Source organism: Saccharibacillus deserti, from assembly GCF_013618475.1.
In the GTDB taxonomy this organism is placed as follows: domain Bacteria; phylum Bacillota; class Bacilli; order Paenibacillales; family Paenibacillaceae; genus Saccharibacillus; species Saccharibacillus deserti.
Map to the genome: position 1 here is coordinate 173,015 of NZ_JABJVN010000003.1, position 55,743 is coordinate 228,757.

Annotated in this window: 54 protein-coding genes (1 of these 54 running past the window's edge); 26 read left to right on the forward strand and 28 right to left on the reverse strand. The window is 57.7% G+C overall.

Going from position 1 to position 55,743, the window contains the following annotated elements; translation table 11 throughout:
• On the forward strand, window positions 1-839 hold the final stretch of the coding sequence (locus HOP44_RS11045) for an MMPL family transporter (protein WP_172253250.1). 1,660 nt of this gene lie to the left of the window's left edge; only the last 839 of its 2,499 coding nucleotides appear in the window; its start codon lies off the left edge, out of view; its stop codon occupies window positions 837-839.
• Between the two features lie 102 nt (window positions 840-941).
• On the opposite strand, the gene HOP44_RS11050 is transcribed toward HOP44_RS11045, so the two are convergent.
• The 4 genes from HOP44_RS11050 to HOP44_RS11065 form a co-directional block, all read right to left on the reverse strand.
• Window positions 942-1,301 carry a hypothetical protein gene (locus HOP44_RS11050; protein ID WP_246369740.1) on the reverse strand — a complete coding sequence of 120 codons (360 nt, stop codon included), beginning with the start codon at window positions 1,299-1,301 and terminating at the stop codon, window positions 942-944.
• A 10-nt stretch (window positions 1,302-1,311) separates the two neighbouring features.
• Complete coding sequence (locus tag HOP44_RS11055; RefSeq protein WP_172253252.1) at window positions 1,312-2,229, reverse strand: NAD(P)-dependent alcohol dehydrogenase; 918 nt, start codon at window positions 2,227-2,229, stop codon at window positions 1,312-1,314.
• 94 nt (window positions 2,230-2,323) lie between these two features.
• Entirely contained in the window at window positions 2,324-2,941 is a 618-nt protein-coding gene (locus HOP44_RS11060) for a PH domain-containing protein (RefSeq protein WP_172253254.1), read from the reverse strand.
• 154 nt (window positions 2,942-3,095) lie between these two features.
• Window positions 3,096-3,875 (reverse strand): SDR family oxidoreductase, encoded by a 780-nt coding sequence (locus HOP44_RS11065; protein WP_172253256.1) that lies wholly within the window; start codon window positions 3,873-3,875, stop codon window positions 3,096-3,098.
• A 223-nt stretch (window positions 3,876-4,098) separates the two neighbouring features.
• On the opposite strand from HOP44_RS11065, the gene HOP44_RS11070 reads away from it, so the two are divergent.
• Window positions 4,099-5,364: an FAD-binding protein gene (locus tag HOP44_RS11070; protein WP_172253258.1), complete on the forward strand. Its 1,266-nt coding sequence runs from the start codon at window positions 4,099-4,101 to the stop codon at window positions 5,362-5,364.
• A 21-nt stretch (window positions 5,365-5,385) separates the two neighbouring features.
• Here the strand turns inward: HOP44_RS11070 and HOP44_RS11075 are convergent, their stop codons facing one another.
• Window positions 5,386-6,273 carry an AraC family transcriptional regulator gene (locus tag HOP44_RS11075; protein ID WP_172253260.1) on the reverse strand — a complete coding sequence of 296 codons (888 nt, stop codon included), beginning with the start codon at window positions 6,271-6,273 and terminating at the stop codon, window positions 5,386-5,388.
• 169 nt (window positions 6,274-6,442) lie between these two features.
• Between HOP44_RS11075 and HOP44_RS11080 the strand changes: the two genes are divergently transcribed.
• The 4 genes from HOP44_RS11080 (at window position 6,443) to HOP44_RS11095 (ending at window position 9,407) form a co-directional block, all read left to right on the forward strand.
• Entirely contained in the window at window positions 6,443-6,892 is a 450-nt protein-coding gene (locus HOP44_RS11080) for an SRPBCC family protein (RefSeq protein WP_172253262.1), read from the forward strand.
• A gap of 212 nt (window positions 6,893-7,104) precedes the next feature.
• Window positions 7,105-7,827 (forward strand): SDR family NAD(P)-dependent oxidoreductase, encoded by a 723-nt coding sequence (locus tag HOP44_RS11085; protein ID WP_172253264.1) that lies wholly within the window; start codon window positions 7,105-7,107, stop codon window positions 7,825-7,827.
• 11 nt (window positions 7,828-7,838) lie between these two features.
• Window positions 7,839-8,105 (forward strand): MerR family DNA-binding transcriptional regulator, encoded by a 267-nt coding sequence (locus tag HOP44_RS11090; RefSeq protein WP_172253266.1) that lies wholly within the window; start codon window positions 7,839-7,841, stop codon window positions 8,103-8,105.
• Between the two features lie 195 nt (window positions 8,106-8,300).
• The gene (locus HOP44_RS11095) at window positions 8,301-9,407 is read left to right on the forward strand and encodes an AbrB family transcriptional regulator (RefSeq protein WP_172253268.1); all 1,107 of its coding nucleotides are present in this window, start codon (window positions 8,301-8,303) and stop codon (window positions 9,405-9,407) included.
• A gap of 94 nt (window positions 9,408-9,501) precedes the next feature.
• On the opposite strand, the gene HOP44_RS11100 is transcribed toward HOP44_RS11095, so the two are convergent.
• The 4 genes from HOP44_RS11100 to HOP44_RS11115 are packed head-to-tail and all read right to left on the reverse strand — an operon-like array spanning window position 9,502 to window position 13,682.
• Window positions 9,502-10,668, reverse strand: a complete 1,167-nt coding sequence (locus HOP44_RS11100) for an acyltransferase family protein (protein ID WP_172253270.1) — start codon at window positions 10,666-10,668, stop codon at window positions 9,502-9,504.
• Window positions 10,658-11,350 (reverse strand): D-alanyl-D-alanine carboxypeptidase family protein, encoded by a 693-nt coding sequence (locus HOP44_RS11105; protein ID WP_172253272.1) that lies wholly within the window; start codon window positions 11,348-11,350, stop codon window positions 10,658-10,660. The genes HOP44_RS11100 and HOP44_RS11105 overlap by 11 nt, the downstream gene beginning before the upstream one ends.
• Window positions 11,317-12,615, reverse strand: coding sequence for an alanine racemase (gene alr / locus HOP44_RS11110; RefSeq protein WP_172253273.1), 1,299 nt, complete (start codon window positions 12,613-12,615; stop codon window positions 11,317-11,319). Before alr ends, HOP44_RS11105 begins: the two co-directional genes overlap by 34 nt.
• Window positions 12,612-13,682 (reverse strand): D-alanine--D-alanine ligase family protein, encoded by a 1,071-nt coding sequence (locus tag HOP44_RS11115; RefSeq protein ID WP_172253274.1) that lies wholly within the window; start codon window positions 13,680-13,682, stop codon window positions 12,612-12,614. The genes alr and HOP44_RS11115 overlap by 4 nt, the downstream gene beginning before the upstream one ends.
• A gap of 248 nt (window positions 13,683-13,930) precedes the next feature.
• On the opposite strand from HOP44_RS11115, the gene HOP44_RS11120 reads away from it, so the two are divergent.
• On the forward strand, window positions 13,931-14,671 hold the full coding sequence (locus HOP44_RS11120; RefSeq protein WP_172253275.1) for an SMI1/KNR4 family protein: 741 nt from the start codon (window positions 13,931-13,933) through the stop codon (window positions 14,669-14,671).
• A 77-nt stretch (window positions 14,672-14,748) separates the two neighbouring features.
• On the opposite strand, the gene HOP44_RS11125 is transcribed toward HOP44_RS11120, so the two are convergent.
• The 5 genes from HOP44_RS11125 to HOP44_RS11145 all read right to left on the reverse strand — a co-directional run bounded on the left by HOP44_RS11125 (window position 14,749) and on the right by HOP44_RS11145 (window position 17,953).
• The gene (locus HOP44_RS11125) at window positions 14,749-15,234 is read right to left on the reverse strand and encodes a DMT family transporter (RefSeq protein ID WP_172253276.1); all 486 of its coding nucleotides are present in this window, start codon (window positions 15,232-15,234) and stop codon (window positions 14,749-14,751) included.
• A 37-nt stretch (window positions 15,235-15,271) separates the two neighbouring features.
• Window positions 15,272-15,700: a DMT family transporter gene (locus HOP44_RS11130; protein WP_172253277.1), complete on the reverse strand. Its 429-nt coding sequence runs from the start codon at window positions 15,698-15,700 to the stop codon at window positions 15,272-15,274.
• 80 nt (window positions 15,701-15,780) lie between these two features.
• Window positions 15,781-16,095, reverse strand: coding sequence for an ArsR/SmtB family transcription factor (locus HOP44_RS11135; protein WP_172253278.1), 315 nt, complete (start codon window positions 16,093-16,095; stop codon window positions 15,781-15,783).
• Between the two features lie 114 nt (window positions 16,096-16,209).
• Entirely contained in the window at window positions 16,210-17,286 is a 1,077-nt protein-coding gene (locus HOP44_RS11140; RefSeq protein ID WP_172253279.1) for an anthranilate phosphoribosyltransferase, read from the reverse strand.
• Window positions 17,287-17,368: 82 nt separating this feature from the next.
• Window positions 17,369-17,953, reverse strand: coding sequence for an ANTAR domain-containing response regulator (locus tag HOP44_RS11145; protein ID WP_172253280.1), 585 nt, complete (start codon window positions 17,951-17,953; stop codon window positions 17,369-17,371).
• A 331-nt stretch (window positions 17,954-18,284) separates the two neighbouring features.
• Between HOP44_RS11145 and nirB the strand changes: the two genes are divergently transcribed.
• From nirB to HOP44_RS11175, 6 genes are all read left to right on the forward strand, one after another.
• The gene (gene nirB, locus HOP44_RS11150; RefSeq protein WP_172253282.1) at window positions 18,285-20,765 is read left to right on the forward strand and encodes a nitrite reductase large subunit NirB; all 2,481 of its coding nucleotides are present in this window, start codon (window positions 18,285-18,287) and stop codon (window positions 20,763-20,765) included.
• Window positions 20,762-21,133, forward strand: a complete 372-nt coding sequence (gene nirD / locus HOP44_RS11155) for a nitrite reductase small subunit NirD (protein ID WP_172253284.1) — start codon at window positions 20,762-20,764, stop codon at window positions 21,131-21,133. Before nirB ends, nirD begins: the two co-directional genes overlap by 4 nt.
• Window positions 21,134-21,159: 26 nt before the next feature.
• Window positions 21,160-22,098, forward strand: a complete 939-nt coding sequence (locus HOP44_RS11160; RefSeq protein WP_172253286.1) for a formate/nitrite transporter family protein — start codon at window positions 21,160-21,162, stop codon at window positions 22,096-22,098.
• Window positions 22,095-22,859, forward strand: a complete 765-nt coding sequence (gene cobA / locus HOP44_RS11165) for a uroporphyrinogen-III C-methyltransferase (RefSeq protein WP_172253288.1) — start codon at window positions 22,095-22,097, stop codon at window positions 22,857-22,859. The genes HOP44_RS11160 and cobA overlap by 4 nt, the downstream gene beginning before the upstream one ends.
• Window positions 22,860-23,045: 186 nt before the next feature.
• A complete protein-coding gene (locus HOP44_RS11170; protein ID WP_172253290.1) occupies window positions 23,046-23,996 on the forward strand; it encodes an ABC transporter substrate-binding protein in 951 nt (316 codons plus the stop codon).
• Window positions 23,997-24,169: 173 nt separating this feature from the next.
• Window positions 24,170-24,658: a DinB family protein gene (locus tag HOP44_RS11175; RefSeq protein WP_172253292.1), complete on the forward strand. Its 489-nt coding sequence runs from the start codon at window positions 24,170-24,172 to the stop codon at window positions 24,656-24,658.
• A gap of 127 nt (window positions 24,659-24,785) precedes the next feature.
• On the opposite strand, the gene HOP44_RS11180 is transcribed toward HOP44_RS11175, so the two are convergent.
• Window positions 24,786-26,510, reverse strand: a complete 1,725-nt coding sequence (locus HOP44_RS11180; protein WP_172253294.1) for a DEAD/DEAH box helicase — start codon at window positions 26,508-26,510, stop codon at window positions 24,786-24,788.
• A 317-nt stretch (window positions 26,511-26,827) separates the two neighbouring features.
• On the opposite strand from HOP44_RS11180, the gene HOP44_RS11185 reads away from it, so the two are divergent.
• Together HOP44_RS11185 and HOP44_RS11190 are read left to right on the forward strand one after the other, a co-directional pair.
• Window positions 26,828-28,342, forward strand: a complete 1,515-nt coding sequence (locus HOP44_RS11185; protein WP_172253296.1) for a methyl-accepting chemotaxis protein — start codon at window positions 26,828-26,830, stop codon at window positions 28,340-28,342.
• Window positions 28,343-28,567: 225 nt separating this feature from the next.
• Window positions 28,568-30,214 carry an ATP-binding protein gene (locus HOP44_RS11190; RefSeq protein WP_172253298.1) on the forward strand — a complete coding sequence of 549 codons (1,647 nt, stop codon included), beginning with the start codon at window positions 28,568-28,570 and terminating at the stop codon, window positions 30,212-30,214.
• Between the two features lie 77 nt (window positions 30,215-30,291).
• On the opposite strand, the gene HOP44_RS11195 is transcribed toward HOP44_RS11190, so the two are convergent.
• Window positions 30,292-31,608 carry an N-acetylmuramoyl-L-alanine amidase family protein gene (locus tag HOP44_RS11195; RefSeq protein ID WP_172253300.1) on the reverse strand — a complete coding sequence of 439 codons (1,317 nt, stop codon included), beginning with the start codon at window positions 31,606-31,608 and terminating at the stop codon, window positions 30,292-30,294.
• A 521-nt stretch (window positions 31,609-32,129) separates the two neighbouring features.
• Here HOP44_RS11195 and HOP44_RS11200 point away from each other — a divergent pair.
• A complete protein-coding gene (locus HOP44_RS11200) occupies window positions 32,130-32,465 on the forward strand; it encodes a hypothetical protein (RefSeq protein WP_172253302.1) in 336 nt (111 codons plus the stop codon).
• Window positions 32,466-32,592: 127 nt separating this feature from the next.
• Here HOP44_RS11200 and pyk read toward each other — a convergent pair whose 3' ends face one another.
• A complete protein-coding gene (gene pyk / locus HOP44_RS11205; protein ID WP_172253304.1) occupies window positions 32,593-34,008 on the reverse strand; it encodes a pyruvate kinase in 1,416 nt (471 codons plus the stop codon).
• A 286-nt stretch (window positions 34,009-34,294) separates the two neighbouring features.
• Between pyk and HOP44_RS11210 the strand changes: the two genes are divergently transcribed.
• The gene (locus tag HOP44_RS11210) at window positions 34,295-35,083 is read left to right on the forward strand and encodes a helix-turn-helix domain-containing protein (protein ID WP_172253306.1); all 789 of its coding nucleotides are present in this window, start codon (window positions 34,295-34,297) and stop codon (window positions 35,081-35,083) included.
• Between the two features lie 184 nt (window positions 35,084-35,267).
• On the opposite strand, the gene HOP44_RS11215 is transcribed toward HOP44_RS11210, so the two are convergent.
• The gene (locus tag HOP44_RS11215) at window positions 35,268-36,107 is read right to left on the reverse strand and encodes an AraC family transcriptional regulator (RefSeq protein ID WP_172253308.1); all 840 of its coding nucleotides are present in this window, start codon (window positions 36,105-36,107) and stop codon (window positions 35,268-35,270) included.
• Window positions 36,108-36,843: 736 nt separating this feature from the next.
• On the opposite strand from HOP44_RS11215, the gene melA reads away from it, so the two are divergent.
• The 3 genes from melA to HOP44_RS11230 all read left to right on the forward strand — a co-directional run bounded on the left by melA (window position 36,844) and on the right by HOP44_RS11230 (window position 39,818).
• Entirely contained in the window at window positions 36,844-38,175 is a 1,332-nt protein-coding gene (gene melA, locus HOP44_RS11220) for an alpha-glucosidase/alpha-galactosidase (RefSeq protein WP_172253310.1), read from the forward strand.
• Window positions 38,176-38,353: 178 nt separating this feature from the next.
• Window positions 38,354-39,394: a C40 family peptidase gene (locus HOP44_RS11225; protein ID WP_172253312.1), complete on the forward strand. Its 1,041-nt coding sequence runs from the start codon at window positions 38,354-38,356 to the stop codon at window positions 39,392-39,394.
• Between the two features lie 91 nt (window positions 39,395-39,485).
• Window positions 39,486-39,818, forward strand: coding sequence for a hypothetical protein (locus HOP44_RS11230; protein WP_172253313.1), 333 nt, complete (start codon window positions 39,486-39,488; stop codon window positions 39,816-39,818).
• A 137-nt stretch (window positions 39,819-39,955) separates the two neighbouring features.
• Here the strand turns inward: HOP44_RS11230 and HOP44_RS11235 are convergent, their stop codons facing one another.
• Entirely contained in the window at window positions 39,956-40,174 is a 219-nt protein-coding gene (locus tag HOP44_RS11235; RefSeq protein ID WP_172253314.1) for a DUF1272 domain-containing protein, read from the reverse strand.
• Window positions 40,175-40,317: 143 nt separating this feature from the next.
• Here HOP44_RS11235 and HOP44_RS11240 point away from each other — a divergent pair, with 143 nt between their 5' ends.
• On the forward strand, window positions 40,318-40,737 hold the full coding sequence (locus tag HOP44_RS11240; RefSeq protein WP_172253315.1) for an Lrp/AsnC family transcriptional regulator: 420 nt from the start codon (window positions 40,318-40,320) through the stop codon (window positions 40,735-40,737).
• Window positions 40,738-40,842: 105 nt separating this feature from the next.
• On the opposite strand, the gene HOP44_RS11245 is transcribed toward HOP44_RS11240, so the two are convergent.
• From HOP44_RS11245 to HOP44_RS11255, 3 genes are all read right to left on the reverse strand, one after another.
• Entirely contained in the window at window positions 40,843-41,136 is a 294-nt protein-coding gene (locus tag HOP44_RS11245) for a putative quinol monooxygenase (protein WP_172253316.1), read from the reverse strand.
• Window positions 41,137-41,171: 35 nt separating this feature from the next.
• A complete protein-coding gene (locus HOP44_RS11250) occupies window positions 41,172-41,810 on the reverse strand; it encodes a nitroreductase family protein (protein ID WP_172253317.1) in 639 nt (212 codons plus the stop codon).
• A gap of 123 nt (window positions 41,811-41,933) precedes the next feature.
• Entirely contained in the window at window positions 41,934-42,359 is a 426-nt protein-coding gene (locus tag HOP44_RS11255; protein ID WP_172253318.1) for a MarR family transcriptional regulator, read from the reverse strand.
• A 224-nt stretch (window positions 42,360-42,583) separates the two neighbouring features.
• Here HOP44_RS11255 and HOP44_RS11260 point away from each other — a divergent pair, with 224 nt between their 5' ends.
• Window positions 42,584-42,925 (forward strand): magnetosome magnetite crystal formation protein family, encoded by a 342-nt coding sequence (locus HOP44_RS11260; protein WP_172253319.1) that lies wholly within the window; start codon window positions 42,584-42,586, stop codon window positions 42,923-42,925.
• A gap of 89 nt (window positions 42,926-43,014) precedes the next feature.
• The gene (locus HOP44_RS11265) at window positions 43,015-43,272 is read left to right on the forward strand and encodes a DUF6953 family protein (RefSeq protein ID WP_172253320.1); all 258 of its coding nucleotides are present in this window, start codon (window positions 43,015-43,017) and stop codon (window positions 43,270-43,272) included.
• A gap of 111 nt (window positions 43,273-43,383) precedes the next feature.
• On the opposite strand, the gene HOP44_RS11270 is transcribed toward HOP44_RS11265, so the two are convergent.
• A complete protein-coding gene (locus HOP44_RS11270) occupies window positions 43,384-44,736 on the reverse strand; it encodes a glucoamylase family protein (protein ID WP_172253322.1) in 1,353 nt (450 codons plus the stop codon).
• A 197-nt stretch (window positions 44,737-44,933) separates the two neighbouring features.
• Complete coding sequence (locus tag HOP44_RS11275) at window positions 44,934-46,535, reverse strand: ATP-binding protein (protein WP_172253323.1); 1,602 nt, start codon at window positions 46,533-46,535, stop codon at window positions 44,934-44,936.
• 348 nt (window positions 46,536-46,883) lie between these two features.
• Between HOP44_RS11275 and HOP44_RS11280 the strand changes: the two genes are divergently transcribed.
• Together HOP44_RS11280 and HOP44_RS11285 are read left to right on the forward strand one after the other, a co-directional pair.
• On the forward strand, window positions 46,884-49,523 hold the full coding sequence (locus HOP44_RS11280; RefSeq protein WP_172253325.1) for a YhgE/Pip domain-containing protein: 2,640 nt from the start codon (window positions 46,884-46,886) through the stop codon (window positions 49,521-49,523).
• A 162-nt stretch (window positions 49,524-49,685) separates the two neighbouring features.
• Window positions 49,686-50,240 carry a TetR/AcrR family transcriptional regulator gene (locus tag HOP44_RS11285; RefSeq protein ID WP_172253327.1) on the forward strand — a complete coding sequence of 185 codons (555 nt, stop codon included), beginning with the start codon at window positions 49,686-49,688 and terminating at the stop codon, window positions 50,238-50,240.
• 56 nt (window positions 50,241-50,296) lie between these two features.
• On the opposite strand, the gene HOP44_RS11290 is transcribed toward HOP44_RS11285, so the two are convergent.
• From HOP44_RS11290 to HOP44_RS11305, 4 genes are all read right to left on the reverse strand, one after another.
• A complete protein-coding gene (locus tag HOP44_RS11290; RefSeq protein ID WP_172253329.1) occupies window positions 50,297-51,817 on the reverse strand; it encodes an HD domain-containing phosphohydrolase in 1,521 nt (506 codons plus the stop codon).
• A 150-nt stretch (window positions 51,818-51,967) separates the two neighbouring features.
• The gene (locus tag HOP44_RS11295; protein WP_246369741.1) at window positions 51,968-52,405 is read right to left on the reverse strand and encodes a MarR family winged helix-turn-helix transcriptional regulator; all 438 of its coding nucleotides are present in this window, start codon (window positions 52,403-52,405) and stop codon (window positions 51,968-51,970) included.
• 242 nt (window positions 52,406-52,647) lie between these two features.
• Window positions 52,648-53,199 (reverse strand): hypothetical protein, encoded by a 552-nt coding sequence (locus HOP44_RS11300; protein ID WP_172253331.1) that lies wholly within the window; start codon window positions 53,197-53,199, stop codon window positions 52,648-52,650.
• Between the two features lie 188 nt (window positions 53,200-53,387).
• Window positions 53,388-54,095, reverse strand: a complete 708-nt coding sequence (locus tag HOP44_RS11305) for a hypothetical protein (RefSeq protein ID WP_172253333.1) — start codon at window positions 54,093-54,095, stop codon at window positions 53,388-53,390.
• Window positions 54,096-54,287: 192 nt separating this feature from the next.
• Here HOP44_RS11305 and HOP44_RS11310 point away from each other — a divergent pair, with 192 nt between their 5' ends.
• Entirely contained in the window at window positions 54,288-55,529 is a 1,242-nt protein-coding gene (locus tag HOP44_RS11310) for a DUF445 domain-containing protein (protein WP_172253335.1), read from the forward strand.
• The last annotated feature ends 214 nt before the right edge of the window (window positions 55,530-55,743 follow it).

Consider the following 55,743-nt stretch of genomic DNA (forward strand, 5'->3'; position numbering starts at 1 on the left):
TCTCGGTCGTCTCGCCGCTCGGGATCAGCGAGAACGGCAAACTGGCGCTCTTCAGCGTCATTCCGAAGACCGGACCGAACGACGCCGAGACGCGCGACCTCGTGACGACGCTGCGCGACGACCACTCGGCGCTTGCGACCGATAACGGCATCACGCTCGGCGTGACCGGCGTTACGGCGGTCAACATCGACATGTCGGCGAAGCTGGCCGAAGTGTTCCCGATCTACGTAGGCATTATCGTCGTGCTGTCGCTGATCATTCTGCTGCTGGTGTTCCGCTCGATCGTCGTACCGATCAAAGCGACCGTCGGCTTCCTGCTCAGCATCCTGGCAACGTTCGGCATCACGACTGCCGTGTTCCAATGGGGCTGGGCGCATGACCTGTTCGCGTTTGATACGGCGGGCCCGATTCTGAGCTTCCTGCCGATCCTGGTGACCGGTATTCTGTACGGCTTGGCGATGGACTATCAGGTCTTCCTCGTCTCGTCCATGCGTGAATCCTACGTGCACGGGCGCCGGGGCAGCGACAGCGTCATCCACGGCTACGGTCAGTCCAGCCGTGTGGTGTTGGCGGCCGCGGTCATCATGGTCGCCGTGTTTGCCGGCTTTATCTTCACGCACGATATCATGATCAAGCAGATTGGCTTCGCTCTTGCGGTCGGTATCCTGATCGATGCGTTCGTGGTCCGGATGACGCTCGTTCCGGCCGTCATGTCGCTGTTCGGCGACAAAGCATGGGCGCTGCCGAAATGGCTCGACCGCATCCTTCCGAACCTCGACGTCGAAGGCGACAAGCTGCTCGAAGAGCTGAAGGCGCAGGAAGCCGCGAGAGGGCGTTAAAAGAACTTGGCCGAACCGCCATAGCGGAAAAAGAACACAAAAAAAGGCCCCGGCACACAAAAGCCGGGGCCTTTTTTTGCATGCAACGAAGTCTGTTTCCAACTATTCTTCCGTTCTTAACTGTTCGATCATGGGCGATTCGGGGATTTGCTCATCCTCCGGATCCTCGACCTTGAATCCCAGCACCTTCGAAGCTTCTGTCTTAAAAAGCCCGATCCAGGACTGCCAGCTCTCCCCGTCCATCCGCGCCTCCATACACAATCCGCCCGGTTCGACCGAAGCCGTGATCCGGATCTCGTCTTCTTCTTGACCGAACCAATGCGGGATGCCCTGTACGTATCCGATCCATCCCGGCATCCGCTCGTAAAGTTCGCCGACGGCCTTCCAGACGGCATCGGGCAGATCGTACCGAATATTCAAGCTGCAGTGGTGGGCGTTGATGCTGCGCATGATCGTTTTCATGTCTCCTTTTTTATCCCAGCGTCAGGGCTACATTGCCTTTTTTGCGTCCGGTATCCACGTATCGATGGGCTTCGACAATATCCTCCAGCCGGTAAGTCCGATCGATGACCGGCTTCAGTTTGTTTTCTTCGAGCAGGCCTTTGACAAACAGCAGATCGGCTTCTTCCATTTTCGACAGTCGGCTGTTATTGACGAAAACGCCGTTCGGCTTCAGGATCTTTCGGCACTGCGCCGGTTTGGCTTTGATGACCGCATCGTACACGATGTCGTAGCGGGTGTCCGAGGCGGTGAAATCTTCCGCCGTATAATCGATCACCCGGTCCGCTCCGAGCGACCGGACGAGTTCGATGTTGCTTCGACTGCACACCGCCGTGACTTCCGCTCCGTAATCCTTCGCAAGCTGGATGGCATACGTTCCCAGGCTGCCGGAGGCTCCGTGGATCAGAATATGCTGGCCCGCCCGAATCTGCGCTTTTTGCAAATTTTTCAAAGCGGTCAAGGCTCCCGACGGAACGACGGCCGCTTCTTCGTGGGATAAATGGGCGGGCTTTCGGGCAATCATGCCTTTCTTCTGTCCGGTTCCTGGTTCCACGGTTCCGGGCAGGCAGATGTATTCCGCATAACCTCCGCTGAATCCCGTAAGTCCGAACACCTCGTCGCCCGCTTTGAACTGCTGCACATCTTTCCCAACCGCTTCGATTACGCCGGAGATTTCCAGCCCCAGGATCAAGTTTTTGCGGGGATTGAGCATGCCGAACACGATTCTGACCAGAAACGGGTCGGCTTTGCGGATTCGGGTATCGCCGATATGCGCGGTGGCCGCCGAGACTTTGATTAAGACTTCATGATCTTTTGGCATCGGTTTTTCCAGTTCTTTGATCTGCAGGACTTCCGGCGGTCCATAGCGGGTACAAATCACGGCTCTCATAGAAACCCTCCTAATTGTTCGACAGGATACGGCTTACAGCCAAACGTCAGTCGCTCCGGTTAGGGGAAAAGCATTATGTAAGGGAGGATTCTTCTCAGGAAAGATACAGTTCAAAAGCCGCGTCGTATTCCTGGGGATGGTATTTGTCGTATGCGGCGAGCAGTTCTGACTGGGCATGCTGGAGAATGGACCGATATTCCGAACTTGCGCTGCCCGTGCCCGAGAGACGGCCTACGGCATCGCGGCTGTGCTCGAAACTGCGTTCGACCAACGCCCAGTGGCGCGCATACTCCGTTTTGGTCATGCCGATCAGGGTGAGGATTTTATAGAGGGCAATCAGCGGGTCCAGATGAGCTTTGACCACGTCGATCGAGAATACCTGCCCCATGGCGAACTTGATCTCCACATCCAAATCCGCCGTGCCCGCCGTTTCCAAGATGACATTCGTAGGCGTATGTTCGAAATAATTGTAGCGAAGAATCTGCCGCTTGCTGCTGATCGCTTTCTCTCCGTCGACATGGATCAGGCCGATGTTGGTGAAGGCGTATTCGTCTTTGGCCGACTTGAGCAGGAAGTAGAGCTTCTCGTTCATTTCGGTAAAAATGTAGGCTTGAGCCTGGCAGGTTGCAAAATCGGACGGAGGGATAACCTTACACTTGTCGGACATCCCCGAGAGATCCGAAGTAACGCGGGAGAAAATGTTGCGGGACAAAAGAATTCCACCTTTCGATTTGGGTGCGTTTGGAAACTATTCTAACCGATGCGCCTCAAGATGGAAAGAAAAAGCCGCACTCCCGGTATCGCGTCCGGGTCAACAGACCCGACCCACGAAGGAAGTGCGGCTGGATGATTCCATAAGGGCTTGATTACAGGGCGGAACCGCCGCTTGCGTCCACAAGCTGGCCGGTTATCCACCGGCTGTCCGAAGAGGCCAGGAAAGCGGCGACATCGGCAATGTCTTCGGGCTCGCCCCAGCGGCCAAGCGCGGACATCGCCGCAACACTGGCATTCGTCGCGGGGTCGTTGACTGCGGAAGCGTTCATCTCCGTATTCGTATAGCCGGGCATGATGGCATTGACCGTGATGCCGCGTGCTCCCAACTGCTGGGCCAATGCAACCGTAAACGTGTTGACGGCGCCTTTGGACAAGCTGTAAGCCATGGCTGTCGGCGATGCGGAGCGGGTGACGAACGAGGAAATATTGATGATCCGGCCGCCGCCTCGCAGTCGGGTTAACGCTTCGCGCGTGACGAAGAACAGGGCTTTCACGTTGATCGACAGTATTTCTTCCAAGATTTCTTCCGTTGTTTCTTCGAAGGGGAGCGCCCGCCCGATCCCTGCATTGTTCACCAAAATATCGAAGGTCTTGGCGCCGGTGTGCTCCTGCAGTTTTTTGTCCAGCATCGTATACAGACGGTGAATTTCGCCCATATGGCTTAACTCGGCCCCAAGTGCAAAAGCCCGGCCGCCTTGTTGGGTAATGAGGTTCGCCGTTTCTTGGGCTTCCCGCGTGCTGCGGCCGTAATGGACCGCCACAAGCGCACCTTCCGAAGCCAAACGCAGTGCGATGGCGCGGCCGATTCCTCGGCTGGCGCCTGTAACCAAAGCCGTTTTCCCGCTTAATTTCCCGGTTTCTCCATTGGGCATGCTGGTTGTTCCTTTCGCGGATCGAGTAGGGGTGGCCACCCTGTTTACTTTATACCATGGGGGGCGCTCCTGATTGTTGCCTTTTTACTCGGGTGTCCTTCCGACGACAAGCCGATTCGGCATACGTTTCGTCGGGGGCGGCAAACTTTTATCCGAAAGCCGCCCAATCTTTTTCATCCGTATGCTAACCTGAAACTAGAATATTTCTTAAGGAGGGCATGGAATGGGTTATCAAAACTGGGCCGGCAACTTTACGTACGGCGCAACCGAACGGATCTATCCGGAAAGCATGGAACATCTGCAGCAGCTGGTCAGAGAACACCGTCAAATCAAGATTTCGGGCAGCGGGCATACTTTTAATTCAATCACGGACACGCATGGCGTGTTTATTTCGCTGCGGCATTGGAACCGTATGCTGGAATTGAACGAGGAGCGCGGTACGGTCACGGTCGAAGGGGGAATCGCGTACGGGGAACTGTGTGCGGCGCTCAGCGAAACCTCCTATGCCCTTCATAACTTGGCCTCGCTGCCCCATATCACGGTCGCGGGCGCCGTAGCCACGGCGACGCACGGTTCGGGCAGTGGCAACGCGAGCCTGGCGGCCGCGGTGGAAGCGATCGAACTGGTGGGCGCGGACGGAGAGCTGCATACCTTCAGTCGCGGCGACCGGGAGTTTGCCGGCGTCGTCGTGAATCTCGGAGCGCTCGGCATTGTGACGAAGCTGACGTTGAAAGTGGTGCCGGCTTATACGGTGAGGCAGTTTGTCTACGAAAACCTGCCGTTTTCGCAGCTTGCCGTACATGCGGAGAGCATCTTCTCGGGCGCATACAGCGTAAGCCTGTTTACGGATTGGCAGCAGCCGGCATTTCACCAGGTATGGACAAAATGCCGGGAAGAAGACGGAGCAAGCTATGAAGGCCGTACGGATTATTACGGGGCGGTGCCTGCGTCGGCTCCCCTGCATCCGCTGCCGGACATGCAGACGGAAAACTGCACGGAGCAGCTCGGCAGGCCGGGGATGTGGCATGAACGGCTCGCGCATTTCCGCATGGAGTTTACGCCGAGTGCCGGCCAGGAGCTGCAGAGCGAATACTTGATGCCGCGGGAGCACGTGTACGAAGCGGTTCTTGCCGTTCACGGGCTGCGGGAACATCTTGCGCCGCTTCTTTTTGTCAGCGAGGTACGCACGATCGCCGCGGACGATTTGTGGCTGAGTCCTTTTTACAATCAGCCTTCGGCAGCGCTCCACTTCACGTGGCGGGACGACTGGCAGGCGGTTGAGCGTGTACTGCCGCTTCTTGAAGAAGCGCTGGCGCCGTTTAACGCCCGTCCGCATTGGGGCAAGCTGTTTACGGTACCGGAAGGTACCCTGCAGGGTCAGTTTGAGAAGCTGCCGCAATTTCGGGAATTGATCTACAAATACGATCCCGACGGGAAGTTCGGCAATGAATTTCTCGATACTTATATTCGCGCGGCTCAAAAACCGTAAAAGAAATCGAAGCGGGGACACTCAGCGCTTCATTCCCTGCGCGTACATCTCCGGCGTCACCCCGACCACCGTCTTGAAGTCTTTGCCGAAATGGGTCTGGTCATGGTAGCCGAGTTCGTGCGACAGATGCAGCAGGGTAGTCCGGGAGGCGCCGCTTGCGCCCCGGTCCAGGGCTTCGGCCGCTTCCTGCAGGCGGTGCAGCCGGATGACCCATTTGGGACTCAGGCCCACGCGGCGGTTAAACAAGCGCTGGAGCGTACGTTTCTCGATACCGAACCGTTCGCACAGCTGATCGACCTTCGTCAGCTCCCGGTCTCCGGCAATGTCGGCCGTGATCCGGTGCAGCAGCTCCGTTTCGGCGTCGGGGCGGGGATTGGCGGCGAGCAGCAGCCTGTCCATCAGCAGCACCGTTTCTTCGCTGCTCCGCAGACGCAGTTCTTCTTCCAACTCCGTTCCTGTGGCGGCAATGATCCGTTCGACGGGAATCGGCCGGCCGGCGAGCGGCGAGAGCGGTTCGCGCAGCAGCGGATAGAAACCGCCGGGCCGGAATTTGACGCCGAACACTTTGCCTTGTCCCGACAAAGGCTTGGCGAATCTCTCGGTCGTAGGCGTGAAGCAGAACGTGCGCCCCGGCTCGATCACCAGATTCACGCACGGATTGGGCACGACTTCCTGCACATAGGGCCGAACGTCCGTCAGATCCCACTCCACCGTCCAGTAATGGCGCACGAACAGAGCCAGCTCCGGGGCGGGATCGTAGCGGAGCAGTCTGAAATGCCGCCGTCCGGCCGAAGGGTTCAGTACGCCGAGTCCCGGTTCGGACGAATCGTAAAAAGGCGAGCGCGCGGCCGCCCCGGCGGGCGTGGGAGCGGGGATGCCGGCTGCGTTGAATGTGTTTGTATCCGTCATTTTGCACCTCCTGGGCAGCTTGGAAAAGTCCGTTCGGGCACCTGTCGCGTTTTTACTAGGCGAATGTTTGTTCCTCATCGTAGACTGATTGTATCACGGCGGACAGGGCGGGCGCGAGAGTCGGGATGCCGGTCCGTCTGCCTAACAAACCTGCGGGAGGAATGTGGAAATGAAGCTGGAATATGTGACTTACGTAAACGCATCGCCGGAAAAAGTATGGGAAGCGCTGACCTCGCCGGAAGGCACGAAAGCCGCCTTTTTCGGGTCGGAACTCAAGTCGTCATTCGAGGTGGGCGCCCCGTTCGAATACGTGGGACCCGGCAGTGAAGGAGAGTCGACGCTGCATGTGTACGGAGAGATCTTGGCATTCGAACCGGGCCGCAGACTGAGTTATTCCGAACATCCCGGACCTTCCTATTACGATAACCATGCCGAACTGCTCACCCGGATCACCTTCGAACTGGAACCGTCCGGAAGCTGCACCAAGCTGACGCTGGTCAACGACGAATGGAGCGAGAATCATCCGGGCTTTGCCAATTCGAATGGAGCCTGGCCGATGGTACTCAGCTCGATCAAGACGTGGTGCGAGACCGGGCAAACGCTCGATTTCGGTTTCTAGAAAAATCAAAATCAAAACATTTCGAAAAAAGGTCCGGGCGTCCATCCCGGGCTTTTTCTGGCTGCGCCGGACGTTTTTGGTTTCCTACCGGGCAAGCGGGCGGAGCGATTCGGGTTTTTTGCGAAAAAAACCTTGACCTGGAGCATACTCCAAGTAATAGTCTTTGGTGGAGCGGAAGCTTAGAGAAACCTGTGAGGGAGAGATCAACGAATATGCAGAAGCAGACGGTATTGATTACGGGAGCGAACAAAGGCATCGGGTACGAAACGGCCAGACAGCTTGGCAAACAGGGCTATTTCGTATTCCTGGGCGCACGCGACGAACGCAAAGGAAACGAAGCGGTGCGCAGCCTGCGCGAGGAAGGCATCGAAGCCGCCTATATCCGCATCGATGCCGCCGACGCGGCGACAATCGCGTCGGCGGCTGAAGAAATCGCTGCGCAGACGTCTTCGCTTGACGTGCTGATCAACAATGCGGGTATCGGCGCGGGCGGCAATGTGCCAAGTCAGCAGACGATCGAAGAGATCCGCAGCGTGTACGAGGTCAACGTATTCGGACCGATCCAGATCATTCAGGCCATGCTTCCCCTGCTCAAAAAAGCACCGCTCGGCCGGATCGTGAACGTATCGAGCGGCCTCGGTTCCCTGACGTTCAACAGCGATCCGACCCATGAACATTACGGGGCGAACCCGCTGGACTACAACAGTTCCAAAACGGCGCTGAATGCGGTCACCGTCCTGTTCGCCAAAGAATTCGCCGGCACTTCGCTCAAGATCAACGCCGTGGACCCCGGTTATACGGCGACCGATCTGAACAACAACAGCGGCACCCGGACGGTCGAACACTCCGCCGGTACCGTAGCGCGGCTGGCCCTGATCGGCGAAGACGGACCTTCGGGCGGATTCTTTGACGAAAACGGCGCGATTCCCTGGTAAGCGGTGATTCCATGATCGAAATTCCCGATAAGCCGATGACCATCCGCGAGGCGGCGGAACTGACCGGCCTGACCGAAGATACGCTGCGCTACTACGAGCGTATCGATCTGCTTCCTCCGGCGGAGCGCCGGCCGAACGGCCACCGTTTCTATACGGCCGGGCAGGTGCAGGGCATCGTCTTCCTGATGAAGCTCAAATCGATCGGCATGACGCTTGCGCAGATGCGGCAGTTCCGGAAGCTGTCCGGCGAAGGCTGCGATCTGTCGGCTTACGAATAAGCATGCAACAAGGCAGCGCCTTCGGTCTTCGACGGAATAAGGCGATACCTGAACCAAGCGCCCGGGCTTTGGCCCGGGCGTTTTTGGCATGTGCATGTATAGGAAGAAAAGGGGCAGCGCAGAAGGGTATAATAGAAGGAATGGGGTTCACCCGAATGAACCGCGAATTCTGCCGTATGGAAATGAGGAATACGAATGAACACCCTGAAACCCGCCGCGGCAGGCTTATGGCCGCGGTTGGCCGCCGCCCTGCCGATCTCGCTGGCAGGGGCGCTGCTGTTCGAGCGGCTGGGTCTGCCTGTCCCCTGGCTGCTCGGTCCGATGTTCGCGGCGCTGGTCGGCTCGAACCTGCTCAAGACGCGCTACGCGTGGCCGTCGCCGATCCGAAATGGCGCGCTGATCGTGATCGGCTACACGATCGGCCTCGCGCTGACCGGGCAGGCGCTGCGCGCGATGGGCTCGCAGGTTCCGTACATGATCCTGATGACGTTCCTGCTTCTGCTGCTGTGCGCCGGCATCGCCTACGTGATCGGCAGACTGTCGGGCACCGATTTCAAGACGTCGCTGCTTGGCAGCGTCCCCGGCGGGCTGTCGCAGATCGTCGTGCTGGCCGAAGAGACCAAAGGCGTCGATCTGACGCTCGTTACCGTCAACCAGGTCGTGCGCCTGCTGCTGATCGTCGTCAGTATTCCGCTGCTGATCTACAGTCCGCTGTTCGGCGAGCAGGCCGGGGCTGCCGCCCAGGCCGCCGTGCGGGCGGACGCCTCGTGGAGCGGACTGTTCCCGCAGGCGCTGGTGTACGCGCCGCTCTGCGTAATCCTGGCGCTGCTCGGCCAAAAGGTCCGGTTTCCGACCGCTTTCCTGCTCTGCCCGGCGTTCGGGACGGCGCTGCTTCAGGCGACCGGCTTCCAGGCGCCGGAGCTGCCGCATGCGCTTACGGCCGCCGCGCAGCTGGCGCTCGGCACTTACGTCGGTACGCTGCTGAAGCCTGCGCAGATGCAGCATAAAGTGCGGACGCTGTCGCTGTGTCTGCTCAGCGGCCTGATGTTGATCGCCGGTTCATTCGGCCTGACCGTGCTGCTGACGAAGCTGCAGCCGGTGGCGCCGGCAACCGCGCTGCTCAGTCTGGCGCCGGGCGGGATGGACCAGATGGGCGTCATCGCCCATTCGATCGGAGCGGAACTGTCGACCGTGACCGGCTATCAGCTGTTTCGCACGTTCTTTATCTTCTTCGCCATTCCGCCGCTTCTGCGGATGCTGTTCCGGTATACGGATCGCAGGGAGAGGAAAGGCGACATATAAAGCCGAATCCTGCCGCTTGGCAAAACGCTTTGCGGAAACCGGGCCGCGTTCGAGCTTCGGTATTGGCCGCGGCTCCGTTGAAAACGGTCAGGGATCAGGAAGAAGGACCGGAAGGCGCGGAAGAAGAATGTTCCCCGCGTTTTTTCCCATGCGTGCCGCGCCGCCATGTGCCGACCCTTTTCATGGCGGCGGCCGCAAAAGCGGAAAAAACGACCGTAACTACACAAACCGCGGTGTAGTGGCCGGGGCTGCTGACGATCAGCAGCCGTTCGCCGTGCACGATCTTGGCGATGCCGCGCACGACGACGATTGCCAGGGGATGCAAAATATAGACCCAGGTTCTCCAGGCGCGAAGTCTTTTGGACCCGCGGACGTTCCAGGTCATCGACCACAGAAACAGCAGAAATGCGGCCGGCAGAGAGAACACATACATGCTGTCATGTCGGGGAAGGTCCAGGCTGCGGACCCACTCGCCTTCGGCGATCAGCAGGGCAAGCGCGAGAATCGCCGCGGCGCCGATACGGAAATTCGCAGCGCGTCCGAATGCGGCCGATGTTATTCCTGCATGCGCGCCTGTTCGGCGGGCCAGCGCCGCACCGATCAGAATAGGCAGCGGAGCGAAGAACAGACCGCTGCGCGTGTAATCCATCCATTGATACAGCGTATCGTAGACGGGCTTCAGATGAAGAATGTTGACAGCGAATCCGTAGTAGCTGTCGCCGAGCAGGCCGATTGCGTACAGAACGATCGCGGCCGCCCAACTCCAAAGCAGCGAAGGAAGACGGCTCAGAAAGTAAATGATCCAGATCCCGATCCAGAGCGCCGGGAAAAACCAAAGATGATAAAAGGGACCGTCCAGCACGATGTCCCGCAGCACAGAAACGACATGGAAGCCTGCTTTGAAATCCCCTTTATAAACGTTCAGCGGCAGATAGATCAGAATCGACAGCCCGTACAGCAGCAGGATTCTGTTCGTGTAGCGGATGACGGCGGAGAGATTCGAAGACGGATCGTCCGTGAATTTGCGGAACAGGAAAAATCCGGCGCCGATAAAGAAAATCGGCACGGCCACTCTCGGGATCAGCCCGGCAACCACAAAGTCGGCTTCGGGGCTGATGCTGGCAAGCGGCGACGTATGATTGGCGATAACGAGCAGCGCGGCGATAAATTTCAGCCAGTCCGTTCCGCCGATTGTTTGGGATACGGCTCCGGCCGTTCCGGCGATTCCGTTCAAGCGGGTTTCGGTACGTTTACTTCCCATGGCACTCCGCTCCGTTCTGATCCGCAGCGTGCCGCAGCCGCTGTGTGTATTCTTCCAGACACAGATCGTGCTCCTCCATGATCGCGGCGTGGGACGCCCCGACATAGCGGAAATGCCACGGCTCGCAGGATATGCCGGTCAGATGCTCCTTATGCGCCTTATAGCGCTGAACGAAGCCAAATTCGGCGGCTCTTGCCTTGAAAGCGGCGCATACGCCTTCGTCGGGAAAAGCCGGCGCGATAAAGTCCAATCCCCCGGCGGCCGAACCGACATCCACGGCAAGCCCCGTATGGTGCTCGCTGCAGCCCGGCAGAGCTACGAATTTGGCGGTATACTCCGCTCCGTTATCCCGCAGCGAATCGGAATAGATCTTCGTCTGCTCGGCCGGATCGCGATAGCCGCTGACTACGACGATACCGTCTCGGCCTTCCACGGCTTCCAGCAGCGCGTTCAGCCGTTCCAGACACAGCGCATCGAGCCGGATAAGATCGTCCAGCGTCCGAATGCCCGGATAGGATCCGATAAAGGCCAGCCGGCTTTCCGTATCCGCCGTACTTTCGGCGATCGGATGGTCGATGTTGACGAGTACCGGAAACGGATCGCCTGTCGGGGGGGCCGGCAGATTGGCCGGATTTGCGCGTTGTCTATTCAACCGTGGAAAACATTTGGGTCGAGTCTCCATGTTTGTTCCTCCTTTTTGGATAATCCTTCGTTCTCCCGTTCTGTTCGCAGACTTCTCGGTACGCGTTCCGTGATCGAAGCGGTAATCTCCTGCGGAACAATGCCCGCGCGGGACGCCGCTTCCGCGCAGGAAATACGCTCGCCGCCTTGGCTGCCGATCAGAATCACGGGATCGCCGGCCCGGCAGGGACCGGGCAGCCGGACCGTCAGCTGGTCCATGCCGATCCGGCCGACGATCGGTGCGCGGCGTCCTCCGACCAGCACGTCGCCGCTCCCCATAATCTGCGACCAGCCGTCGGCATAGCCGATCGGCACCGTGCCGATCCATTCCCCGCTCCGCGCCGTATAAGCCCGGTCGTAGCCGATCGTGTCGCCGGCATCGACCTTCTTGGCTTGGATCAGCGCGCTGCGCAGCGTCAGCGCCGGCTCCAGGTCCCACTGCGGAGCGAGCGCCGCCGGGTAAAATCCGTAGGCCGCCGCCCCGATACGGATCATATCCAGTGCCATTTCCGGAAATCGCAGCGCTGCCGCGCTCCCGCAGCAGTGTATAAGGGCAGGATGCAGCCCCGACGCATGCATCCATTCCGTCATGGCCAGAAAGCGTTCGTACTGCAGCCGCACGAAGGAAGTGTCCGCCCAGCCTGCCGTAGCAAAGTGGGTGAAGACCCCTTCCACGACGATACCGCCCCGCTTCAGCCACGGTACGAGTCGGTTCCACTGCGCCCGGCTTCTAAGCCCGATTCGGCCGAGTCCGGTATCCAGCTTGACGTGCACATGCAGCGGAGGACCGTCGGCTGCGGCGATCCGGCCGTCATTCGTTCTGTTCGAAGGACTCGCAGCGTTTGCGCCGCGCGCTCCATCTGCCGTGCCTGCCTGGCCTATGCCGTGCGTTTCGCCAGGTTTGCGGCGGAGCCGGAGTTCTTCGCGCCGTTCGAACCAATCCGCTTCCGTAACCGTGAGCCGGATATCCAGCGCGGCCGCAAGTTCCGCGTACTGCGGCGGAACCGGCGTCAGCACGAGAATCGGCAGGGTGATTCCGTCTTCGCGCAGCCGGACCGCTTCCTCGAGCAGCGCGGTGCCCAGCATGCCGGCTCCGGCCGCTTCGGCGGCTCTTGCGCTCTCCAGGGCGCCGTGCCCGTAGCCGTTCGCTTTGACGACCGCCATCAGCCGGACCGAAGTCGGGAAGCGGCGGCGGATCTTCGACAGATTGCGTTCGATCGCCCCCGTATCGATCTCGGCCCGGGTATCCCGGTAGACGGCGTTCATCGGGCGCACCTGACGGACTTTTGAATACGGCGGCGCTCCAGCGCATAGTCCATCAGCTTTTCGATCAGGGCGGCGTAGCTCGTTCCGTCTGTCCGTTCCCACATGACGGGATACATGCTGGTGCCGGTGAAGCCGGGCAGCGCATTGATCTCGTTCAAATATATAAATCCGTCTTCGCCGAGGAAAAAATCGACCCGGGCCAATCCGCAGCAGCAGAGCGCTTCATAGGCACGGATGGCAGATTCGCGGATCTCTTCGGCGGCCGCCGGCGAAATCTCCGCCGGAACCGACATGCGGAGCTTGGGATCGGCGTATTTGGCTTGGAAATCGAAAAATTTCACGCCGTGCAGGAATTCGCCCGGCAGCGAAGCTTCAGGGCGGTCGTTCCCCATAACCGCGACCTGAATCTCGCGGCCGGTCACTTCGCGCTCGACGACAAGCTTGACGTCGTACCGCAGCGCTTCGCCGATGCCGGCCTCCAGCTGGGCCGGATCTTCGCAGCGGCTGATCCCGATCGAAGAGCCGAGCGTGGCCGGCTTGACGTAGCCGGGAAGCAGACCGCGCTGTTCCAGGCGGCGCAGCACGCCTGTACGATCTTCGTCCCATTGGCGGCGCGTGACGACTTCGTAAGCGGTCTGGCGGATGCCGGCAAGTCCCGCAAGCCGGTGGGTCACGTCTTTGTCCAGCGTCATGGCCGCAGGCAAAATGCCGTTGCCGACATAAGGAATGTCTAGAAGTTCAAGCAGTCCCTGCACCGTGCCGTCCTCGCCGTTCGCGCCGTGCAGCAGCGGCAGCACGACTTTTTCGCCGGTTCGCGCGAATGCGACCGCCAGAACCTCGCCCAGCGACGATGCCGCGTCGGCATGACGGGATACCGGTGTCAGCTGCTCCGCGGCCAGCCCTTCCTCCGGCATCCGCCCCAATCCGGTCCAGAGACCCTCGCGGGAAATATAAATCGGGTAGACCTCGTGTTTTTGCGTATCCAGCGCATTCAGCACCGTTGCCGCCGTTTTCAGCGATACTTCATGTTCCGGCGACTGGCCTCCGTACAGCACGTAAACGATCATGGGTGTTCAGCTCCTTTTTCAAGTTCGAGTTTTGCCGCGCAGTAAATCAAAGACACGGTATCGAAGGAAAAAATAGCACTTGTCCGAAAATCGGGCTGAGAAAGACGAAGCAAGAACGGGTGAAAACATCCATATAGACGCGGATCCGGGTTCGCGGGTGGCATCTGATTTTTCGCAGCCGCTCCTTTTCCGGCGCTCGCTCATCTGCTACAGTTTGTGAAAGACGGCAAACAGGAAGGGGAAAGAAGATGAGCGAGCGCAATGGGGAGCAGGGCGAACGCAAAGAGGGTTCGGATGCCGGACGGCCGGCGTGGATGCATGCGGAGATCGAAGATATCCGGCAGCGAATCGAGGCGCGCTTCCGGGACGGAAAGTTTGGGATGCTGTTCTACGACGTGGAGGACAATATTCCGGCCGATATGCTCGATTCCGAGCGCGAAGTGCCGGAAGCGCTGCGGGATGAGGAAGAGGAAGGGTGGAGATTCTGGCAGCCGGTTCCTTCGACGATCGCGGACAGGGAGATCGACGAGCTGGAAGCGAGAATCGGAGCGGCGTTTCCGCCGTCGTTCCGCGCGGTACTGCTGGCGGATCACCTGGTATCGTGGACGTCTGCCGGACTGGCGGACGGGGAAGGCGGCTATGTCGGCGGCTGCATGTCATTCTCGCTGCCGACGCTTGCGACGGATTTGCGTCTGTCCGGGCTGGAAGCCAACGCGGCGGAGAATTGGGGCCGCCTGATCGAAGCGGGGTATCTGCCGTTCGCGATCGGAGAGGACGGCCAGGGGCCGGTCTGTTTCGATCTGGAACGGCGCGGCGCCGACGGCGATTGTCCGGTCGTGTGGATGCTGCACGATTATCTCGCCGACCTTGGCCCGGAAGGCTCCGCCGTCCGGGCCAAGGTCGAGCCGCATATGCGGCAGCTCGCCGATTCTTTTCGCGAAATGAAAGCCGTGCTGTTCGGCGGTGAAGAAGAATCTGACGAAAGATAAAGCAGGCATCGCAAAAAGCGGGACCCTTTATTTAAGGGTCCCGCTTTTTGGAGGCAGATAAGCGCAAAAGAATTCGATCAGTTTGCCTGAAGCCCCGCGCCGGCGGATTTGGCTTCCGCCGAGCGCTTGTTGCCCCGGTAGATCAGGTACAGCGCCAGAATCATAAACGCCAACGCCAGTATTCTTTTGCCGTCGAGGTGAATCTCCAGGCTGTTGAACCAGCCGAAATGGTCGATCAGCATGCCTGCGAGCAGCTGTCCGGCGATGCCGGAAATGTTGGCCGCGATGACGCCGATCTTCGGCACGGCCATCACGGTCAGCAGCAGGTAGACCGTGCCCAGAAAAGCGGCGCTCAGCTGCCATTTCGGCGCGTTCAGCAGGGCGAGCAGATGTCCCTGTCCGAAGAACAGGATGAAGATCGCGAGAAACAGCGTGCCGGTAATGAAGGTAAGCAAAGTCGTCTCCAGGGTGCCTGCCTTGCGGCTGAGCGCCCCGTTGATCGAAGACTGCGCGCTCAGCGTGATGCCGCCGAGCAGCGTGAACAAAATCATGAATAATCCCATATCTAGATCCTCCCGGAATTCGTGTCGGTCGACGTTCTTATTGAATCAGCAGCAGCGACACGGTCATGGCGAGCACGGCGAAGATTTTCTCCTTGTTGACGCGCGTCGGTTCGCTGCCGAGCCAGCCGTAATGTTCGATGACCATGCTCATGATCAGCTGGCCGATGATCACGGCGACCATCGTGACCCCGACGCCGACAAACGGCACGCTGACGACGATCGAAGTCAGGTAGACGACGCCGAGCAGCCCGCCGAGCAGCGACCATTTGGGCGCGCGGCGCACATGGGCGAGATCGCCTTTTCCGAAAAAAAGCCACAGCAGGCCGACAATAATCGTACCCATCGCGAAATTGTAAAAGCTTGTTTCGACCTGTCCGATCGATTTGCCCAGTTCGGCGTAGATCGCCCCTTCAAAGCTGAGGGCCGCGCCGGCGAGAAGAGCCAGCAGATAGTAAATGGGGCGCATAAGTTTTCTCCTTTTTCTAATAATTAAATATCTAGAAATATCGATATAACAAGCCTGGAAAAGAACGGACTCTTCGCTTATCAGAGCTCCGTTCTGATCTGTTCGGCGAACTCCCGGATAAACGGTTCGTTGCGCCGGTAATACGTCCACTGTCCGTACCGGAACGACTCCAGCAGACCCGCCTTCTGCATCATGTTCAAATAGCTGGACACGGTGGACTGCGACAGTCCGGCCTTTTCCTGAATATCGCCGACGCAGACGCCGCCTACGAAATTGATGCCTTTGGGGATATGGGCGCCCTGCGCAGGAAAATGCTTCTCCGGTTCTTTCAGCCAATGAAGCATGCTCAGCCGGGTCTCGTTGGATAAAGCTTTGAAAATATCGATGGTTTTCATACCGCGAATTATATATCGAGATTTCGCGATAAGTCAAGTTCGACAGCCGGGCACGGACCTGAAACCGCGGCAAAACCGCCGGAAAGCGGCAGTCTGCCCGGCGGTCTGGCGGTATCAGATTTTGCGGGCTTCGGCTTGGCGCAGCGGGGAAGAACCGGCCGGGGAAGCTTCCCGCAGCGCCGTTTGCCACGCCGTATACGCCTTCCAAGCCGAACCGTCGTCGAGCAGCGGCTTGGCGGTGTACAAGCCTTCTTCGACCGAGCCGACGGCTCCGGCCAGATGCAGGCGCACCGCGGCGTTCAGCAGCGTCTGATTGTAATGCGCCATGTGTCCGCCGCCTTGAAGCACGGCTTCGAGCGTATCCAGCTGTTTCCGTGCCGTCCAGGCCGCTTCTTCTTCCGGCATCTCCGTATCGAGTCCGTACGTCTCCGGATCGAGCAGGTCCAGTTCGCACCGGCCTTCTTCGACCGTATGGATCCGCGTCGGGCGGTGGATGAAGACGTCTTCGGAACCTTCGACGCCCTGGACGATCAGCGCTTTGCGGTAGCCGAGCCGGCTGACGAGCCGGGCCAGGCGGTCGATGACCGTATTGTGGAAGACGCTCAGGATCAGATAAGGGGAACAGGCGTAATCGACCAGTTTCTCCGCCGTATTCAGCAGCGTGCGCATGCCGAGTTCTTCGCGGATGCCGTGCAGCTGACCGAGCGGCGGACACCATTTGGCGGAATCGGCGAACAGGACGCCGCTCCGGTCTGCGGCCGCGATCGCGTCCGCCCGGCTCAGACGCAGGGGATCGATGCCCGCCGCACGCAGGATATCGTGAAGGACGACGCCGTATTTGGGCGGCAGCGGCGCGGAGCCGTGCAGCGTAACCGGCACGCCTGCGGCCGCCGTGACGAACGCGGTCGGCAGCGAAGCCCAGAACGTTTTTTGCCGGCCGTCGTATGGACCCGCAAAGTCGATACCGGGCTTCCGGCATTCCCGATAGGCTTGTCCGCGCAGCACGGATACGAAAGCTTCCAGTTCTTCGGCACTTTCAAGCTTGAGCCGCTGGGCGATCAGAAAAGCGCCGGTCTGGGCCGGGGTCGAACGTCCGCCGAGTATCGCTTCGGCGGCCTCCAGCGATTCCCCGTAATTCAGGTCGCGCGCGCCGCGTTTGCCGCGGGCCACTTCTTTGAGCAGATCGATCATTCATGCCGCCTCCTAAATGCGCTGTCTCCGAGTCCGTGCGAGGGATACCCTCCGCGGTCGCGGACGGCCCGAGACGACGGTCTCAGGATTGTTCATGCAGCAGTTGATAGACTTTGACGATGGATGTGGCAACATCCACCATCCGTTTGCGTTCGTTCATGGCCTGTTTGCGCAGCAGATCGTAAGCTTCGGATTCGGAAATGTTTTTGGCTTTGGACAGGATGCCTTTTGCCATATCGATCCATTTGCGTTCATCGAGCCGTGCGAGCAGCTTTTCCCGCTCTTTTTCCCACTGCAGCCTCTCATAGCAGCGCCTGGCGCTGAAATGCAGAATCCAGTGAATCTCGGACGGCTTCATATGAGGGGACAGGATACCGTCGATCCGTACGTCGTCTTCGCAGGCGGATACGGACAGGTTGGCCGTTTCCGATGTGCACCACCAGAGGACGGGAACAGTCTTGCGGGACATCAGCAGAGCGGCCCAGCCGTTCATTTCCGTAATGGGCAGCGCAAGCACGGCGGCATCGGTCTCTCCGACGCGTTCGAACGCTTCTTCGCGCGTACCTGCCGATTCGACGAGATAACCGCATCCGCCGAGCAGCCGGGCAGGTGCGAATTCGTCCGCGGCGGCATCGGAGAGAGGGTGGACGATCAATAAGCTGTGCATGAACGACGCTCCTTGTGTTCAGAATCGTTTCCGCCTCAATCTTTATGTGTTACTTTATATAACACAAAAAACACGATTTTGTCGACTCATTTAAAATTTTAAAAATTCTATGTTAAAATTGTTGACGCAAGAATTAAAATCCGTTATAGTCGGACTCAAGATTCAAATTGACCCGGATACAACGATGTGTCCGAACGAAGCGGCAATGGCGCCTGCTCACACCTGAACAAGCAACGGGAAACGTATGTTTTCCGCAGCGGGTGGAGCGGGCTGTTTGTGTTTTTCGGCGGTACCCAATCCCGATTTCCCTCTCTGGAAGGAGCGACTCCATATGACAAACAAGCGCAAAAAGTTGGTTCTGGTCGGCAACGGAATGGCAGGCGTCCGCACGATCGAGCATCTGCTCAAGCTGGCACCGGATTTATACGACATTACCATATTCGGCGCAGAGCCGCATCCGAACTATAACCGGATCATGCTGTCTACGGTATTGGCCGGCGGCACGAGCATGGAAGAAATCGTGATCAACGACCTCGACTGGTACCGGGAGAACGGCATTACGCTTCATATGGGCCAGGCGGTCCTGAAGATCGACAGCGGGCAGCGGCGCGTGTATGCCGAAGGCGGCATCGAAGCGGAATACGACGAGCTGATTATGGCTACCGGCTCCAACGCCTTCATGCTTCCGATCCCGGGTGCCGACAAGGAAGGCGTCATCGGCTTCCGCGACATCAAGGACTGCGTGGCGATGCAGGAAGCTTCCCGCAAGCACCGCAAAGCGGCCGTGATCGGCGGCGGCCTGCTGGGTCTCGAAGCGGCGCGCGGCCTGCTGAACCTGGGCATGGACGTTACCGTCATTCATATCAACGAGTATCTGATGGAACGCCAACTGGATCGTCCCGCTTCATTAATGCTGCAAAAAGAACTGGAAGCCCAGGGCATGAAGTTCCTGCTCAAAAAGCAGACGGAATCGGTGCTCGGCAAGCAGCGGGCCAAAGGACTGCTGTTCAAGGACGGCAGTATGCTCGAAGCGGATCTGGTCGTCATGGCGGTGGGCATTCGCCCGAATGTGGCTCTGGCGCAGCGCAGCGGTCTTGTCGTAGAGCGCGGCGTCGTGGTCGACGATCATATGCGGACCAATCTGCCCGGCGTATACGCGGTCGGCGAATGTGCGCAGCACCGGGGAATCGCCTACGGGCTGGTTGCTCCGCTGTACGAACAGGGCGCGGTGCTGGCCAAAGGGCTTGCCGGCATCCCCGTCGAAGGGTATGCGGGTTCGGTCACTTCGACCAAACTCAAAGTGTCGGGTGTGGATGTTTTTTCCGGCGGGATCTTCGTGGAACCGGAAGGTGCGCGGGCCCTGCGTTATCAGGACGAGATCGAAGGCGTGTACAAAAAGCTCGTCATCATGGATAACAAGCTGATCGGCGCCGTGCTGTTCGGGGAAACCGGCGAAGGAGCCGCTTTGTTCTCGCTGATCAAGAGCGGGGAGAGCGTAGCGGGACGCGAAAAAGAGCTGCTGCTCGGATTGTCTGCGGATGCGCTGGCGTCCGGCGGCGGGGGCGGAGGTGCGGCGCGGCTGGAAGCGATGGCGGCGGACGAGATTGTCTGCGGCTGCAACGGCGTCTCCAAAGGCGATATCGTCGCGGCGATCGACGGAGGCTGCAACAGCCTCGGACAGATCAAAGGCTGCACCAAAGCTTCCGCTTCCTGCGGCGGCTGCAAGCCGCTGGTGGAAGGCCTGCTTCAGATTTATGCCGGCGACGCGGCCGTAACGGTGAAGGAAGGCATCTGCGGCTGCACGGCGCACAGCCGTGACGAGATCGTAGCCGAGATCAAGCGCATGGGCCTGAAGACGGTCAAGGAAGTCATGAACGTACTGGAGTGGAACAACGACGAAGGCTGCTCCAAGTGCCGTCCGTCCCTCAACTACTATCTGGGCATGCTGTGGCCCGCGGAATACAAAGACGAGAAAGAATCCCGTTTCACTAACGAACGCTATCACGCGAACATCCAAAAAGACGGGACTTACTCCGTCATTCCGCGTATCTACGGCGGCGTCACGTCGCCGACCGAGCTTAAGCGGATCGCCGAAGTCGCGGAGAAATTCGAGGTGCCTCTGGTCAAGTTCACGGGCGGACAGCGGCTCGATCTGCTCGGCGTCAAGAAAGAAGACCTGCCGGGTGTCTGGGAAGCGCTGGATATGCCTTCGGGCCACGGTTACGGCAAAGCGCTGCGTACCGTCAAGACCTGTGTCGGCTCGACCTTCTGCCGCTTCGGCACACAGGACGCGATGGGCATGGGGGTTCGTCTGGAGAAAGCGTTCGAGCGCATGAACGCGCCGGCCAAAGTCAAACTCGCCGTCTCCGGCTGCCCGCGCAACTGCGCGGAAGCGACGGTCAAAGACTTCGGCGTCGTGGCGGTCGACGGCGGCTGGGAGCTGCATGTGGGCGGCAACGCCGGGATCCACGTGCGGGCGACCGACCTGCTCGGTTTCGTGAAAACGGACGACGAGGTCGAAGAATGGGCGAGCGCATTCCTGCAGTATTACCGGGAGAACGCGACGTGGAACGAACGTACCGCGCCGTGGGTGGAACGCGTCGGACTCGAGCATGTCAAACAGGTATTGAGCGACGAAGACGAACGCAAAGCGCTGCACGCCCGTCTGCGCGATACGCTGGACCGGACCGTCGATCCGTGGAAACAGATCGTCAGCGAGCCCGAACTGCGCAAGAACTTCGAACGGCTTCCGGCTCCCCAGTCCCAGAGCGCAGGCGTTCAGGTCGAAACGAAAAAGGAGGAATCCGCATGAGTGAAGCAGCAGTCAAAGTACGCGTAGGCCGATTGAGCGATATCGATCCTCTGGGTTCGCGCCGCCTGAACGTGAACGGGCTCGAGATCGCCCTGTTCCGTTTGTCGGACGGCGAGGTGATGGCGGTCGAGAACCGCTGCCCGCATAAAGGCGGTGTGCTGTCGGAAGGCATGGTCTGCGGTCCGGTGGTTCACTGTCCGCTGCACGACTGGCGTATCGATCTTCGCAGCGGCGAAGCGCTTGATCCGGATAAAGGGTGCGTCACGACTTTTGAAACGGAAGTGACGAAGGAAGGGTTCATCTTCCTGACCCTGAACGAACCTGTCGAGGGCGCGGATGCCGCCGGAGCGGACAGCCATATCGCCTAACCCATATTCGAAAGCGAGGGATGCCCATGGATTACGTTAAACCGGGTGAAGTGCTGCAAACGATGATCGATACGGGCCAAGCCAAATCGGAACTGACCCGCCTGCAGCTGCTGATTCGGAGCGGGTTGGCGGGTGCCATCCTGGCCTGCGCCACCACCCTTGCCATGACGGCATCCGGACAGACCGGGATTCCGATGGCGGGAGCGATCCTGTTTCCGGTCGGCTTCGTCATCATCGTACTGTTGGGATTGGAACTGGTGACCGGCAGTTTCGCCCTGATCCCGCTGGCCGTACTGGAGAAGAAAACATCCGTATCGGCGATGCTCGAGAATTATTTCTGGGTGATCGCAGGGCATCTGATCGGCTGCGGCTTGTATGCCCTGGCGTATGTGTTCGTGGCGACCAAGGCCGGAACGGATCTGTCCAATCCCCTGATCGCGACCCTGGTCAGTGCCAGCGAAGCCAAGACGACCGCTTATCGGGCGCTGGGTGCGGGCGGCATGCTGCTTGTCTTCGTCAAAGCGGTTCTCTGCAACTGGATGGTGACGCTCGGAGCGGTGATGGCGATGACGTCCAAATCGACCGGAGGCAAGATCCTGGCGATGTGGCTGCCGATCCTGGTCTTCTTCGGACAGGGATTCGAGCACACCGTCGTCAATATGTTCGTTATTCCGGCGGGCATGCTGCTGGGCGCGAACGTAAGCGGCATGGACTGGCTCGTCTGGAGCGGCATTCCGGTGCTGCTGGGCAACTTCGTCGGCGGTGCGCTGCTGACGGGGCTGCTGCTGTACTGGAGTTACAATTCGCGCGGTCAAGGAAAGCTTGCTCCGAATGCCGAACCGGCTTTCTTGTCCGCACCGGCCAAAGGAAGCGCCGCGTCCGTCGTTTCCGTATCCGCAATCGCAGGCGGAGCCGTTTCCGGACCTGCCGAGCCGATTCGTACCGCCCTGGAGAAAAGCCTATGAGCCGGGGGCGGATCTCGATCGTCGGCGCGGGACCGGGCGATCCGGAATTGATTACGGTCAAAGCGCTGCGCCGGCTGGAACAAGCCGACGTCGTGCTGTACGACCGTCTTGTCAGCGACGAACTGCTGCGCAGCTGCCTGCCGGGTACGCTCAAGATTTACTGCGGCAAAGCGCCCGGCCGCCATGCTCTGACCCAGGACGAAATCGACCGCCTGATTGTCGATTATGCGAAGGTCGGCCATCATGTGGTCCGGCTCAAAGGCGGCGATCCGTTCATCTTCGGGCGGGGCGGCGAGGAAGCGCTCGCGGCTTCGAGAGCGGGGATCGACTTCGAAGTGATTCCCGGGGTGACTTCCGCCGCCGGAGCTTCGGCTTCGGCCGGCATACCGCTGACGCATCGCGGAACGGCCGCTTCGTTCGCCGTGGTAACGGGCAGCCGGTGCGGCGAAGCCGATACGCCGGTGCGCTGGGACCTGCTGGCGTGCGGAGCCGATACGCTCGCCGTTTATATGGGCGTTTCGAAGTTGGAAGAGATCGGCGGCGAACTGATCCGGCACGGTCGGGACGCGGATACGCCGGCCGCTCTGATCGAGAATGCCACGACCGAAGAGGAGCGCGTCATCACGGGAACGCTTGGCACGATCGCCCGTCTGGCTTTGGCAATGAAGGTAAGCAATCCGGCCATGCTGATCGTGGGCGATACCGTCGGCGTTCGCGAGCTGCTGTATCCGGCGGAATTGGGCAGACAACAGATCGGATAAGGAAGGAGGGTGCGGCAGGCTGCCGTATCCTTTTTTGTTTGGTTCGAATAGGGAGAAGGCCGCTTCCGTAACCGACTTCGGGCTTGAAGCGTCCATAATTCTGGGGTAAAGTGAAAAACCGGGCCTTACGACGGTTTTTCGCTTGAGCTGCCCAAAACTTTAAAGACGGGGAATGAAGAAATCAAGATGAAGACAAAGAAGAACGTGTATCCAATCGGCCGTGCCGTGCTGTCTCTGGCAGTCGGACTGGGTCTGCTGCTCGGAGGCTGCGAAGAAGCGGCCAAACCGGACACCGGATCGGCGACGCAGCAGCTGACCTACGACGGAACAACGATCGAGGTTCCTGCCAAAGCGCAGCGCATCCTGTTCGCCTGGACGTCTTTTACCCTGGAAGACGCCATGGCGCTGGATATGAAGATTCCTGCGGTTGCGCAGGACGGAGGTGCATACGGGGGCGTGGTCGCCGAGTATGCCAAAGATGCGGAGAAAGTGGATACGAGCGACCCGGAAGCGGTCCGCAAGTATGATCCGGACGCCATTTTGATGATGGCTTTGGACAACCCCGAGCATGTCAAAGAACTCGCGGGTATCGCGCCGGTTATTTTGTCCGGCGGCCGGGATGTGGACTGGACAGAAAACCTGCGAATGATGGCGGGGCTGAGCGGACAGAAGGAAAAAGGAGAGGAATTGATCGACCAATATAACAAAAAGGCGGCTGCGCTCAAGGAAAAGTGGAATCCGGACGGCGGCAAAACGGCGGTCCATCTGCTGCTCTCGGACGGTTCTCCCGGAATTTCGGCCGTGCCTACCGCGCTGCTGCCGACCCTGTATGAAGATCTGGGCTTCCGCGACCCTCTTAAGGCAGGCGAAGAAGCGGAACGCTGGCCGAGCCTTGACGAACTGGCGGAAGCCGATCCGGATTACCTCTTCCTGGATGCCGCCGAACTGCATGAAGGGACAAGCGAAGCCGAACTGATGGAAAAGCTGAAGCAGGAAGCTTCCTGGAGCAGTCTCCGGGCTTTCAGGGAAGGCCACGTCTATCTGGGCGCTCTGCTGGAGAACGGCTTGTCCGGCACGCAGTCCTACAGCCGTCTGCATATGATCGGGAAGCTCGGCGAGAAGATGAACGGCAGCTGACCTTTTTATCCGAAAGGTGCTGCAAAGTCCGGCTTCCTGCCGGATATTGGGCCGAGCGTATGAGTTTCTGAACAGGACTTGTGATTTCGACTTTTGCCCTTTATGTTAGGAGTAAGACTTGAGCCGATCCGAGCAGGCCCAAGAAAATCGTACTCCGAAGGAGCGAGAAAAATATGAACGAAACGCTGCAAATCCGCGACCATCTGCTGAACGAACTGGAGACAGGCGTCCGCACCAGCGAAGTGCTGATCCGTCTGATCCGTCCCGAGGATTGGAACTACCGTCCGCAGGGCAATATGCGGTCCCTGCCGGAATTGGTCCGCCATTTGGCGCTTGTACCGCGCAGCGACCTGGCGATCATGCAGGAAGCCGGGGCCGAGGAAGCGGGAGAGATCGAAGTCAGCCTCGACGGGGAGAGCGATCCCGAACGTCTGGCCGCGGCTCTGCGCGAGAACTTTGAGCTGTACAAGACCTATCTGGTTTCGCTTACGCCCGAAGACCTGCTGAACCGCTCGACCAAAGCGTTTTATGCCGAAGACTCGCATACCCAGATCCAATGGCAGATCGAAACGCTGACGCATCTGTTCCACCATCGTTCGCAGCTGTACAACTATTTGAAGCAGTTGGGACACGAGCTTCACTTTTCGATGCTGTATATGTAGCCGGAAGCCGTTTTTTTCAACACAAAAACCCGCTTTCCCCGTCAAATGAAGGGGAAAGCGGGTTTTTGCGTGTTGACGTTCATCTGCCTGCCGAATCGCAGGCGTTCCCGAACCCGTTTGGGTCGGTTTAGGCTTTATCGCCGGAGAGGCCGAAGCTGGCCCGGTACAGCGTATCGGCCGCCCATTGGCCGTCATTCCACTTTTTGTTGGCCGTAGCGCGGGCCGATGCCGCGCTGCCCGGCTGCGGCCGGCCGCCCGTACGGGGGCGCTGGCCTTCCGAACCGGGACGCGAGCCGTGCTGCGGCGCCTTTTTGGCCGGACGGCTGCGGTTGGCTTCGCCGCCTGCCTGCGTACCGGCCGGTTTGGCGTTCGTGCGGGCCGGTTGGTTGGCCGGACGGCTTTTGGCCGTGTTGGCCGGGACATCGGCCTTGGCTGCGGCCGAAGCCGCGCTTGGTTTGGCCGCACCCTGGGACGGCTGTTTCGAACCGCCCGACTGGGCGGCATTTCGGTTCGCAGGTCTGGCTCCGCCCTGCGGAGTTTCGCTTTTCACAGCGGCTTTCGCGGCTGCGGGCTGCGAAGACGGCTTGGCGGCGCGTGCGCCGCCCGATTGGGCACTGGTTCTGGCGGCATTCTTCGTGCCGGCTGCCGGCTGCGAAGAAGAGCCTTTGCGTCCGCGCCCTCCCTGTGGGACAGGTTCCGCCGGAGCGGATTGCTCGCCGGTCATCGGATAAGCATGATCCTTGATTTCCGGAATGCTCTTGCCGATCAGCTTCTGGATATCTTTCAGGTACGGCAGTTCTTCCGTTTCGCAGAACGAAATGGAGATTCCGCCGCGGCCCGCGCGGCCTGTACGGCCGATCCGGTGTACATAGGTCTCCGGAATGTTCGGCAGGTTGAAGTTGATGACGTGCGACAGCTCGTCGATATCGATACCGCGTGCGGCGATGTCGGTGGCGACCAGGACGCGGGTCGTGCCGTTCTTGAAGTTGTTCAGAGCCGTCTGGCGGGCGTTCTGCGACTTGTCGCCGTGAATCGCCTGCGCCGAGATGCCGGCACGCTCGAGCAGACGCGCCACGCGGTTGGCGCCGTGTTTGGTGCGTGTGAAGACAAGGGCCGAATCGATCGACTTATCCTGCAGAATATCGTTCAGCAGCTTCTGCTTGTTGGGCTTGTCGACGAGATAGACAGCCTGTTGGATAAGATCGACCGTAGAGGAGACCGGCGTGATTTCGACTTTGGCCGGATTGACGAGCAGCGAATCGACGAGGCTTGTGATCTCCGGCGGCATGGTAGCCGAGAAGAACAGCGTTTGTTTTTTGGCCGGGATGCGTGCGAGAATCTTCTGCACATCGCGAATAAAGCCCATATCGAGCATCCGGTCGGCTTCGTCCAGAACCAGAATCTCGATCGAATCCAGATTGACGTGCTTCTGGTTCATGAGATCCAGCAGACGTCCCGGCGTTGCGATCAGAATGTCGGTGCCGCGCTGCAGTTCGCGCTCCTGCGGAGTCTGCGAGACGCCGCCGACGATGACCTGGCTGCGCAGATCCGTGTAACGGGCGTAAGCGCGGATGTTGTCGTAAATCTGGATAGCGAGTTCGCGCGTCGGCGTCAGGATCAGCGAGCGGATCGGGCGCTTGCCTCCGGCGGCCGCTTTGGCCGACAGTCGCTGAATGATCGGCAGCGAGAAAGCCGCCGTTTTTCCGGTGCCGGTTTGGGCGCATCCCAGTACGTCGCGGCCTTCAAGGGCGACGGGAATAGCCTGCTGCTGAATCGGTGTCGGAGAGGTGTAGTTTTCTTTTTGTAGGGCTTTGAGAATGGATGGGATCAGGTTCAAATCGTTAAATGTCATAAGAGCTCCTTTTTATATAAAAAAATCTATGGACTACCGCTTTTGAGGAAGCGGGAGATATCGAAAAAAAGACGAAAAAAGCACGGAAAAAGTACGAAGTGATGCAACTTATAAGTCTAACACAGAACCTCCGAGATAAACAGTGCCGTTGGGGAAACCGCCGCTTAATCCTTGAATTCTTTTTCGGTCGAGCTTTCCGTCGGTATCATGGGTTATTATAAAATAAATAAACTTGGCTGCTGGCTTATACCGAAATTCAACCGAAAAAGAGGAAGCTTGCATTCGGCCGCGCCGTAATATCAAAAGGGGGATATTCAATGTTGTTTAAAACCGCAGGAACCAGCTCCGCCGCTTCGCTGCTCGAAGCGAGCCGGGAACTCAGAAAATGGGCCGAACAAGGAAGAACCGGAAGCAGACTGGAAACGGAGCACACTTCGGCCGAGATGCGGGAGATTGCGGACAATGTGAACGCGGCGCTGGAGTTCTCGGCAGCCAAGACAGCGGACGCCGAACTTCGGCTTAATCTCGTATCCAAAGCGATCGAAGTCGGATTGTGGGATATGACGGTCGAAGCCGGCGATCCGGTCAATCCGAACAACACGTTTATCTGGAGCGACGAGTTCCGGCGCATGCTCGGCTACAGCGGGGAAAGCGACTTTCCGAATATTCTCGACAGCTGGGCTTCGCGTCTGCATCCGGAAGAACAGGAGCAGATTGTCGGCGTGCTGGCTGACCATCTGAATGACCGCACGGGGCGGACGCCGTATGACGTTCAATACCGTCTGCTGCTTAAAAGCGGCGAGTACCGCTGGTTCCGCGCGACCGGAACAACGACCCGCGACGAGAGCGGCGTTCCGCTGCGCGTAGTCGGTGCACTGTTCGATGTCCATGAAAAAGTGCTGCGGGAAAACGAATTGGAACGGATGGTCACGCGCTACGATCTGATTAACCGGGCCCTTACGGAATCGCCGTGGGATATGACGGTCGTGGCCGGCGACCCGGTCAATCCGAACAACGAGATCTGGTTCTCCGACCAATTCCGCCGCATGCTGGGTTATCAGGGCGAGCAGGAACTGCCGGATGTACTCGACAGCTGGGCGTCCCGTCTGCATCCGGAAGATGCGGAGTCGGCGCAGCGGGGCCTTGCGGATTATCTGAACGATTACAGCGGCCGAGCCGAGCTCGACCAGCAGTACCGTCTCCGCCACAAGGACGGTCAGTACCGGTGGTACCGGGCGAGCGGCGCCGCGATCCGCGACGGATCGGGCGTTCCCCTGCGGCTTGCCGGTACGCTGCGCGAAGTGACTTTCGAGAAAAATCAGGAGATGCTGGTCGATCGCGTCACGGAGAAGCTCGCTCTGCTCTCTAGGGCGATCGAAGAAATGAGTTCCGGTATCGATTCGATCTCCGAAGGTGCGCAGGCGATCGTCAATATGCAGAACAAATCGGCCAAAGCCGCCAACCGGGCCAAGCACAGCGCGGAAGAAACGCAGGGGATTTCGAGCTTCATCAAGGAAGTGGCCGAACAGACCAACCTGCTCGGTCTGAACGCGGCGATCGAAGCGGCGCGGGCCGGCGAGTTCGGGCGCGGGTTCTCGGTCGTTGCCGAGGAAGTGCGCAAGCTTGCGGTCAACAGTGCGGAAGCGACCGGCAATATCGGCAGCAGCCTGAACGAAATGAAAGAGCAGATCGACCGGATTCTCAACAATATCGGAGCGATGGCCGAACTGACGGGCGCGCAGGCGGCCATGACCCAGCAGGTAAACGCTTCGGTGGCTGAAATCCGGTCCCAGGCCTCCGACCTGGTAGAGTTTGCCGAATCGCTGCGTTAAGACGGATAAGGCCTAGGCTGACCGAAAAGCTTTTTTCGGCAGGCGGATCGGTATAAGCTCGAAGAAGGATGAAAATAATTTGTTTTCATCTGTCTTCGGGCATTTTTTTTGGGCTTTTTTTCAGTTATAGTGTAAGAAATACAGTTACTTACGGCGTCCGGATGGACCGGGCGATTCTTTAACGTGCAGACGTAAATTCCAGTTCGATCGGCCGGAGGTGAAAAGATGACAGGCGGAAACCGGATATTTTTCGAAAATTTCGCCGAGGCGGCCGAGCATGTCGTAAATCTGCTCAGCCGGCGCCTGGCAGCCGAATGCGTGATAGTCGCATCCAGCGAAGGACCGGTCAGTACGGTCATCAAAGTATTCAATCGCGGCAGGGAGCTTGTCCGGGAAGGACAGGAGATCCGGTTCGAGCCCGAATATTTTGCGAGTTGGACGGATGAGAACTGGGATCGGCCGCTGGTAATTCCGCAGACTTCGCAGCATCCGCTGACCCGCGATCAGCATGCGGCGCGCAGTTCGGGCGACTATACCTTGATCGGATTTCCTATTTCTTACCCCGACGGGCGCAAATTCGGCGGCTTGGCCGCTCTCGGCCGACCGGGTGCTTTTTCCGATGATGACCTGCAGCTGTTGACCTCGATGGCGCTGTTTCTGTCGTATATCGCGGAGCTGGAGCGCAGGGTTGATGTCGATCTGGAAAGACTCGGCCAGTTGGCCAAAGACAAGAAAAATATCGAAGAGATTGCCGAAGCCTATCGGGGCGAAGCTCAGGCTGCCCGGCAGTCTACCCAGCAGAAAGCGGACTTTCTGGCTTTTATGACGCATGAGATCCGCAATTCGCTCAACGGAAGTATCGCGATGTCGGAACTGCTGGCCATGACCGAGTTGACGCAGGAACAGCAGAGGTTTCTCGACATGGTGCGCTCCAGCAATGCTTTTCTGCTGACGTTGGCCAACAATATTTTGGATTACAGCAAGCTTGAAGCGGGCAAACAAAGCGTGGACGTCTCGCTGTTCGATCCGGCTTCCACGATTGAGGATGTCGCTTCGCTCATGGCGCCCAAGGCTATCGAGAAACGGGTGGAACTGATTCTGGACGTGGAAGAAGGACTTCCCATGTTCGTGCAGGGGGATGCGGGCAAACTCCGGCAGATCCTGCTCAATCTGCTCGGGAACGCCGTGAAGTTTACGCATGCCGGCCAGATCCTCGTGACTCTGCGTCAGGAAGAGCCGGGGGGCGAAGGCGAAGTCCAGCTCGCCATCTCGGTATGCGATACGGGAATCGGCATAGAACCGGACAAGGTGGACGGTTTGTTTCAGACCTATCATCAAGTGCACGGCTCGGACGGAAACCGGCAGTACGGCGGAACCGGATTGGGGCTTGTCATTACGCGCAATCTGATCGAATTGATGGGCGGAAGTATCCGGGTGGTCAGCGAGGTCGGAATCGGCACGGAATTTCTGGTCGTACTGCCGTTTGCGCCTTATTCGGACTTCGATATGGGGCCGTTCGCGCCGCTGCGCCTCGAAGGGCTGCGCATCCTGATCGTGGACGACAATCTGTCGGCGCTGTCCGTGCTGGAGCGGCTGCTGCAGGGTTGGGGAGCTCTGCCGTCGGGTGCGCGCTCGGCCGGCGAAGCGTTAAGGCTGCTGGAGACCGTGAGCTTCGATCTGGTGCTGCTGGACATGCACTTTCTCGAATTGGTCGGCCCGGTTTCTTCCCGGCCGAACGCGCCGCCGGTGGCGCTGCTTGCCCCGCTCGGTACGGTACCCGAACAGCCGGGGCTTGAAGGCGTCCGCTTTACCGTCTTCAAGCCGCTGCGCCGACTTCAGCTGTACAGCGCCCTGGCGGCGATCAAGCCTTGAATGAGGGCCGCAAGAACGCATCGAACCGCCAAAAAAGCCGCTTCCCCGTGAAGGAAGCGGCTTTGCCATTTGATCGGTCAGTTCGAGAAATACAGCTGCAGGCCGTCGGCAATCGCTTTGGCCGCATTGCGCTGATAATCGGCGCTTGCGATCGCCCCTTCGTCGGAAGAGTTGGACAGGAAGCCCATTTCCAACAGCACGGCCGGAACGCTGTTTTCGCGGATAACCTTGAAGTTGCCGAAAGCCAATCCGTTGTTGCGAATCCCCGTGCCGTTCTTAAGCGGAGCTTCGATCGCGCGGGCCAACCCGAGGTCTTTCGACTCGGAGTAGAAACAGACGAGCGTTCCGTTGGCCGAAGCGCTGAGCGCCGAATTGTAATGGATGCTCACGAAAGCGTCCGCGCCCAATGAAGGAGCCAGCTGTGCGCGCGAAGCCAGGGAAGGACGCTGATCGCTGCCGCTGCGCGTCATTTCGACGCGGGCGCCGCGGGAGACCAGATAGTCTTTCACATATAGGGCCGTCTGCAGGTTCAATTCCTGCTCGATCAGTCCGTACGTGGTGCCGACCGTGCCGGGATCGCTGCCGCCGTGGCCCGGATCCAGCACGATCAGTTTGCCCTGCAGACTGCCCGATTGAATCTCGGACGTATCGGCCTTGGGACTGCTTGCCGCCGCTGTGCTGACGCGAACCGCCTTTTGTTTTTGGACGGCCGCTTTGACGGTTGCGCCTCCGCCGCCCTGCAGATACTTCGACGAGAGCCAGCCGTAGGCGCCGTACGAAGTCATCACGCGTGTCCAGCCGCTTTGGCTCTCCAGCACGGTGACGGCATCATTGCGGTTGGCGGAGCCGAGCAGTTCGTAGCTTTTGCCCGGGCCGCTGCGGATGATCACCGAATTGGCGGTAACCAGCGCTTTGCCGCCTTCCGAGACGGAAGATCCGCCGGAAGAAGCGGAAGTTTGCGAGACGGAAGGAGCCGAAGAAGACGAAGAAGTGACTACGGTTGCCGAAGCCGCGCTTCCGTCTTCTTTTTTGAGATAATAGCCGGCTACCCAGCCCGAAGTCGACGCGTTTTCGACTTTCAGCCAGCCGAGACGTTCATCCGTCACCGTCACCACGTCGCCGCTGTTCAGCGAACCCACTACCGGTGTATCCGGTCCTGCGGTGCTGCGTACATTCAGGGAGTCGGTATGGACTTTGGCCTGGTACGATGCGCTTTCCGCATGAGCCGATTCGGATGGCAGGAGAAGAAGCCCGCCGATGCCGGCGGCCAGAGTCAGCGAAGCGATTCCGGTAAGGCGAACTGCACGGGATCCGTCCGGATTTCCTGAGGCGCCTTGTGCTTCCTGTTCGCTTGAAAGGCCGTTGGCGAAGCTCTGCCTGGATAATTCGTTCATGTATGTACCTCCGCTTGTTTCGTTCTCATTTTCCATCGATCTGCTTCGATCTATCTGCTCAATCTGTCCTAATGGTGCTTATCTACGCCCATAGTTTCATCTCATCTTACCCATTTGAATCAAAAAAGATGCGGCTTTTACGAAAAAGGGTTCATTGTACCCACAAACTTTTTTCGAAAAGCCGTGAAAAAGGCGGGAGAAGATAAATAAAACGTATTCAAAAAGCGTGAAGTTCCTATTTCCCGGTCCGTTTCGCTCGAAATCCCGTTTCCAAGCCGTCCGATGGCTGCCCGCCTGCTTGGTTTTACGAACCGGGGCCGTGCCCTTTTGTTTCGAATAAGGTAGTATTGGGGAATAGGTTAAAGGAAAAGTTTTATCCATTTGGCAAAGACCAAGCTTCAAGATGCCGGTGGTTGTTGGCCGAAAAGAATTCTGTATATGGGCTTGATGTACATATGGAGAGTTTCCAGGATGAAGGTTGGGTTTTGCCAAATGGAAAAGACAAGAGGAGATGGACTTTGATGAATTGGACAAACGAGAAAGTGACGCATGCCAGCTTTGGAGCAGGAAAAGTGACGGGGAACGGCGAAGGCAAGATCAGCGTGAAATTTGCCGAAGAAACCGGAGAAAAAACGTTCATGTATCCGGAAGCGTTCGAACACTACCTGACGATGAGCGATCCGAGCAAGCAGGAGCGAATGGGTGTAGAAGTTCGGGAGAAGCAGGAGCAAATTGCTGAAGGGAAACGCGTTGTCGAGCAGGAGCGCGTAGACAAGATCGAGCGTCTGGCTGCCGAGAAAGTCGCCGCCCGCAAGAAACCTACCCGCAAAAAAGCGGCTTCGACCAAAAAAGCCTGATCGTACTCCGAACAAAAGCACAGCTTACTTCAAGGTAGGCCGCCGCTGTGTGCGGTGCATCGTTCGATATGCCAAAAAACTCTTTCCGCTTGAGCGGAAAGAGTTTTTTGTATGCGCAAAGCGCGGATTAGACTTGTTGAACTTTCATCACGTTCGTGTTGCCGGTCTGGCCGATCGGAATACCCGCACACAGAACGACCGTGTCGCCGGAATGGATATAGCCGGCTTCGAGCGCGTTTTTGGTTGCGACTTCGAACATTTCGTCGGTGCTTGTGACGGATTGGCCTTTCATTGGGACCACGCCGTACAGCAGGCTCATCTTGGGCAGCGTCTTCTCGTTCTGGCTGACCGCGATAATCGGAGCTTTCGGGCGGTATTTCGAGATCATGCGGGCCGTGAAGCCCGATTCCGTCGAAATGATCAGCGCGGCTGCGTCCAGGACGAGCGAAGCGTTTACCGAGCTCTGGCTTACGACTTCGGTAATATCGTTCAGGTGCAGGGCGCGTTTGCTGTTGAACTGGACGTCGTAGTCGATCATCGTTTCGGCTTTGGCTGCAACGGCCGCCATCGTACGGATCGATTCGAGCGGGTATTTGCCCGCTGCGGATTCGCCGGACAGCATGACGCAGTCGGCACCCTGCAGCACGGCATTCGCCACGTCGCTGACTTCGGAACGGGTCGGACGAGGGTTTACCTGCATCGACTCCAGCATATGCGTCGCCACGATAACCGGCTTGCCGGCCAGGTTGCACTTGTCGATCATGAGCTTCTGCGCCGCAGGCACGTCCTGCACCGGAACTTCGACGCCGAGGTCGCCGCGGGCAACCATGATGCCGTCGGAAGCTTCGATGATGGCATCGAGGTTATCCATGCCTTCCTGGTTTTCGATCTTGGAGATGATCTGCACGTGCTGCGCGCCTTTTTCGGCGAGAATCCGGCGGATTTCCATGATGTCTTCGCCTTTGCGAACGAAGGAAGCGGCGATGATTTCAACGTTTTCGCTCAGGCCGTAGTTGATATGCATCACGTCGCGTTCGGTCACGCCCGGCAGGCTTGTCTTGACGCCCGGCAGGTTCACGCCTTTGCGCGGTTTGAGGCGTCCGCCGTTCAGGATTTTGCATTTGATCTCGCCGCCGTCCACCTGGATGACGTCGAGTGCGATCAGACCGTCGTCGATCAGGATCCGGTCGCCGGCTTTGACGTCTTCGTTCAGCTTCGGATAGTTGACACCGATACGTTCCGCCGTACCGAGCACTTCCGGTTCGGTCGTCAGGACCAGTTCGCTGCCCGCTTCAAGTTGAACGTATTCTTCCAACAGTTTGCCGATGCGGACTTCGGGTCCTTTGATATCCATCATGATCGGGACGAACGTATTCAGTTCGGCTGCGGCTTGACGGACTTTGCGGATCCGTTCGCTGTGGTCGGCCGGTTCGCCGTGCGCCATGTTCAGGCGGGCAACGGTCATACCGGATTGGATCATTTCTTTGAGCATTTCGACCGTATCGCAAGCGGGTCCCATCGTACATACAATTTTCGTTTTCATCTTCGGAAAAAGCCTCCTCGTTTTCTTGAACTTTGGGGTTGTTGTCCGCCCCGAAGCCCAAGGATGATCACCGGGTTTGGCGTCGGGCAGATAGGGTGCGCTGAAGGGCCGGGTATGCAAACCGACTCGGTTAACGGACCGGGCCGCTCTCTATTCTATACCCGCTTCCCGCGGATTGATTGGCGCTTTCAACAACCTTTTGTGTTTATTGTACCGTCCGCAAGGACAGGATGAAATGACATATAGTACAATGTAGGAAACATAGTACGATAGAAAGGAAGCGCTTATGCCCAGAGTGGAAGACGTCCATCAAGACAATGGGACGCAATGGTACGAACAAGCCGAGACGGGACGGGATTGTTACCTGCTGGCACTGGCCACTTACGGCAAATGCATTTATTGGGTGGACGGGGAACGGAACATTATGGAACGGGGAGATGTGCTGCTGATTCCTGCCCACACGCCCTATTATGGAAAAAGCGTACCGACCTTGACCCATACCAAAACGGTTGTCGGGTTTACCGTGTCGTCCGCCGATGCGGATGCCCTGCCGCTGCTGCGGCACGAACGACCGTACAAACGGCGCCTCGGCCGCTACGAATCCGTGCACGACCGGATCCGGGTGCTGCGCGAGCAGTGGAACGAGCGTCCGTCGTATTACGAACTGATGGCGCAGTCCATTCTGACGGAGCTGCTGATCGATATCAGCCGGGAATTCGACCGCGGACTGATCCAGACCGAGAAGCAGCGGCATGTCGAACACATGAAGCGGCATATCGAGCGCAACTACCGGGAGAAAATCACCAAGGAAGTGCTGGGCGAAGTGATCGGGCGTACCCCGAATTACGCCGCGTCGCTGTTTAAAGAAGTATCCGGACGGACGATCAGCGAATGCGTGCATCGGCAGCGGATGAAGCGGGCGGTCTATATGCTGAACGAATCGCGTCTGAACGCGGCGGAGATTTCGGAATTTCTCGGCTACCGGGACGTCTCGTATTTCTATCGCATGTTCAAAAAGATTACCGGCGGCTCGCCTTCCGAGCTGTTGAAAGACCGGCGAAGAGACGGATATTGACGGTGTAGCCGCGGGCGCAGCCGGGCGGCTTGCGAAAGGCCGAAGCCGCTGAGCCTGAATCGGAACAGGCGCGGCTCGTCAAGTATGGGGCCGGACCGCTTCTGCAGGGAGGTTCCTGCGCTTTGTGCGGGATTGGCGTAACTTGCCCCTGCGGGAGCGATCAGCAGCGGATCTCTCCCGGCGCTCAGGGCTCGGGCTGCTGGCGGTAAGCGCTTGGCGATACGCCGCAGACGCGCTTGAACATCTTGGAGAACAGAAACGGGTCGGGATAACCGACCGACCGGGCCACGTCGCTGACGGACAGCGACGGATTGCGCAGCAGTTCGCGCGCCCGGCGCATCCGGTACTGCAGCAGGAAGGTCTGCAGGGGGACGCCGTAGGCGTCCTTGAACAGGCTCGACAGATAGGTCCGGTCGAGCCCCACGGCGCGCGCGATATCCTCCGCGCCGAGCTTGCGGCTGTAGCCGTTCTCGATCACGGCGGCAGCCCGTGACAGATGCGCCTCCCTCGCCCGCGGCGGCGCACCCGGCCGCACCGCCGTCGGCGGCGCGGCCCCGACCAGCGCGGCCAGCAGGCGGTAGACTTCCGCCTGCGCCAGCAGGTCGCCGCCGGGCTGCTCGCGTGCCTCGAGCAGCCCGGCATAGAACCGCTCGAACGGCGGCCGATCCGCCGCCGTATACACGGGCGAGCCGGCCGTCAGCCCGGCCCGCTCCAGCAGCGCGCGCACCTGCAGCCCGCGCAGCCCGACCCAGACGTAGACCCAGGGATCTTCGGGGTCCGCTTCGTAATGGACCAGGGTGTCGGGCAGGATCAGGAAGCCCTGACCGGGGCCAAGCGGATATTCGCGGCCTTCCGAGCGGAAGAGTCCCCGGCCGCTTTGAATATAATGCAGGATAAAGGCGTCCCGCAGCCCGGGGCCCCAGCAGTGGGCGGGCGCGCAGTCTTCGCGTCCGTAGAACAGCAGCGACACTTCGCTCTGCATGCGGGTTTCTTCGGAGGCATGGGTGAATTGTTCGGCGGGCATAAGTGTGCTCCTTTCGGCAGCGGCGGGATTTGGGATTGGATAGGCGGCGCAGGCTGCTGCGGCTTTAAAATGTGGTCATGAAGTCAACATTTTCGGCTTTTTTGCTTCTTGGAAAGCGATTTGTTGACGAGATGAACACATTTTCGCCGAAAATCGCCGGAATCCATCGGATGGGCGGAAAAATGTGAGCATAAGGTCAACATTTATGGGACTCGGCTTGTATTTAATGCGAAATGTGAGCAAAATGATCGCATTTTGAAGAAGCGGGCGGCTGGAAGACGTCTCAAGGTTGAACGAGCGGCCCGGGCCATGCCAGGGTCGAGCGGACGAGCAGGCGAAGAAGCCGCGAAACATCGTCTGATCGGAAGCCGCTCCCGGGAAAGGATCGAAAGTCGGGTGGAGCGTTCCGTCTTTCGATCCTTGATTGGAAGCCGCTGATTAAGGAGACGATGTAACCGCTTTTGCCAAATTCGATTGGAATCGCTCCGTTAAATTTTGGCAAAAGCCGGCGAAGAAGCCGCGAAACATCGTCTGATCGGAAGCCGCTCCCGGGAAAGGATCGAAAGTCGGGTGGAGCGTTCCGTCTTGCGATCCTTGATTTGGAAGCCGCTGATTAAGGAGACGATGTTTCTTCATACATTATAACAAACAAACCTGCCATTACTCCATGTCTTCCTGTAAGCGCTACCGTTATAGTGAAAGCAGAAACGGCAGCCAAAAACGGGAGGTAAAAAACATGAAAAAGATTACGTTTATCGGCGCGGGGAGTACGGTATTCGTGCGGAATGTGCTGGGAGACATCATGATGACGCCGGCGCTTCAAGGGTTCGAGCTGGCTTTGTTCGACATCGATCCGCAGCGGTTGGGCGAGTCGGAGACCTTGCTTCGTGCCATGAAGAAAACGGCAGGCAGCCAGTGCGCGATCCAGGCGTACACCGACCGCAAAGAAGCGCTGCGAGGAGCCAAATACGTCATCAACGCGATCCAGGTCGGCGGTTACGATCCGTGCACGATCACGGATTTCGAGGTGCCGAAGAAATACGGGCTGCGGCAGACGATCGCGGATACGCTGGGGATCGGAGGGCTTTTCCGCAATCTGCGTACGATTCCGGCCATGCTGGACATCGCCGCGGATATGCGCGAAGTGTGTCCGAACGCCTGGTTCCTGAATTACACGAATCCGATGGCGGTACTGACGAACGTGATGAACACGGCGGGCGGGATCAAAACGGTCGGGTTGTGCCACAGCGTCCAGCACTGCATCCCGTCGCTGTTCGAGAGTCTGGGCATGGACCAGACGAATGTGCGGGCCAAGATCGCCGGCATCAACCATATGGCCTGGCTGCTCGAAGTGACGCGAGGCGGCGAAGATCTGTATCCGGAAATCAAACGGCTCGCCGCCGAGAAGCAGAAAGAGAAGCACGGCGATATGGTGCGCTTCGAGCTGATGAACCGGTTCGGCTATTACGTCACGGAATCGTCCGAGCACAATGCCGAGTATCATCCTTACTTTATCAAAAAGAATTATCCCGAGCTGATCCAACGCTTCAACATTCCGCTGGACGAGTATCCGCGCCGCTGCGTGAACCAGATCCGCGAGTGGGGCGAGGTGCGCGACAGCTTGATGCGGAGCGAATCGCTTACCCATGAGCGCAGCGTCGAATACGCTTCGTATATTCTGGAAGCAATGGAGACGGACAAGCCGTTCAAGATTGCGGGCAACGTGATGAACAACGGGCTGATCACCAATCTGCCGCAGGATGCGTGCGTCGAGGTGCCGTGTCTGGTCGACGCTTCGGGCGTGAACCCGACCTATGTAGGCGCCCTGCCTCCGCAGCTCGCTGCGCTCAATCAGACCAATATCAACACGCAGCGATTGACGATCGAAGCGGCTTTGACGGGGAAAAGAGAGCATGTGTACCACGCGGCGCTGCTCGATCCGCATACGGCGGCCGAGCTGTCGATCGACGATATCGTCTCGCTGTGCGACGACTTGATCGAAGCGCACGGCGATTGGCTGCCGCAGTTTGCCGGAGAGCGCCGGAAAGCTTCGACGAGCCTCGCCTGACGCAATCGGCTGAATCCGCAGCAGGAAGCCCTCGGGCAAGCCCGCCAGGGGTCCGCAGATTTTTCTGCGGACTTATTTGCCGTTTTCGACTGTTTTTACCCGGAGCTTCTGGTACACTGGGGTCAAATCCAACGTCGGCCTTTTTCAAATCAATACGGAAATGAGGACTTTTACATCCATGAACAGGTACAAAAAAGGCTTCCTGCCCCTGCTCGCCCTGCTGCTGCTTCTGCCGCTGCTTGCGTTTCCCGGAGCACGCGCGGCCGAAGCGGCCGTCTCCGCCAACGGCGGAACGCCCAAGACCCGCACCGTGATCGGCGTTTCGGTCGCCACGCTGTGGAAGTCCCCAGGTCTCGCGCGTTCGATCGACGCTCCTTCGCTTGCGGCGCCGGTCGACATGAAAGCCTGGACGCAGGCCATGAATACGACGGCCAAGCGCAGATGGCTGACCGGCAAGACCGAGACGCAGGCGCTGTACGGACGCGAAGTGAAGATCGTGCAGACGAAAGGAAGCTGGTCGCAGGTTGTGGTGACCGATCAATCGACTTCCAAAAGCCGCTACGGGTACCCCGGCTGGCTGCCTACCGCGCAGCTTCGGACGGTTCCGGCCGGAGAATGGACCGGCACCTCGGCCGCGGAAGCGGCGGTGAGCGCGAAAACGACGACTTTGTACAAAGCGGACGGCAAAAGCCGGCTGCTGGAGCTCAGTTTCGGCACCCGCCTTCCGGTCGTATCGGCGGCGGGCGAGTGGATGGAAGTACGGACGCCGCAGTACGGTACCGCGCGCGTGTCCGCCAAGGACGTCACAGTCACGGCACCGGGCAAACCGGCGTCGTCTCCGACAGGTGCGCAGTTGGTCGAGACCGGCAGAGCGTTCCTCGGTCTGCCTTACCTGTGGGCGGGAACGTCCGCTTACGGCTTTGACTGCTCGGGCTTCACGGGCGCCATTTATGCCTATTACGGTATCCCGCTGCCGCGCGACGCTTCGGAGCAGGCGCTGGCGGGTAAATCCGTAGCAAAGCCCGATCTGCAGCCGGGCGATCTGATGTTCTTCGCCCATCAGAACGGTAGGGGCAGCGTGCATCACGTCGCGATGTATATCGGAAACGGGAAGATGATGCATTCGCCGAAAGCCGGCAGAACGGTGGAGATCATTCCGATCTCCACCGCCGGTTACGCGAACGAGTTCTCCGGAGCAAGGCGCTATCTGAACGATTAAAAAAAAGAAACCGATCGCCGGACTCCCCGTAGTAGAGGGCAAGAGAAGCTTTCCATATGCTTTTATCCCATATCGAACAGGAGAGAATACAATGAAAGTATCGAGAATCTTGATGTTGGTTGCGGCGGCCTGCGAACTGCTGCTGGCGATCCCCCTGCTGGGCGGTTGGTTCGTTCTGGCAACCGGCTGGGGCGCGCTCGGATTCATGTTCCTGCTGCATCTGGTCACCCTGGTTATGGCGGCCCGCGATCGCGTGCCGTATTACGGCCCGATTGTCGGTCTTGTCACTTCCGCGCTTGGGTGGGTACCGTTCCTGGGCTGGGCTCTTCACCTGGCAAGCGGTATCGCCCTGCTGGTCAACGCTTTCCACGGCCAACAGCGCCGTGACGTCGACCGTGCCGATGCGCAGCGCCGTTACTACTAAACGCAGACCGGACGCATGGTTTGCGTGGCAGCGAACAACCGGGCAGTTCCGCACTAAAGGTTGAAATAAAGGCTGCCGAGGTTTCCTCGGCAGCCTTTATTTAGGTTCAGAGGATTTGGGAAGATGGTCCGAGTGCCTCATCGGTTTCCCATCATGAAGACACCTTCCGGTGGAGCGATCGGGCATGTTCCTTTCGGTTTTGGCCTTCTTACGAGTTCCCCGTTGCAGTTCGGGCAAATATTAAACATCTTCGTCGTGCAATCCAAACAAAATGTACACTCGTGAACGCAAATATAAGCTTCGTGTTCCACGTTTTCCGAGCACTTCTCACATCTTTTTCTCATTTCCAAACCCATTTCCATTCCTCCTTATTCGTACTCGCTTCATTTTATTGGGAATAAGGGCAAGAAAACATGCTTTTTTTAAGGCATATTGACCCGTATGATTAAATAGATAAAGAAATAAAAGCATACTAACTAAAATTTGAAGGTGATACAAGTTGGACAGCATTAACCGCAAAATAATCGACATTTTACAGGCGGAAGGCCGAATATCCATGACGGAATTGGGAGGTAGAGTTTCCCTTTCCGTTCCTGCCGTAACGGAAAGAGTACGAAAGCTGGAGGAGAGCGGAGTAATCCAAGGATATCGGGCCGACATAAATCCCGCCAAGATTCACAAATCGGTTCAAGCCTTCGTATTGGTGAAAACCCATCGTTGCAAAGCATTTAGGGAATTTTGTAAAGAAAGTCCGCTTGTTACCGAATGCCATCGTTTAACCGGCGAGTACAGCTATTTGGTGAAAGTGGTTACGGAAACCAGCGAAATGTTGGAAGGGTTCATTGATCTGGTCATGGAATATGGAGAACCTTATACGATGATGAATCTTTCTTCCCCCGTGTCTCACAAAAGGATCTGACAGCCTGCCCATGTTTGTTTTGGGAAAATAGATCGAAATAAAAAAACCCGTACTCCGTTTGGAGTATCGGGCTTCTTGGCATTGTATGTTTGCACAAACAAGATTTTAGGACAGTGCTTGTCCTTCAAACGCTTTGATATCAAGCGGAGCCGTCAGGTATTCCGCTGCCGTAGCGGCGAAAGCCGTGAAATGCTCGCTTTTGTTATGGATCGCGGTCGCTTCCTGGTCGCGCCAGACTTCAACCATGGTGTAGACGTGCTCGCGGCCGACCGCTTTGTGCAGATCGTACGAGATGTTGCCTTCTTCAGCCTGCGAAGCCGCGATCAGCGGAGTCAGTCCGTTCACGAATTCGGTTTCTTTGGCCGGGTTAACGTGGAAAGTGGCATGAACGATAATCATTGAAATTCCTCCTCGATTCTATTGGAAAGAACGGCTTAGCGCCATTCGGTTGTGCGCGCGATATCCAGACGGGCCGAAGAATGGCCTTCTTTGGCCGCTTTGCCGATCGAGATCAGCATGATCGGTACATGGCGTTTCGGATCCATGCCAAACGCTTCGGCGACTTGTTCTTTCTCGTAACCGCCGATCGGGTTGGTATCGTAACCGTGCGCGCGGGCAACCAGCATGAACTGCATGGAGACCAGGCCGGCATCGATCAGGACGGAATCCCGTTTCATTTCAAGCGGCATCGCGTCGAACAGCGGCAGGTAAGCGGCGAGCTGCTGGTTTTTTACGTCTTCCGGCATGTAACCGAGCGCCACGGCTTTACCGAAAATTTCTTCGGCATAATCGGTGAAGTTCAAATCGCCGAACACGGCGACAACAGCCGAAGAAGTCTCAACTTGGTTGCCGTTGAATTTGGCCAGCGGCAGCAGTTGGGCTTTGGCTTCCGGGCTTTCGATGACGACAAAGCGCCAAGGCTGCATATTGACCGACGAAGGAGCCAAAGTCGCTTCTTCGAGCATTTGCGTCATTTCTTCGCGGCTGATCTTGACGGAAGAATCGTAATAACGAACGGAACGACGGCTTTTGAGGACTTCCAGGAAATCTTGGACTTTTTCTACACTGCTCATGGGAGACAGCTCCTTTGGATTAAGTTTGCGGCGCATGCGCCGGTTGTTTTTATACGATGGATTAGAAGATGAAACGGTATTCCGGCCGAAGCGGGAGCGAAGTTCGCAGCCCAACGGCCCGGATTAAAGGGTCTCGGCGTTGCGATGCATCCGCTCCAGCATGTTTGCCAGCAGCCGGCGCTCTTCGGCGTCGAAATCGGCCATCAGCTTTTCGGTCAGCAGCGATTTCTCCCGCAGGAACCCGTCGATATGGGCCCGTCCGTGCTCGCTGAGCCGGACAAGCGTGATCCGGTTGTCCCCGGGAGAAATGCGCCGGGTGACGAAGCCGTCCGTCTCAAGCTGCTTGAGATGGCGCGTGACGGCGGCTCCGTCGATCCCGAGCGACTTCTGCAGCGCGGTCTGGCCGATTTCTTCGGCGGCGAACAGCTCCTGCAGCAGCCTGAGGCGAGAAGCGCTGATGCCTGCACAGCCGGAAAAAGCGGTGCTAACCCGGGTATTGAGCAGCTGCAGCTTTTCCAGGATGCACGATTCGGGTGTAGTCGGATACATTCGCAGCCTCCCCTTTCTGTAAATCGTTGATCCCTCAATGCTTGACCCATCAATTAATATAAAACGGATACTAAAAAAAAGCAAGTACCTAATTTAAAAAAACATGAATTTGAAATGAAACGCAATATTTTCGCTGACGTATATCGGCTTAGACAACAGGCGACGAGGGTACAGGCGTCCGGGATTTCCACATGCGTTTTTCCAAATCGAGAGGAGAGCGAATCATGCACACCCCCAATCCAAACCTGCCAGACCCGCAAGCGGATCCAAGGGATATCGAAGAGAACAAAACGATCGGCGCTCTGGCATATCTTCTGTTCTTCCTGCCGCTGCTGGCTGCCCGCAATTCCCGCTTCGCCATGTATCATGCCAATCAGGGACTGCTTCTGCTGCTGGCGCTCGTAGCCGGCAATATCGTGCTCGGCATTATTCCGCTGATCGGCTGGCTGCTGATCCCCCTGCTGAATCTGGTCTGCTTTGTGTATCTGATCCTCGGTGTCATGAACGCGGTGAACGGCAGAATGAACCCCCTTCCGTTTATGCCCAATATCGACATTCTGAAGTAAGCGCGGAAATGGGATATCGGGTATAGTAAAAGGAAAAGCCGTCCGTGCCCAAGTTGGCAGGAGTATCGGACTTATGCGGGAGGATTCAAATGAGCGAGGAAAAACAAACGGGGGCAGCTGCCCGGCAGGTTGCCGAATGGATGGTCGAAGAGATTCGATTCCGCGGCATTCTGAGACAGGAAGAAGCGATCGCGCATGTTCGGGAACATTTCGGTGAAGCTTTCATTTTCGTCAACGATAATGGAAACGCATCGCTGGAAAAGGAAGTCAAGAAAGAGTTCCGCAAGCTGCACCGCGGACAAATCGCTTGGGACCGGGACGGGTTTATGTGGGCCTGGATCGGTTAGGATGGAGAAAGCCGCCGGAGTTTCCGGCGGCTTTTTGTGTGGCTGGAATTACGCGTACGTGGGGAGGGCGGGAGAGAAAAGACGGTGCGTGTTCTTGATCCCGGACCTAAATCACTCAATCGAGAAGACTTCTTTTTCCAACAGTGCTTCCGGCTTCTGGCCGATCGGATCGCTGTGGAAATAATCGCGGATCAAGCCGTCTTTGACATAATTGGCGATCGAGATCATGATCATGCCTTGGTCGAGGGCCAGGTAGGCTTTGGCGACTTCCTCGGTCTCGATATTGACGGAGTCGTATAATCCGTATTTGCCCATCATGTCCATCTTTTTCAGTACTTTGATATTTTCGCGGGCCTCTTTCGGGGCGTAATCGAGAGCCAGGAAAGTAGCGTGCGCCGTGACCGTCGTGCTGTCTTTGTAGCCCGAGATGCCAAGAGGCGCAGCGGCGAACTCGCTGTATCCGGTCGGCGTGGCGGAAGGCGAGAATCCCCATGCCGGATAACCTTTTTCTTTGGCGTAAGCGATCTGCAGGTCCACGTGGCGCTGGTTGTTCAATCCGAGAGCCCGGGTTCCCAACTCTTTTTCTTTGAGTACCAGGCCCGGCATCAGACCTTCGAACATGCTGCCGCCCCAGCTCGGGACGAACTTGGTGCCCTGATACGTATAATGGCCTTCGAAGACGTCCACTCCGTCGTAATTCACGATTTCCCCCTCGGGAATTTGCGACTGCCAGTCCCATTCCGGCGGCATCGTGCGGTAAATTTTCCACCAGTGCTCTTTCGGAACGTCGCCTTTGCCGATCGCGATATAGCTGGCTACCCGCGGTTCGGTATAGAACGTTCCGTAATGATGCTCGGTCAGCGCGCCTTTCGCGACGTCGTAACCGCCGCGGAATTGGCCGACTTCGGGATCGTACAGCTTGGCATAGTCCATCTCTTCGACGAGTTTGCTCGTCTGCCCGTTCAGTTCCGGATAAGCCTGACCGACCACGATCAGACCTGCGGACAGCCATCCGTTATCGACCTGGGAGATGAACTGGCCCCAGTCTTTTTTGAGGGACGCGTCTTCCGTGTTGTACCAGTTGTAGAACAGGCCGTTCCATTTATCCATCTTCTCCAGCGAAGTCAACGTCGTTTTTAACCGGGACACCGCTTCTTTTTTCGTGATCAGCTTCATCTGTTCGGCGGACACGGTACTCATCATATACATGGAAATATTGGTAGGAGAAGTGCGTTTGGCTTCCTCCGCGCCTTTATCCGTTATTCTGACCTCGTCGGACGTCAAACCCGTTCGGACATCGGTAAAGTCTGTGAAGTACTTATAAGTCTTTTTAGAGAGCGCTTTCAATTCCGAGGTGAATCCGGCCGGTTTGTAAGAAGTTTGGGCAAAAGCCGCAGGCGTCAATGACAAATGGGCAATCAAGGCAAAAGCGAGAACCCAGCTGAACGTCTTCACTTTTCTCATGGCTGTTCTCCTTCCGGTTTGGTTTGGCAATCAACACTTGTATATACCCTTCTCGAAGCGGCGGTGACGCCGAACGGATCGGGCTATCGCGAAATCAAAATAAAGAAAAGGGAATTTCGAATAAATTCAAAATTCCCTTTTCTTTATTGAGATCGGCATTCTCGTGAAAGATGGCCGCCGATAGGGGATCCAACGAATCAGTGGGTACGGAAGCGCACGTAGAAAGCCGTACCTTCCTTGCCGGTCGACAGATCGATCGACGCGCCGTGCTTGTTGGCAATACTGAAGCAGATCGCCAGGCCGAGGCCGGAGCCGTTTTCTTTGGTTGTATAGAAAGGCTTCCAGATCTGTTCCACGACATCGGCGGGAATGCCCGGGCCGTTGTCTTCGATCACCAGTACGGTACGGTCTTCCTGCATATAGGTCTTCAGCTGGATCCAGCCGTTCTCTCCTGTCGCTTCGAGTGCGTTGCGGACAAAGTTCAGGATCAACTGGGTAATCTGCTTGTCGTCCACTTCGATCGATTCCACGGGAGTGAGATGGGTCGTAATCATCTTGCCGGTCACGGAAGCGTCGGCTTCGATCAAAGGCAGGATCTTGCGGATCAAATCGTTTAGATTCTCGCGTTTGAGTTGGACCATATGGTCTTTGGCAAGCGAGAGGAACTCGGTAATGATCTGATTGGCGCGGTCGAGTTCTTCAATCATGACCTGCAGGTAGGCGGGTTCCAGCGTATTCTTGCCCTGCATGAGCATCAGCTGCAGGAATCCGCGGACGGTCGTCATCGGATTGCGCACTTCATGCCCGATCCCGGCTGCCACTTCCCCGACCAGATGCAACTGCGACAGACGCTGCAGTTCGTGTTCGTACTGCTTGTGTTCGGTCAGGTCGCTGATCATCGTCAGCAGAAGCGGTTCTCCGTTGAAATCGAGTCGGACCGTGCGGAGGATACAGACTTTCTCTTCCCCGGCATGGTTGGTGAAAGTGATTTCCCGGCTGATGCCTTCCGGAACGGTCGAAGATTCATCCGGCTCGGGAATCTGCCTCATCAATTCGTTCCCGCGTATCAATTCGCCGTAGCGGGTATCCATCTCGAGACGCGTAATGCCGAGCAGCAGCAAAAAAGCATCGTTCGCTTCAATGACTTCACGGTCTTCCAATGTCGTAATAAGCATCGGATGGGGACTTGCGGCGAAGATGGCAGCGAAACGATTCTCCGATGACGACAAGAAGCGGTTGGTTTCGGCAAGCGCCGCATTTTGGCGTTCCAACTCTTCGCATCGGCCGATTCGCGCGAAAGCATGTTCCAGCTGAACGGAAATCAGATGCAGCACTTCCAGTTCGGTCGGATCGAACGTATCGCCGGTGCGCGAACCGAAGCCCAGCGCGAACGGACGGTTTTCGTCGAACACGACCAGAGGGAAGCAGGCATATCGGCGAACGCCCATTTGACGCAGAATCCGCCCGTGAAAATCCGTCGTCTGCTGTACATGTTCGGAAATATAAGGAGTTCTGGATTTGATGACGGTGCCGCAGATGGTCTGGCCTTGATCGAGCGAGAGCAGGGCTTCCGCTTCCGAATGGGTTACACCGCGGTGGTGGATCAGCTGAAGCCGGTAAGGGAATTTCTCTTCCACCCAGTAATTCAACAGCAGATCCACGCTGAAATGGCTGCTTATGCAATCAAAGACATGAGTCAACAGCTGCGAAGGCGTTTCGCTGGACAGCATGCCTGGCTGAAGTTCCGTCAATACTTGATATTTTAGCTTCAGATCGGTCTCCCCGGTACCCGGATTCAACGAAACTCACCTCATTTGCTCATACTTTCCACATACGGCAATTATAACATCGGGATTGAAGGAAAAGTAGACGACAATCCGCCTGCTTCATAAAAATCATTCAAAAAAATGAAAAAAAACTTATTAATGTAAAATAAATTCTACATAGGCGGCCTCCCGCACACCATAAAAGAAAGGGAAGAAAGACTGAAAAACGTTGAAAAGGAATGAAAAAGAGTTGTATTTCAATCGGAATGTGATATACTTCTCATCAGTACCGAATGACCCAAATGTTTTTTTGGTCATTTTATAGTCGGATGCTCGATATTCAAACGGTTCGAAGACAGATGGAAAGGGGCAGGACCCACGATGTTCAAATCGGAATGGAAAAATATTTTGAAGCACCGGATGACGATGCTGACCGTAATCGCGATGCTGTTGGTCCCGGGACTGTACGGCCTGTTCTTCCTCTCGGCTTACTGGAATCCTTACGGTCATACGGATCGTTTGTCCGTAGCGGTTGTCAACAGCGATAGCGGAACAAATTACGAAGGCAAGCGGCTGGATGTGGGCAAAGACTTCGTGGAAGGTTTGAAGGACAACGATTCGTTCAAATGGGTCGTCACCGACAAGCAGGAAGCGATCCAGGGCCTGAATCACGAGAAATACATTATGGTGATCGAGCTTCCGAAGGAATTCTCCAAGAATGCTTCGACCCTGTTGAACGATAATCCGCAAAAAATGAAACTGGATTATTACACGAATGCGGGCATGGGGTATTCGTCGGCGCAGATCGCCAAATCGGCGATCAAGGAAGTCAATGAAGAGATCGCCGAGCAGGTGACCAAAGAGTACGCGACAACCGTATTCGCAAGTCTCACCGACCTGGTCGACGGGCTCAAAGAAGCCGACGACGGGGCGAAGAAACTGGATGACGGCGCTTCGGACCTGGCGGACGGCTCGCAGAAACTTGCGGACAATCTGAAGAAACTGGCCGCAAACAGCGTCTCGTTCCAGGAAGGCGTAAGCGATCTGCAGGCGGGTGCCGGCACGCTCGGCGCAGGGATCGTGAGTGCGGCATCCGGCGCTCGGAAGCTGGATGACGGCCTGGGGAATTTGTCGGGCGGCGCACGGAAGTTGGACAGCGGTATCGGTACCCTGTCGGGCGGCGCGCAGAAGCTGGACAGCGGTATCGGCACGCTGTCGGGCGGAGCCAAAAAGCTGGATGACGGTCTGGGCACGCTTCAGAGCGGTGCCAACGGATTGCAGAGCGGCGCGGCGAAACTCGGCGAAGGCTTAAACCAGCTCAAAGGAGGCGCGGATACGCTGTCCGGCGGCTCGAAGAAGCTGGAGAGCGGAGCGCAGCAGCTGAATCAGGGGCTGGGTCAATCGAACGCCGGATTGCAGCGGCTGCAGGAGCAGCTGACTCCCTTCGCGGCAGGTATGGAGCAGCTGAACGCAGCGGTTCAAGGCCTTGGCGGACAAGCTTCGGCGGCCGTCGACCGATTGGGTGCGGCGCAGCAGCAGCTCGAACAGAAAGCGGCGGCCGTCAAGCAGCAGCAGGAAGCTCTGGCCGCTTATGTTCAGGGAAGTTCCACGATCCCGGATGCCGACAAGCAGAAACTGCTGTCCATGATGGCTGAAGCTTCCGCCGGCTCCGGCGATGCGGCATCGCAGGGCGGAGATTCGTCGACGCTGCAGCAGTCGCTCGGGCAGCTGGATCAGCTTGCGTCGAGCACCGCCCAGTTGAATGAAGGCGCGCAGCGGATTCAGGCGGCGGTCGGCCAACTGGCCGCCGGGCAGGGACAGCTGCTGGAAGGTTCTTCGACTCTGGCCGCGGGGCAGCAGCGGCTGACCGAAGGGCTCGGCACGCTGTCGGCCAAACTCGGCGAAGCCGGGAGCGGATCGAAGCAGTTGGCTCAAGGCGCCGCTGCTCTTGCAGGCGGAGTCGGCCGGTTGAAAGACGGTTCGGCCGGTCTGGTGAGCGGCGCGGATCAACTGAAGACCGGTTCGTCGAGCCTGGTCAGCGGTGCGGATCAGCTCAAGACCGGTTCTTCCGCCCTTGTGAGCGGAACCGGCCAGTTAAAAGGCGGCTCGCACGATCTGGTCGGCGGCCTCGGCCAACTGAAAGACGGAGGCGGCCAGCTGGTCAGCGGTTTGAGCAAGCTCGGCGGTGCGACCGGCGAACTGAGAAATGGCGCCGGACAGTTGGCGGACGGTTCGGTAACGCTGAATAACGGCGTCGGCGATCTTAAGGAAGGAACGAACGAGCTGTATACCTCTTTGGCGGACGGCGTCAAAGAAGCCGGCAACGTGAGTACGGACGACAAGACGTACGAAATGTTTGCGCAGCCGGTAGAGCTTCAACATGACGACGTTCACGATGTGACCGAATACGGCGAAGGATTGGCACCTTATATGATGACCATCGCGCTGTTTGCCGGGGCCCTCATGTTCTCGTCGGTCTATCCGCTCAAGACGCCGCAGATCCGGCCGCGTTCCGGCTGGGCCTGGTTCCTGAGCAAGTTCAGTGTCATCGCGTTCATGGCGGTTCTGCAATCGGCCATTCTGGACGCGGTATTGATCGGGATTGTCGGTCTGCAGGTACAGAGTCTGTGGCATTTCTACGCGATTACGCTGGTGCTCAGTCTGACCTTCCTGTCGCTGCTGTTCCTGCTGTTCTCGGCATTGGGCAAAGTCGGTCAATTCATCGCTTTCCTGATCCTGCTTGCGCAGATCGGCGGCAGCGCGGGTACGTTCCCGAAAGTGCTGACACCGGACTTCTTCCAGGCGATCAATCCTTATCTGCCAGCCACTTACGGGATTCGCGCGCTGCGCGAAGCGGTCTCGCTCGGAAACGATTGGGGTTACTTCTGGGCGCAGATCGCCCATGTCGGTCTGTTCGGAATCGTGTTCCTGGGATTGGCTCTGCTGGTGTTCTTGTTCAGCAATAAACGGATCAAGACGGGGATCGAAGAAGAGCGGGATCTTACGCCGGCTAACGCCTGACGCAGTATGCGCCGCCGCGGGCGGCGTGCCTGCCAGTCAGACCGGCGAATACGCAAAATAGACACGAAAAAGCTTCCCGCGAGCGAGAAATCGACTGCGCGGGAAGCTTTTTTTGCGGGATAATGGAAACGGATGCAGAGATAGAGATAACGGAGGGACGAAATGGAAACCAAGAGACGCCGGATTCTGGAAGGGGCCATGCTGTGTTTCGAACGCTTCGGATTCCGGGGAACGACGATCGGAAGCGTAGCGAAAGCGGCACATGTCAGCAAAAGCTCCATTTACAGCTGTTTTGAAAATAAGGAAGCGCTGCTGATGGCGATCGTCGAAGACATTCTGGAAGATCTGCTGGCGGAATCGGACCGGGTATGTCTGCCCGGACAGCCGCTGAAGGAAGATATCGACCGCACGTTCGACGCGGTGATCGCGCTGCGGGAACGCCATCGGCTGCTGGTCGGCATTTACCGGGAAGCGCGGCAGTCCGGCGCACACGGGGTGCTGGAGATGCGCAAAGCGCTCGAAGAAGGCATTATCCGGTATATCGAACGGCTGGTACGGCGGCATGAAGAGGATGGGGAAACGTTCCGCCTGGAGCCGAAAGTCATCGCTTTTCTGGTCTACCGCTCATATTTGCAGCTGATCTACGATTGGGACGATCTGTACGAACCGCTGCCGCCGGAACAAATCAAAAACGCGCTGAACGCTTTTGCCCTGTAGGGCGGCGTTCGGCGCGTTTTTTTGGATCGGTGAAACGAAAAGGCCGGGGTTCCGGACTAGGCTTCCGCCCGATAAGGCTCAGGCTGTTCTTTTTCCTGATAGAAAGCATCGATAAAAATCTGGGCATAATACGGGTCCCACTGGGTGCCTTTGCCTTCGGACAAGATCGAGATCGCTTTCTCGAGCCCCATTCCGCTGCGGTAAGGACGGTCGGAAGTCATGGCGTCGAAAGCGTCGGCTACGGCGATAATGCGTCCGAACTTGGGAATCGCACTGCCGGCGAGCCCGTCGGGATAACCCCGTCCGTCGTACCGTTCGTGATGCGAGCGCACACCCGGAAGCAGCGGTCCCATCATCTCGGCGGGTTCTACCCGTTTGAGGATTTCTTCGCCAAGCGCCGGGTGCTTCTTGATCTGCTCGAATTCGTCGTCGGTCAACCGGCCTTCCTTGAGCAGGACATTGTCCCGAACGCCGATTTTGCCGATGTCGTGCAGCAGAGCCGTTTTGTTCAAAAGATCCAGCTCTTCGTTTTCGAGTCCGGCCCCGCGTCCGATCAGCAGCGAATATTCCGCAACGCGCTGCGAATGACCGGCCGTATAGGTATCCCGGGCATCGAGTGCCGCGGCGAGGGTCGAGAAATAACTCTGGAGCAGCTGCTCGTTGACCTGCTGCCGCTGCGACAATCCCTGCACCATGTGGTTGAAACCGGAGACGAGGCGGGAGAATTCATCCGAGTACAAATCGGAAGCCCGGACATCCAGGTTGCCGGTCTGGACGGCGCGAAGCGCTTTTTCCAGATTGCCGATCGGCTGGCGGACGCTTCGGCTGAGCAGCCAAGCGCCAAGGGAAGAGAACGCGATGCCCGATACCAGAATCAGCGAAGCCCACTGCCAGTAGTCCTCGACCAGAGGAGAATTCGTAACGGTCAGCCGGATTTGGGTAGCAAGAACGAAAAAGAACAGCGGGAAAGCGCCGATCGAGAACGCGCTCAGTTGGAACTTGCGCTGCGTCGAGACGATGACCCGGCCGTCGAGCGAAACCCGCACCCCGTATTTCTGCTCGCCCGTTTCGCTGACCAGGCGAAGCAGGGGACGAATCGCCTGGTCGGTCAGAAAGTATTCGATCAGCGCATGCATACCGGCCACAAGCACCGCGCCGGAAGCGGCGATCCCGATATAATAAACCGGCAGTTCGACCCATCCGATCCGCATAAACAGCAGGGTAAGAAGAATGGCGGGAACGGACAAACCGAACAGATGCGGGCCCATGATACGCAGTACCGACAGCGCCGGCAGACGATGGATCTGGACATAGGCGTTCCGAATTTCGTCCAGCGACGGATTATCCTTCTGGAAAAGCCCGCGGATCGGCCGGACCTGCCGGGCGAATGTCAGCAGTTCCAAAGAGATCATAATGAGAAAAGAGACGATAAGTACGATGAAAATACGGTCAAATCCGCCGATCGGAAGCTTGAGTGCCGAAGAAATTACGGCGCCTCCCACGCAGAGAACGGCCAGCACCGACCCGACGATGTAGTTGCGCACGAGCCGTCGTAAAAAGCGCCGGTATTCGGTCATTGGAATTCCTCTTTTCTAAACAAAGCTGAAAACACTGTTCATGCTTGTTATCGGCCGGATACGCGTGGGTCGTTACAGCAAATTGGCCTTCCGTGCGCGGGAAAGGAAGAAAGCGGAGGACGAGTGGCCTCCGGATACGGGGGATCGGATTTATCGATAGCTGCCGACGCTGGTCATCAGCGTTCGAATCGTTTCGTTAAGCGTAGAAATCTGCTCCACGTTCAGACCGCTGGACTCGACCATCGAAGCCGGGATGCAGTTGGCCTGTTCCTGAAGTTCGAGGCCCTTGGCGGTAATGCGTACGGTGACGATCCGTTCGTCCTGCTGCGAGCGGCTGCGCTGCAGCAGACCGGAAGCTTCCATTCGCTTCAGCATCGGAGTCAGCGTACCGGAATCGAGGCTGAGCACCTGGCTCAGTTCCTTGATGCTGCTCTCCTGGCGGTCCCAGAGAACGAGAAGAACAAGATACTGCGGATAGGTCAGATTCAGCTCGTCGAGCAGAGGCCGATACATCCGGAAGATCGCCCGGGAACAGGCGTAGAGCGAGAAACATAAGTGGGAATCCAGGGCAAGTCGTTGTTGGTCCATGAAGGTACCGATCCTTTCAAATATAAAATGTCTTATTCCTCTAGCATTTTATATTTTGAACAACATAATTGCAATAAATTATAGAGTAAAATCGAAATAAAAGGCATACGCCTATATTCGGTAAAGTTCGACAATAAGTGAAGGAGGCGGCAGGCAGAAGAGGAAAGCGCAGCAAAAAGCGGGCCGCCGAGGCGGCCCGCCGGAAAAAGGCGGAAAAAAACGGGACTTTGCAGCCTGCAACATTACTGCAGACCGTCCATATGCTTCTCAAAGCTGCCGATAAACAAATTCAGCTTGGCTTTGCCGGACTTGAGCTTGGCTTGTCCCGACTTGTAGGTGGTCCAGTTGATCTTGGATCCGTACAGCGACTTCTTGATCAATTCCATCCCTTGAAGCTGGAGCGAAGCTCCCTGCAGGTAGTAGGAGTGGATCTTGACCAGTTCTTTGCCGGTCGGTTTGATCTGTTTCAGCTGGTAATAGAACTTGCTGTAATTCGGCACCACGACACTGTTGAGCGTCTTGTAGACGGATTTGCGGTTCGATTCCGATACGGATTGGATCGAATTGAACGCATCCGCAGCGGTGTCTTCGTACTTCACGATTGCGTCCATGCGATCCGCGTAATCGAGCGCTTCTATCAGTTCGGGACTGAGTTCGACTTCCTGCTCCGGCGCTTGTTCAGGTGCCTGTTCGGCGGGAGCGGATACCGATGGCGCCGCAAAAGCGGAAGCCGGAATCGAGGTGGAACCCAGCAGGGCCAGAGACAGGGACAATGCTCCCCATTTTTTCATCATTCGGACAACCTCCTCTATAAGTATCGAAACGGAAGAGAATCCGGAATTCCGGATTCTCCCTAACTGTGTCCATTATAAGCCCGGCAAGCGCGAATGCATAAAAATCCCCGTCATTTGAATCGTTAGACATAGGGAGGCCGTCAGACCGCGACCGAAGAACCGGTGCAACAGGCAGGGGGTAACGGAAATTAGTCCGAAGAAGGGGAAGCGCCTGTGTTCGAACGCATCGCCGCCTTGCCGTGCAGGTAATCGAAATCGCCGCGAAGCCGGTCGCGTACGGACTGCTCCTGTTCAAAGGAACCGCGATTCGCGCGTTCCTGCAGTTCGCTGCGCAGACTTTCTTTGAGGGCGTCGTCCGCCGTTCCGTTGTCCGGCTCCTTAAAGCGTTCCTGCCATTCGCTGCCGATCTCGCGTGCGTTCATGACTTCGTAGGCGACCAATGCCGCGTCTTTGCGAACCGCCGCACTTGCACCGAGCGCGTTGAGCCGGCTGCTCAGGCTGATCTCGTTATATTCGCGCACCAGAGCAAGCAGCGCCCATTCGTTCTCGTTGAGCTTGGCGGCAATCGCGCCGAGCATGCCCGATTCTTCGACGATCCGGTTGGCGTTGAGTTCGGCATCCAGCAGCGGACCGGTATACCCGCCGATCAGACTGCCGACGGGGCCGCTCATGACGGAGACGATCGAGTCGATCAGATCGTTCGTCAGATGATGCGTATCATCTTCGTCGCCCGCGAACCGGAATTCGCGCTCGGAGACGATTTTTCCCGACAGCTTGCGCAGGATCACGGCCTGAAGCACCGAGTATTCGTCCGTTACCGGATGCTCGCGAAAACGGCCGAGTACGGCCTCCAGCGGCTGTTCCTGTTTGAAGGTGATGAATACGATATTGTCCATAACGGTTCCTCATCCTCTCGTCCTGCCCGGCAGTGCCGGATTTGTCGGACTTTGCTACTCTTTTTATAAGGTGTTTTTTTGCGTTTCAATCATCGGGTGTACTAAAATGAATAAGGAAGCGCGGGGTTTCTTGTGCGCGGACAACGTTTGGACACCCGACATACAATTTCTATAGAAGCAAGGGGGATGACAATGGGATCGAAAAATTTGGCGGGGATCTCGCTGATCGTGATGGCCGCGGGCTTCGTGATCAGCTTGTTTCTGCCTGAAAACGTCTGGACTTTTCTTCTGATCGGCGGTTTCGAAGCCGGTCTCGTCGGCGGTCTGGCGGACTGGTTCGCCGTGACGGCTTTGTTCCGGCATCCGCTCGGCATTCCGATCCCGCATACGTCTTTGCTCTTGAAGAACAAGAGCCGGATTGTCGAATCGCTCGTTTCGGCCATGGAGACGCAGCTGCTCAACAAAGAGAGCATCGTCCGGCAGCTGCGCAAGCTCAACTTGATTCGCGGAGCTTCGCGGATGCTGACCCGGATGATGTCCCGCAAGCGGACCCGGGAGCAGGTGCTGGATTATGCGGCCGAAGCGATCGCCAAGCTGCCGCTGGACAAAGCGGTGGAACCGGTACGCGAAGCGGCGGAGAATTATATTCGCGGCGTGGACGCGGCCGGTCTGGCGGACCGGGCGCTGACCAAGCTGCTGAACGACAGCTACGAAATCAAGCTGTTCGATTACGCGCTGAACGAAGCGAAGACCTGGGCGCAGCGTCCCGAAACCAAAGATACGATGGGGACGCTGGCCATGGATCAGCTGTCGAATGCCAAAGTCGGCGGTTTTACCGGGTTTGCTTTTCAGGCGTTCGCCGGCATGGTAAACGAAGACAAGCTGGGCTCCATGATCCAGACCATGCTGGTCGCGGGCATCGATTCGCTGCTGGACCCTTACGGAGAACAGCGTCTGGCGATTCTGCGCGAAGTGCGCGTGAAGCTGTTCGAAGCCGCGGGCGATGAAGAGAAGCTGGAATATGTACGCGGACAGGTGCTCGAAGTGCTGCACGAAGCCAGCACGGCGGCTTTTATCCGCGAGAATCTGGAGAAACTGCGTGAATTTGCGCTGGCCAAGACGGCTCAGGAACGCGCCAACGGAGGCCGGATCGTTTTCCGTCTCTATGCGGCCGCGGTACGCGGAATCGCTTCCGAACCGGAGCGGGTCGAACTCTGGGAAGAGAAGACGCGCGGAGCGATCATGCAGTTGGCCGAGAACAATCATTACCGGATCGGCCAATTGGTTCGGGATAATGTGGAACGGATGGACGACGAGCAGCTGGTAGAGATGCTGGAGGACAAGATCGGAAAAGATCTGCAGTGGATTCGCGTCAACGGCGCAGTCTGCGGTTTCCTGGTGGGTATCGTGCTTTCGTTGATCCAACTGTTCTGAAAAGCGTCTGGATTTTCCGGGCATCCATACGGAAAAGGTCTGAAAAAGGTGCGCCGCGCCTGTTTTTCAGACCTTTTTTTGATGGACGAATTTCCGGCTCAATCCCCTGAAGAACGCGGGAGTTATGATAAATTATAAATTTGTTTGGGAGAAATTCGGAAATAATGGCAACCTTTCGAATGTTTCATGCGTCAAATATTAGGAGTAAAGAAAA

What these genes read in the sequence shown, in the direction of transcription:
- HOP44_RS11300 (WP_172253331.1), bottom strand. Translation starts at nt 53,199, where the DNA reads ATGATGAAAAAATGGGGAGCATTGTCCCTGTCTCTGGCCCTGCTGGGT.
- HOP44_RS11185 (WP_172253296.1), top strand. Translation starts at nt 26,828, where the DNA reads ATGTTGTTTAAAACCGCAGGAACCAGCTCCGCCGCTTCGCTGCTCGAA.
- HOP44_RS11245 (WP_172253316.1), bottom strand. Translation starts at nt 41,136, where the DNA reads ATGATTATCGTTCATGCCACTTTCCACGTTAACCCGGCCAAAGAAACC.
- HOP44_RS11115 (WP_172253274.1), bottom strand. Translation starts at nt 13,682, where the DNA reads ATGATCGTTTACGTGCTGTACGGAGGCCAGTCGCCGGAACATGAAGTA.
- HOP44_RS11175 (WP_172253292.1), top strand. Translation starts at nt 24,170, where the DNA reads ATGAACGAAACGCTGCAAATCCGCGACCATCTGCTGAACGAACTGGAG.
- HOP44_RS11260 (WP_172253319.1), top strand. Translation starts at nt 42,584, where the DNA reads ATGCACACCCCCAATCCAAACCTGCCAGACCCGCAAGCGGATCCAAGG.
- nirB (WP_172253282.1), top strand. Translation starts at nt 18,285, where the DNA reads ATGACAAACAAGCGCAAAAAGTTGGTTCTGGTCGGCAACGGAATGGCA.
- cobA (WP_172253288.1), top strand. Translation starts at nt 22,095, where the DNA reads ATGAGCCGGGGGCGGATCTCGATCGTCGGCGCGGGACCGGGCGATCCG.
- HOP44_RS11235 (WP_172253314.1), bottom strand. Translation starts at nt 40,174, where the DNA reads ATGGGTTTGGAAATGAGAAAAAGATGTGAGAAGTGCTCGGAAAACGTG.
- HOP44_RS11250 (WP_172253317.1), bottom strand. Translation starts at nt 41,810, where the DNA reads ATGAGCAGTGTAGAAAAAGTCCAAGATTTCCTGGAAGTCCTCAAAAGC.
- HOP44_RS11290 (WP_172253329.1), bottom strand. Translation starts at nt 51,817, where the DNA reads ATGACCGAATACCGGCGCTTTTTACGACGGCTCGTGCGCAACTACATC.
- HOP44_RS11120 (WP_172253275.1), top strand. Translation starts at nt 13,931, where the DNA reads ATGAGCGAGCGCAATGGGGAGCAGGGCGAACGCAAAGAGGGTTCGGAT.
- HOP44_RS11160 (WP_172253286.1), top strand. Translation starts at nt 21,160, where the DNA reads ATGGATTACGTTAAACCGGGTGAAGTGCTGCAAACGATGATCGATACG.
- HOP44_RS11230 (WP_172253313.1), top strand. Translation starts at nt 39,486, where the DNA reads ATGAAAGTATCGAGAATCTTGATGTTGGTTGCGGCGGCCTGCGAACTG.
- melA (WP_172253310.1), top strand. Translation starts at nt 36,844, where the DNA reads ATGAAAAAGATTACGTTTATCGGCGCGGGGAGTACGGTATTCGTGCGG.
- nirD (WP_172253284.1), top strand. Translation starts at nt 20,762, where the DNA reads ATGAGTGAAGCAGCAGTCAAAGTACGCGTAGGCCGATTGAGCGATATC.
- pyk (WP_172253304.1), bottom strand. Translation starts at nt 34,008, where the DNA reads ATGAAAACGAAAATTGTATGTACGATGGGACCCGCTTGCGATACGGTC.
- HOP44_RS11210 (WP_172253306.1), top strand. Translation starts at nt 34,295, where the DNA reads ATGCCCAGAGTGGAAGACGTCCATCAAGACAATGGGACGCAATGGTAC.
- HOP44_RS11130 (WP_172253277.1), bottom strand. Translation starts at nt 15,700, where the DNA reads ATGCGCCCCATTTACTATCTGCTGGCTCTTCTCGCCGGCGCGGCCCTC.
- HOP44_RS11305 (WP_172253333.1), bottom strand. Translation starts at nt 54,095, where the DNA reads ATGGACAATATCGTATTCATCACCTTCAAACAGGAACAGCCGCTGGAG.
- HOP44_RS11270 (WP_172253322.1), bottom strand. Translation starts at nt 44,736, where the DNA reads ATGAGAAAAGTGAAGACGTTCAGCTGGGTTCTCGCTTTTGCCTTGATT.
- HOP44_RS11265 (WP_172253320.1), top strand. Translation starts at nt 43,015, where the DNA reads ATGAGCGAGGAAAAACAAACGGGGGCAGCTGCCCGGCAGGTTGCCGAA.
- HOP44_RS11065 (WP_172253256.1), bottom strand. Translation starts at nt 3,875, where the DNA reads ATGCCCAATGGAGAAACCGGGAAATTAAGCGGGAAAACGGCTTTGGTT.
- HOP44_RS11280 (WP_172253325.1), top strand. Translation starts at nt 46,884, where the DNA reads ATGTTCAAATCGGAATGGAAAAATATTTTGAAGCACCGGATGACGATG.
- HOP44_RS11255 (WP_172253318.1), bottom strand. Translation starts at nt 42,359, where the DNA reads ATGTATCCGACTACACCCGAATCGTGCATCCTGGAAAAGCTGCAGCTG.
- HOP44_RS11100 (WP_172253270.1), bottom strand. Translation starts at nt 10,668, where the DNA reads ATGGGAAGTAAACGTACCGAAACCCGCTTGAACGGAATCGCCGGAACG.
- HOP44_RS11105 (WP_172253272.1), bottom strand. Translation starts at nt 11,350, where the DNA reads ATGGAGACTCGACCCAAATGTTTTCCACGGTTGAATAGACAACGCGCA.
- HOP44_RS11125 (WP_172253276.1), bottom strand. Translation starts at nt 15,234, where the DNA reads ATGGGATTATTCATGATTTTGTTCACGCTGCTCGGCGGCATCACGCTG.
- HOP44_RS11085 (WP_172253264.1), top strand. Translation starts at nt 7,105, where the DNA reads ATGCAGAAGCAGACGGTATTGATTACGGGAGCGAACAAAGGCATCGGG.
- HOP44_RS11070 (WP_172253258.1), top strand. Translation starts at nt 4,099, where the DNA reads ATGGGTTATCAAAACTGGGCCGGCAACTTTACGTACGGCGCAACCGAA.
- HOP44_RS11225 (WP_172253312.1), top strand. Translation starts at nt 38,354, where the DNA reads ATGAACAGGTACAAAAAAGGCTTCCTGCCCCTGCTCGCCCTGCTGCTG.
- HOP44_RS11295 (WP_246369741.1), bottom strand. Translation starts at nt 52,405, where the DNA reads ATGGACCAACAACGACTTGCCCTGGATTCCCACTTATGTTTCTCGCTC.
- HOP44_RS11090 (WP_172253266.1), top strand. Translation starts at nt 7,839, where the DNA reads ATGATCGAAATTCCCGATAAGCCGATGACCATCCGCGAGGCGGCGGAA.
- HOP44_RS11215 (WP_172253308.1), bottom strand. Translation starts at nt 36,107, where the DNA reads ATGCCCGCCGAACAATTCACCCATGCCTCCGAAGAAACCCGCATGCAG.
- HOP44_RS11310 (WP_172253335.1), top strand. Translation starts at nt 54,288, where the DNA reads ATGGGATCGAAAAATTTGGCGGGGATCTCGCTGATCGTGATGGCCGCG.
- HOP44_RS11050 (WP_246369740.1), bottom strand. Translation starts at nt 1,301, where the DNA reads ATGAAAACGATCATGCGCAGCATCAACGCCCACCACTGCAGCTTGAAT.
- HOP44_RS11095 (WP_172253268.1), top strand. Translation starts at nt 8,301, where the DNA reads ATGAACACCCTGAAACCCGCCGCGGCAGGCTTATGGCCGCGGTTGGCC.
- HOP44_RS11195 (WP_172253300.1), bottom strand. Translation starts at nt 31,608, where the DNA reads ATGAACGAATTATCCAGGCAGAGCTTCGCCAACGGCCTTTCAAGCGAA.
- HOP44_RS11140 (WP_172253279.1), bottom strand. Translation starts at nt 17,286, where the DNA reads ATGATCGATCTGCTCAAAGAAGTGGCCCGCGGCAAACGCGGCGCGCGC.
- HOP44_RS11075 (WP_172253260.1), bottom strand. Translation starts at nt 6,273, where the DNA reads ATGACGGATACAAACACATTCAACGCAGCCGGCATCCCCGCTCCCACG.
- HOP44_RS11285 (WP_172253327.1), top strand. Translation starts at nt 49,686, where the DNA reads ATGGAAACCAAGAGACGCCGGATTCTGGAAGGGGCCATGCTGTGTTTC.
- HOP44_RS11200 (WP_172253302.1), top strand. Translation starts at nt 32,130, where the DNA reads ATGAATTGGACAAACGAGAAAGTGACGCATGCCAGCTTTGGAGCAGGA.
- HOP44_RS11180 (WP_172253294.1), bottom strand. Translation starts at nt 26,510, where the DNA reads ATGACATTTAACGATTTGAACCTGATCCCATCCATTCTCAAAGCCCTA.
- alr (WP_172253273.1), bottom strand. Translation starts at nt 12,615, where the DNA reads ATGAACGCCGTCTACCGGGATACCCGGGCCGAGATCGATACGGGGGCG.
- HOP44_RS11145 (WP_172253280.1), bottom strand. Translation starts at nt 17,953, where the DNA reads ATGCACAGCTTATTGATCGTCCACCCTCTCTCCGATGCCGCCGCGGAC.
- HOP44_RS11055 (WP_172253252.1), bottom strand. Translation starts at nt 2,229, where the DNA reads ATGAGAGCCGTGATTTGTACCCGCTATGGACCGCCGGAAGTCCTGCAG.
- HOP44_RS11080 (WP_172253262.1), top strand. Translation starts at nt 6,443, where the DNA reads ATGAAGCTGGAATATGTGACTTACGTAAACGCATCGCCGGAAAAAGTA.
- HOP44_RS11135 (WP_172253278.1), bottom strand. Translation starts at nt 16,095, where the DNA reads ATGAAAACCATCGATATTTTCAAAGCTTTATCCAACGAGACCCGGCTG.
- HOP44_RS11190 (WP_172253298.1), top strand. Translation starts at nt 28,568, where the DNA reads ATGACAGGCGGAAACCGGATATTTTTCGAAAATTTCGCCGAGGCGGCC.
- HOP44_RS11170 (WP_172253290.1), top strand. Translation starts at nt 23,046, where the DNA reads ATGAAGACAAAGAAGAACGTGTATCCAATCGGCCGTGCCGTGCTGTCT.